Source organism: Planosporangium spinosum (assembly GCF_049999945.1).
GTDB lineage: Bacteria > Actinomycetota > Actinomycetes > Mycobacteriales > Micromonosporaceae > Planosporangium > Planosporangium spinosum.
The window spans coordinates 56,025-112,946 of the sequence record NZ_JBLYUB010000011.1; the positions used below are offsets into that span (position 1 = coordinate 56,025).

A 56,922-nucleotide genomic window follows, 5' to 3' on the forward strand; every position below is an offset into this window, starting at 1 on the left:
CCTCGCCGTCGGCGTCCAGCCCCACGACCGTGAAACCCTGGTCCTGACAGGACTTGAGCGCCCGGGTCAGGTTGGTCACCTGCGACACCGGGATCCGGGCCGCGGCGCCGGCGCTGGTGCGCCACGCGGTCGCCGTCATCCCGGCGGCCCGCCGCTCGGGGAAGAACACGCCGTGCGCCCCGAACGCGGCGGCGGACCGGACGATCGCGCCCAGGTTGCGCGGGTCGGTGACCCCGTCCAGCGCCACCAGCAGCGGCGCCACCTTCTCGGCGGCGGCCGCGATCAGGTCCTCGAACGGCTCGTACGCGAACGGCGGCACCTGCAGCCCGATGCCCTGGTGCAGCACGCCACCGGTCATCCGGTCCAGCTCGGCGCGGCCGACCTCCAGCAGCGGGATGCCCCGGTCGGAGGCGGTGCGGACCGCCTCGTTGACCCGGTCGTCACTGTCGATGCCGTGCGCGATGTAGAGCGCCATCGCCGGTACGTGCGCGCGCAGCGCCTCCAGCACCGGGTTGCGGCCGACGAGCAGCTCCGGCGCGTCCTTGGGCGGGATGGACTTACGTCCCGGCGCGACCCGGGGTCCGCTCTTCCCGGCTGGCTTGCCGCCCTTGGCGCCGGCGCCCTTCTTGCCGGGCGTACCGATCTTCGGGGCGCGCCCCTCGGCGGCCGCCTTGCGCCGCTCCTTCTCCTGCTTCCAGGCGGTGCGCTCGGGCAGCGGCTCGTCGCCGGAGTACGCCTTGTGCCACGGCCGTTCGGCGGCGGGCAGGGTGCGCCCGCGTCCGGTCAGGCCCTGCCGGTTCTTACCCCCCGAACCGATCGTCGGCCCCTTGCGGGGGGTGGAGCGTCGACTGCGACGCTGGGAGTTACCGGCCATCAGGCACCATCCGAAAGAGTCCAACGCGGGCCGGCGGGAGTGTCCTCCACGACGACACCGGCCTGCTTGAGCTGGTCGCGTACGGCGTCCGCCGCGGCCCAGTCCTTACGTGCGCGGGCGGCTGCCCGCTGGTCGAGCGCCAGCGCGACGAGCGAGTCGACCACCCCGGTCAACTCGGCACCCGCCTCGCTGGTCCACTGCGGGTCGAGCGGGTCGAGGCCGAGGACGCCGAGCATCCCGCGTACCCGGGTCAGGGCCGACGCCACCGCGGCGTCGTCGCCGGCCGACAGCGCGGCGTTGCCCTCGCGTACGGTGTCGTGCGCCACGGCGAGTGCCCGGGAGGTGTTCAGGTCGTCGTCCATCGCCTCGACGAACTCGGCCGGCAGGTCCCTGCCCGGCTCCCCCGCGCCGACCCGCTCGGACGCGCGCTGCACGAAGCCCTCCAGCCGGCGGTAGCCGGCGGCGGCCTCCTGGAGCGCCTCGTCGGAGTAGTCGATCGCGGAGCGGTAGTGCGGCGCGGTGATGTAGTAGCGCAGCTCGACCGGCCGGACACCCTTGGCGACCAGCGCCTCCACGTTGAGCACGTTGCCCAGCGACTTCGCCATCTTCGTGCCGCCGAGGTTGAGCAGGGCGACGTGCATCCAGTGGCCGGCGAAGCCGAACCCGGCGGCGCGCGACTGGGCGATCTCGTTCTCGTGGTGCGGGAAGATCAGGTCGAGACCGCCGCCGTGGATGTCGAACTCCTCGCCGAGGTAGCGCCAGCACATGGCGGAGCACTCGATGTGCCAGCCGGGGCGGCCGGGGCCCCACGGCGAGGGCCAGGACGCCTCCGCCGGCTCGTCGGGCTTGGCGCCCTTCCACAGCGCGAAGTCGCGGGGGTCGCGCTTGCCGCGCGCCGGGGCGTCGTCGGCCGGCTCCATCGCGTCGACCCGCTGGCCCGACAGTGCGCCGTAGGCCGGGTACGACCGGACGTCGAAGTAGACGTCACCGCTGCCGTCCTCCGCCGGGTACGCGTGGCCCTTGTCGATCAGGAGCTTGATCAGCTCGTGCATCTCCGGGATGTGGCCGGTGGCGCGCGGCTCGTACGTCGGCGGCAGCACCCCGAGGGTCACGTAGTCCCGGGCGAGCCGGCGCTCGTTGGCGTAGGCGATCGCCCAGAACGGCTCACCGGCTTCGACGGACTTCACCAGGATCTTGTCGTCGATATCAGTGACATTGCGGATGAACCGGACGTCATACCCGGAACGGATCAGCCACCGCCGCAGCACGTCGTAGTTGACGCCGCCGCGAAGGTGTCCGATGTGCGGTCCACCCTGCAGGGTGAGGCCACACAGATAGACCCCCACCCGGCCGGGGGTCCGCGGGACGAAGTCCCGCACCGTGCGGGTCGCGGTGTCGTACAGCCTCAACGTCACATCTGTCAGGGTAGCCGCCGGGCCACCGCCGCCGGTGACCCCCACGACCGACGCGGGACGGAACCGGTACACACGCGCGAGGTCGTCCACGTAGATTCTGCCCGTGGCAACGGAGACTGCGCAGACACTCGACCGCGGACTACGGCTGCTGCACCTGGTGGCCGAGGCGCCCGGCGGGCTGACCGTGACCGAGGTCGCAGCGCGGCTGGGAGTCGGCCGGGCGGTGGTGTACCGGCTCGCCACCACGCTCGCCGAACACGGCATGATCCGCCGGGACCCGGCCGGCCGGCTGCGGTTGGGCGCCGGCGTACTGCACCTCGCCCGGCGGGCGCAGCCGCTGGTGGCCGACGCGGCGCTGCCGTCGCTGCGGCGGCTCGCCGAGCAGGTCGGCGCGACCGCCCACCTGACGGTCGCCGAGGGCGGCGAAGGGTTCGCGCTGGCCGTCGTCGAACCGAGCTGGACACAGTTCCACGTCGCCTACCGGACCGGATCGCGGCACCCGCTGGAACGGGGTGCGGCGGGGCGGGCGATCCTCGCCGGGCGTACCGGCGCCTACGGGTACGTGACGAGCGCCGGCGAACTGCAGTCCGGCGCGTACGGGGTCGCCGCTGCCGTGCCGGGCGTCGACGGGCTGGAGGCGAGCGTCGGCGTGGTGGCGCTGTCCGCGCTCGAGGTGGACGTGGTCGGACCGCGGGTGGTGGCGGCCGCGGCGGCCGTGGCCGAGGCGCTGTCCTAGGACTGGTCGGCCGCCGGGCGGGTCATGGCGAGGACGTCCAGGACCCGGTCGAGGTCCGCCTCGCTGATCTTCCCGCTCTCGACGTGACCTCGCTCGATCACCACCTGGCGGATCGTCTTGCCTTCGGCCAGCGCCTGCTTGGCGATGGCAGCGGCCTCGTCGTAACCCAGGTACCGGTTGAGCGGCGTGACGATCGAGGGTGAGCTCTCGGCGTACGTCCGGCAGACCCCGGCGTTGGCGGTCAGCCCGGTCACCGTCCGGTCGGCGAGCAACCGGCTGACGTTCGTCAGCAGCCGGATCGACTCCAGCAGGTTGCGGGCGATCACGGGCAGCATGACGTTGAGTTCGAAGTCGCCCTGCGACCCGGCGAACGCCACCGCCGCGTCGTTTCCGTACACCTGCGCGCAGACCTGGCGGATCGCCTCGGGGACGACCGGGTTCACCTTCCCCGGCATGATCGACGAGCCGGGCTGCAGGTCGGGGATGGCGAGCTCACGCAGCCCGGCGCGGGGACCCGAACCCATCCACCGGATGTCGTTGGCGATCTTGTACAGGCCGGCGGCGATCGTCCGGAGCTGCCCGGACGCCTCGACGAGGCCGTCCCGGGCGCCCTGTGCCTCGAAGTGGTTGCGCGCCTCGGTCAGCGGCAGCCCGGTCTCGTGGGCGAGCCGCTCGATCACCAGCCGGGCGAACCCGGGCGGGGTGTTGATCCCGGTACCGACGGCGGTGCCGCCGAGCGGAAGCTCCGCGATCCGCCCGAGGCTGGCCTGCAACCGCTCGACGCCGTAGCGCATCTGTGCCGCGTACCCGGAGAACTCCTGCCCCAGGGTGACCGGTGTGGCGTCCATGAGATGGGTACGCCCCGCCTTGACCACGGAGGCGAACTCCGCCGCCTTGGCCTCCAGCGCGTCCGCCAGGTGGTCGAGCGCCGGGATCAGGTCCCGCGCGACCGCCTCGGTCGCCGCGAGGTGCACCGAGGACGGGAAGACGTCGTTGGACGACTGGGACGCGTTCACGTCGTCGTTGGGGTGCACGCTGACGGCCAGGCGGGTGGCCGCCAGCGACGCGAGCACCTCGTTCATGTTCATGTTCGACGACGTGCCGGAGCCGGTCTGGAACACGTCCACCGGGAAGTGGTCGTCGTGCTGGCCGGCGGCCACCTCCCCGGCAGCGGCGATGATCGCGTCGGCGACCGTGCGATCGACCACCCCGAGTTGGGCGTTGACGGCCGCCGCGGCGGCCTTGATCTGCGCGAGGGCCCGGATGTGGCGGCGCTCCAGCCGGCTGCCGGAGATCGGGAAGTTCTCCACCGCCCGTTGGGTCTGCGCCCGGTACAACGCGTCGGCGGGGACGCGCACCTCACCCATCGTGTCGCGCTCGACGCGGAAGTCCACCATGCTCCCTATCGTGCCCACCCGGAGGTCCGGCGAACCGCGAGACGTTCCCGGCGGGCCGTCAGGCGCCCAGCCGGTGCGCGGCCTCGTCGGCGGCGGCGCGCGGCGACGGTACCCGCATTCGGCGCAGGCCGGAATCGAGATCGGCCAGCCGGCGCTCGACGTCGGCCCGCTCCGGCACACCGAGCTCGGCGAACAGCACCTGCGCGATCTCCCAGTGCTCGCGGGCCCGACCCGGGTCGGCGCCCTCCCAGGCGTCGCCCAGGCCGGCGTGCGCCCGGGCCCACTGGTACCGGTCGCCGGCCCGTTCGGCCTGGGCGATGGCGCGTTCGTGCAGCTGCCGGGCCTCTTCGGTCTGTCCGGCGGCACTGAGCGTGGTGCCCAGATCGTTGCGGATCTGGCACTCTCCGGCGAGGTCGCCGACCGTCCGCATCAGCTCCAGCGCCTGCCGGTGCGCGGCGATGGCCTCGGTGTGCCGGCCCCTGCCGCGGTAGGCGTTGCCCAGGTCGGAGAGGGTCTCCGCGGCCCCGTACCGGTTGCCGACCTCCAACTTGAGCTGCCACGCTCGGGTAAGCAGTGCGACCGCGACCGTGAGGTGCCCGAGCCGGACGTGCACCGCGCCGAGGTCACCGAGGGCGACGGCCTGCTGGTACCGGCTTCCGATCGCGCGGGCCGCCGCGAGGTGCCGGCGGTGCTGGTCCAGCGAGTCGGTGTAGTGACCGAGGATCATGTACACGTTGCCGAGGTTGGCCAGCAGCCGGATCATCTCTTCCGCGCCGAGTTCCCCCAGGAGCGCCATCGCCTGCCGGATGTGCTCGACCGCCTCGGCGAACCGTCCCAGCTTGCGGTAGGCCAGGCCGAGGTTGCTCAGCGTGGTCGACTGTCCGACGACATCCCCGAGCCGACGGCGGATCTCCAGCGCCCGGTGGAGCTGAACCACCGCCTCGTCCCACCGACCCTGCCGGCTGTTTCCAGAGGCGAGGTAGTTGTGCGCACTGGCGATCGCCGCCTCGTCGCCGAGCTTGCGCGCCGCGGCCAGCGCCAGCGTCTGGCTTTCGACCAGTTCGCCGGTGTAGCCGTGCAGCCAGAGGTAGACCCACAGGGCACGGGCCAGCTGGAAGACCGCGCGCGACCAGCCCAGCTGCGCGGCGAGCCGGAGGCAGGCGACCACGTTGAGCCGTTCCTGCTCCAGCCAGGCCATCGCCCCCTCTTCGCTACCGAACCGTGGCACCCATCGCGGTGGCGCCGGCAGGTCGAGCCCCTGCCGTGCGTACGCCGGCTCGAGAAGGGCGGTTGCCCGCGCCGTCACGTACAGGTAATGGTCGATCATCCGCCCGGTCGCCTCGGTACGCTCGGCCGCGCGGTCGTGGGCCGTCGCCAGTTGCCAGGCGTACTCGTGGAGCAGGTCGTGCAGCCGGTAACGGTGCGCCGTCGGCGCCTCCAGAAGGTGGGCGTCGACGAGGGCTTCGAGGACGTCCTGCGCGGCATCGGCGTCGAGGTCGGCCAGCGCGGCGACGGCGTGGACGCAGAAGGAGTTCGGCGGGTGCAGACCGAGCAGCCGGAACACCCGCTGGGCGGTCTCGTCGAGGTGCTGGTGCGACAGCGCGAACGCCGCCGCGACGGTGCGCCCCTCGGCGGCGAGTTCGGTCAGCGGGTCGTCGGCCCGGCGCAGCCGGTCGGCCAGGTCGGCGACCGTCCAGGACCGGCGGTGGGTCAGCCGGGCCGCGGCCAGCCGCAGCGCCAGCGGCAGGTACCCGCACAGCCGGGCCACCTCCGCCGCCGCTTCCGGTTCGGCGTCGACCCGGTCGCCGACCACCCGGGCCAGCAGCCGTACCGCCGCGGCCGGTTCGAGCACGTCGAGTGACAGGTGGTGCACCCCGTCCAGCCCCCACAGCCGGCGCCGGCTCGTGATCAGGGTGAGTACCCGCGAACCGCCCGGCAGCAGCGGCGCCACCTGTGCGGAGTCAGCGGCGTTGTCGAGGACGACCAGTGCCCGGCGGGTGGCCAGCTCACTGCGCCACAGCGTGACCCGCTCGTCGAGCCCCTCGGGGATTCCGCGGGCTGGTATGCCCAACTGCCGCAGCAGCGCGTCCAGGGCGTCGGCCGGGTCGACCGGCGCCTGCTCGCTGTGGCCGTGCAGGTCGATGAAGAGCTGCGCGTCCGGGTACCGCTCGGCGACCCGGTGCGCCACGTGCACCGCGAGGCTGGTCTTGCCGGTACCCGCCATGCCGTCGATGACCTCGATGACCGGAGTCGCCGGGCCGGCCTGCGGGTCGTCCGGCACGACGCCGAGCAGTCGGGCGACCGACTCCTCCCGGCCGGTGAAGTCGACGACGTCGCGGGGCAGGGCGTGCCGGGGCGCCGGCCGCGGCGGGGGCGGGTCCGGCGCGGGCCGCTGCACCAGTAGGTCCGGATCGCGGTTGAGGATGCGCCGGTGCAGCTCCTGAAGCTGCGGGCCGGGCTCCAGACCCAGCTCCTCGGCGAGCGCCTCGCGGCCCTGCCGGTACACGGCGAGCGCGTCGGCCTGCCGGCCCACCCGGTACAGCGCGAGCATGAGCTGGCCGCGCAGCCGCTCCCGGACCGGGAAGCGTTCGACCAGGTCGGTCAGCTCGCCGAGCAGCTCGTGGGCCAGCCCGAGCCGCAGCTCGACGTCGATGCAGTCCTCCAGCGCGGCCGAGCGCTGCTCCTCCAGGCCGGCGGCGCCGATCTCGACCGGCCGGCTGCCGATGCCGGCCAGGGCCGGGCCGCGCCAGAGGGCGAGCGCGGCGCGGAGCTGGGTGCGGGCCTCCTCCAGCCGGCCGGCCGCTACGGCCTCCCGGCCGCGGGTCACCCGCTGGGCGAAGACCAGGGAGTCGAGGTCGGCGGCGGCGACGCGGGCGACGTAGCCGGCCGGGTCGGTGACGATGACCTCGTCGTCGATGCCTTTCTGACGGAGAGCGCGGCGCAGTCGTGAGACGCAGCTGTGTACCTGAGCCCGCATCGTCGGCGGCGGCGCGATCCCCCACACCGCCTCGGCCAGCCGTTCGACCGGCACGACCTCGCCTGCGTAGAGCAACAGCATGGCCAGCGCGGTGCGCTCCCGGCCGGCCCCCAGTGTGGTCTCCGTCTGCCCTACCTGGATCCGCAGCGGACCCAGGATGCCAAAACGCATGCCTTCTCCTGCCCGGGCAATCGCTGTTCGTAAGTATGCCGAACGGCTGACAGTACCCATGACCGGACACCTGCGATCAATCACATTTCGTACTGACAGACGGCGGTTATCCGTCCCGACCCGGTCACCCGTCGCGCTTCCGGGGCACCATCCCGGAGCCGTCAGCGGCCCGCACGACAGGGCGGTGAGCCTGCCCGGAAGGCCGGTGAGCGGCCTGGTAGGCCAATGAGAGGGAAACGGCAGCGGTCTGCGGCAGACTGTCCACAACGAGCTGAGCTGCTGGCTTCGCGCGTAAGCGAACCGGGGAGGTTGCCAGCGCGCTCGCCGTGTCAGTGATCCGACGCAGTGGCGGACGTCGGATCACCCGAATGGCGGTGGTGCCGGCAGTTCCCTCCCATGGCGCCGGCACCACTCCCATTACCCGGGATCCCGTTCTCCGGAATTTCCCGCCCGGGATCCCACTATTCGGAACATGCGGCCGGTCAGCGCCTGCCGATGGTCAGCACGGGCTGGCTGGTCTCGGCGAAGAAGTCGTTGCCCTTGTCGTCGACCACGATGAACGCCGGGAAGTCGACGACCTCGATCTTCCAGATCGCCTCCATGCCCAGCTCGGGGTACTCCAGGACTTCGACGTGCTTGATGCAGTCCTGTGCCAGGCGGGCGGCCGGGCCACCGATGGAGCCGAGGTAGAACCCGCCGTACCGCTGGCAGGCCTCGGTGACCTGCTTGGACCGGTTGCCCTTGGCCAGCATCACCATCGAGCCGCCCGCTGCCTGGAACTTCTCCACGTAGGCGTCCATCCGGCCGGCCGTCGTCGGCCCGAACGAGCCGGAGGCGTACCCGTCGGGGGTCTTCGCCGGGCCGGCGTAGTAGACGGCGTGGTCGCGCAGGTAGTCGGGCATCGGCTCGCCGGCGTCCAGCCGCTCGGCGATCTTGGCGTGAGCGATGTCCCGGGCGACGACCAGTGGCCCGGTCAGCGACAGCCGGGTCTTGACCGGGTACTTCGCGAGTTCCGCGCGGATGTCGGCCATCGGGCGGTTGAGGTCGATGTGGACGACGTCGCCCTCGGTGTCGGCCTCGGTGACGTCGGGCAGGAACCGCGCCGGGTCGGTCTCCAACCGCTCCAGGAAGACACCCTCGGCGGTGATCTTGCCCAGGGCCTGCCGGTCGGCCGAGCAGGAGACCGCGATCGCCACCGGGCAGGAGGCGCCGTGCCGGGGCAGCCGGACCACGCGCACGTCGTGGCAGAAGTACCGGCCACCGAACTGGGCGCCGATGCCGAAGTTGCGGGTCAGCTCCAGCACCTCGGCCTCCAGCTCGAGGTCGCGGAAGCCGTGCGCGGTCATGTCACCGCTGGTCGGCAGGTTGTCGAGGTACTTCGCCGAGGCGTACTTGGCGGTCTTGAGCGCGTACTCCGCGCTGGTGCCGCCGATCACGATCGCCAGGTGGTACGGCGGGCACGCGGCGGTGCCGATCAGTCGCAGCTTCTCCTCCAGGAACTGCATCATCCGCTTCGGATTCAGCAGCGCCTTGGTCTCCTGGTACAGGTAGCTCTTGTTCGCCGAGCCGCCGCCCTTGGCCATGAAGAGGAACTTGTACGCGTCGTCGCCCTCGGCGTAGATCTCGATCTGCGCCGGCAGGTTGGACCCGGTGTTCTTCTCGTCCCACATGGTCAGCGGGGCGAGCTGGGAGTACCGGAGGTTGAGCCGGGTGTACGCGTCGTACACGCCGCGCGCGATGGCCTCCTCGTCGCGGCCGTCGGTGAGCACGAACCGACCGCGCTTGCCCATCACGATGGCGGTACCGGTGTCCTGGCACATCGGCAGCACCCCGCCGGCCGCGATGTTCGCATTGCGCAGCAGGTCGAGCGCGACGAACCGGTCGTTCGGCGACGCCGCCGGGTCGTCGATGATCGACCGCAACTGGGCCAGGTGCGCCGGCCGCAGGAAGTGCGCGATGTCGTGCATCGCCTCGTCGGTGAGGCGGGTCAGCGCCGCCGGCTCGACGTTGAGGAACCGGCGGCCGCCGGGGCCGTCGACGATGTCGACACCATCGGTGGTGACCAGGCGGTACTCGGTCTGGTCCGGGCCGAGAGGAAGCAGGGGCGCATATGCGAACTCGGGCATGAGCGCGAGCGTAACGCCGCTGTCACCGTGCTCCGTCACAACTGCCGGCACGTTGTGGTCTCACGGTGTGTCGAAGACCACAGCTTCTCGGACGTTGTGGCGATCATGGGCCGACAGTCGGGAGTCGGCGGCAATCCACGGCGGCAGCGTTCACGGGTCGGTGGTGAACCGCAGTACCCCGACCGTACGTCCCCGGGCCACGACCAGCCCGGCCGGCCCGGCACCGAGCACCGAGGCCTGCGTCTCGACGTCGACCACGCCGGCCCCGCCGGCCCGGTCGTACGCCCGTAGTCGGCCGGCGGCGCGATCGGCGACGACGACCGCGTACCGGGTGAGCGTGACGTCACCGGCGACCCGCCGGGCCCACCTCGTACCGCCACCGTCCAGGCTGACCAGCGCGACCGCCGCGCCCGCACGGACCACGGCGTCCCGGCCGTCGATGGCCGGCACCGTCTCCCCCGGCGCGCCCACCCACACGTCCCGCCCGTCCACCGTGGACACCACCGCCGCCCGGCCGTCGTCGCGGGTGGCGAGGAGCACCCGCCCCGCCCCGGTCGGGTCGCGGCGCTGTTCACAGCCGGCGCCGGAGGCGGTGCCGGGGTCGTACCCGTCCGTGCGCCACACGACGCGGCCGCCGGCGGGGTCGCGGGCCTCGACGGTGTACCGGCAGCGCCCGCCGGCGCGCTCCGCCGACGAGCGGATGACCCGCCCGCCCAGCACGGTCACCCGGGTCGCGGCGGTGGGCTTCTGGGCCCGCAGCCGGCTACCGGTGGCGGTGTCCACGACCTCGATCCGCCCGTCGACCGGCAGACCCAGCAGCGGCGGCAGGTCTCCGCCCGCCGCCCGGACCCCGGCCAGCAGCCGCGCGCCGGGCGGGAGGGCGGTGGTCCAGCGCGCCGCGCCGTCGGTGGTCGACCGCGCCGACAGCGCGCAGTCCCGGCCGGCCGGGCAGGCCAGCGAGAGCAGCGCGTCGCGGTAGGCCCAGACCCCGATCCCGGGGTCGTGCCAGCGCACGCCGCCCGATACCGGGTCGACCACGTCGTAGCCGCCGTCGCGGCCCCGGCCGAGGACGACAGCCGCCGCGGCGCCGTCCCCGGCGACGGCGACCCAGTGCGCCTCCCGGCTCCACAGCGGCCGCCCGTCGGACGCGTCGTGCACCTCCGCCCCGCTCCGGGTACCGAACACGACCGCGCTCCCCGCGACCGCCGCCGTCGTCGGCTGGTCGCCGAGGCGGCGCTGCCAGGCGGCCTCCGGTGTGGAGAGGGAGCCGAAGCGGGCCAGCGAGTCCGTCAGGGTCCGGCCGGCCGTCGGCAGCGGGTTCCGGTCGGTGACGATGAGATAGGTGAGGACCAGCGCCACGACGCCGACGAGCGCGAAGAACGCCTGGATCCGGCCGAGCGCCCGCCCCGTGGTCACGTGATCCCTCAGGCCCGCCGGCACTCAGCTACGTCTATCCCTGCCACGCCGCAACGGTAGCCACCCTCCATGATCGGCACAATGGCACACTGGTACCCGTGACGAGGGCACACTGGTAGCCGTGACGAGCCGGCCGTACACGCTGCTCAGCTGTGCCGTCTCCATCGACGGCTACCTCGACGACACCAGCCCCGAGCGGCTCCTGCTGTCCAACGAGGCCGACTTCGACCGGGTCGACGAGGTACGTGCCGGCTGCGACGCGATCCTGGTCGGCGCGAACACGATCCGCCGCGACAACCCCCGCCTGGTCGTCCGGGCCCCGGACCGGCGGGCCGCCCGGGTGGCCCGCGGGTGGGCACCCGACCCGGTCAAGGTGACCGTCACCGCCGGTGGCGACCTCGACCCCGCCAGCCGGTTCTTCACCGCCGGAGAGTCCGAGAAGCTGGTCTACTCGCCGGCCCCACCGGCCCGGCTCGCCGGCGTGGCGACCCTCGTCCCCGCGCCGGACCTGCGCGCGGTCCTCGCCGACCTGGCCGCGCGCGGCGTACGTCGGCTGATGGTGGAGGGCGGGGCGACCGTCCTGGCCGACCTGATCGCCGCGGACCTGGCCGACGAGCTGCACCTGGCCGTCGCCCCCCGCTTCGTCGCCGACCCCGGTGCGCCCCGCTTCACCGGCGCCCCGGGCCGGACCGCCCTGCTGGTGGACGTCACCGACCTCGACGGCGTCGCCGTCCTGCGGTACCTGCTGTCCCGGGCGGCCGTCGACCGGCACTGGCTGGGCGTCGCGATCGCACAGGCGCGGCGCTGCCCGCCGTCGCGGACGGCGTACTCGGTGGGTGCGGTCATCGTCGACGCGGCGGGCCGGGAGATCGCCCGGGGGTACTCGCGGGAGACCGACCCGGCCGTGCACGCCGAGGAGGCGGCACTGGCCAAGGCCGACCCGGGCGATCCGCGGCTGGCCGGCGCCACGATCTACAGCTCGCTGGAACCGTGCAGCGTCCGCCGGTCCCGCCCGGCCTCGTGCGCCGCGCTGATCCGGGCGGCCGGGATCCCGCGCGTGGTGTACGCCTGGCGCGAGCCGGTGCTGTTCGTCGACGGACACGGGGCGGAGGAGCTGGCCGGTGCCGGCGTCGAGGTGGTCCAGGTGGCCGACCTGGCGGCCGAGGCCCGGGCCGTCAACGCCCACCTGCTGCCCGGCCCGCCGCCCTGACCCCGCCGCCCCTCCCGACCCTCCCGACCCTCATCCGTGATCGCGGAAACTGTTCCGTCCGGAAGCACGGACAGGTCTCCGTGATCATGAAGAAGACGGGGAAGCGGGGGCGGCGGCTTCGTGGACGAGCGGGAGGGTCCGGTACGGGATCTGCTCGGCGAGCGCGATGATCGTCGAGGCCCGCACGATCCCCTCGTACCCGACGACCCGGTCGATCACCCGCTGGAGGTCGGTGTTGGAGCGCGCCACGATCCGGCACAGCACGTCGGCGGAGCCGGTGATCGTGTACGCCTCCAGGACCTCGGGGATCTCGCCGAGGTGGGCGGCGACCGGGTCGTGCCCGTAGCGCTGGCTGATCTCCAGCGTGACGAACGCGGTCACCCCGTACCCGAGCCCGGCGGGGTCGATCTCCGGACCGAACCCGCGCACCACCCCGCGCTCCACGAGCTTGTCGAGCCGGGCCTGGACGGTGCCCCGCGCCACCCGCAACCGGCGCGAGCACTCCAGGACGCCGATGCGCGGCTCGGCGGCGAGCAGCGCGAGCAGGCGCGCATCGAGCGCGTCTATGGACAAGTTGACCACCTCGAGACCGGCTTGACCCGACGATCTGTACAAGCTGACCACCGAGAATAGTTCCTGTTGCCCAGTGGCGGCGGCTGACTGACCCTGTGTGCAACCGCACACGGGAGGAGTCAACGATGACCCAGGCGATCGACCGCCCCGAGATCACCGACGACAGCACCGAGACCGACCGGCTCGTCGGCGCCGTCGCCCACGACATCGCCACCGACCCCTTCCCCGTCAAGGGGCTCGACCACGTCCGCTTCTACGTCGGCAACGCCAAGCAGGCGGCGCACTACTACTCGACCGCGTTCGGCATGACCTGCGTGGCGTACCGGGGCCCGGAGCAGGGCTACCGCGACCACGCCGAGTACGTGCTGACCTCCGGATCGGCCCGCTTCGTGCTCGTCGGCGGGGTGCACGCCCAGGCCGAGGCGACCCAGCACTACGCCCGGCACGGCGACGGCATCGTCGACATCGCCCTGGCGGTACCCGACGTCGACGCCGCGTACGCGTACGCGCTCGCGCAGGGCGCCACCGGTCTGGAGCCCCCGCACGACCTGACCGACGGGCACGGCACCGTCCGGGTCGCGGCGATCGCCACGTACGGCGAGACGCGGCACACGCTCATCGAGCGGTCGGGGTACAGCGGACCGTTCCTGCCCGGCTTCGTCTCCCGTGAGCCGATCGTGCGGCGCGACCCGGCCGGGCCGAAGCGGTACTTCCAGGCCGTCGACCACATCGTCGGCAACGTGGAGCTGGGCCGCATGGACGAGTGGGTCGAGTTCTACAAGCGGGTCATGGGCTTCACCAACATGGCCGAGTTCATCGGCGACGACATCGCCACCGACTACTCGGCGCTGATGAGCAAGGTCGTCGCCAACGGCACCCGCAAGGTGAAGTTCCCGCTCAACGAGCCGGCGATGTCGCAGCGAAAGTCGCAGATCGACGAGTACCTGGAGTTCTACGGCGGCCCGGGCGCGCAGCACATCGCGGTCGCCACCAACGACATCATCGCCAGCGTCGACGCGATGCGCGCGGCCGGCGTGGAGTTCCTGGACACGCCCGACTCGTACTACGACGACCCGGAGCTGCGGGCCCGCATCGGCGAGGTCCGGGCACCGATCGAGGAGCTGAAGGCGCGCAAGGTCCTGGTCGACCGGGACGAGGACGGGTACCTGCTGCAGATCTTCACCGCGCCGGTGCAGGACCGCCCGACCGTCTTCTTCGAGCTGATCGAGCGGCACGGTTCGCTGGGCTTCGGCAAGGGCAACTTCAAGGCCCTGTTCGAGGCCATCGAGCGGGAGCAGGAGCGCCGCGGCAACCTGTAAGACTGTCTGGGTGACGCACCCCGAACAAAGCCAGCCTGCGGCGCCGCTGCCCGGGCCAGGTCACACCTGGCCCGGGCAGCCGGCGGTGGGCGCCGGCCCGGCGGCCCCCGGCTACGGGCCGCCGCCCGGATACCCGCCACCCGGCTACGGGCCGCCGCCTGGATACCCGCCGCCCGGCTACGCCGTACCGCCGCCCGCGGATCCCCGCTACGCCTACCCGCCGGGCGGTTTCCGGTACCCGGTTCCGGTCGCTCCCGGCGGCGCACCGCTGGCCGAGCCCTGGCAGCGGCTGGTGGCGTACCTTCTCGACTCGCTCATCCTGGGCGCGGTGCTGTTGATCCCGATGCTGCTGGTGTTCGCCGGCCTGTTCGTGCCGTTCTTCAGCGCGATCGACGCGAACTCCGCTCCGCTGAACCCGGCCCGACTGTTCCTGCTCGAGGTGCTGGCGCTGGCGATCATCGTGCCGCTGCAGATCGTCGCGTCGTACGTCTACTACGTACGCATGCACCACAGGTCGGGCCAGACGGTCGGCAAGCGCGTCATGAAGATCCGGGTGGTCCGCACGGTCGACGGCGACCGGATCGACCTTCGCGCCGCTCGGCGCCGCTGGCTCGTACAGCACGTGTCGGGGATCGTCGCGTCCTACTTCAACCTCGCCGACTCCCTGTGGCTGCTCTGGGACCAGCCGTACCGGCAGTGCCTGCATGACAAGGCCGCCGAGACCGTCGTGGTAAAGGTGACGATGTGAGCGCGATCGAACCGGGCTGGTACAAGGACCCCGCCGAGCCCACGACCCAGCGGTACTGGGACGGCGACGGGTGGATCGGCGAGCCGTTGCCGGCCGACGCCACCCCGCCCCCGGGGCCGCCGCCGGCGGCGCCCGAACGCCCCGCCGCCGGCGAGCACCCGGCGGAGCCGGAGCACCCGGCGGAGCCGGAGCACCCGGCGGAGCCGGAGCGCCCGGCAGCCGCCGACCGGCCGGTTCCGGGCGGTACGCCGCCCCCGGCCGGACCGCCGATCCCGCCGGCCTGGCCGCCGGGAGCGACACCACCGGGAGCGACACCGCCCGGCCCTGGTGGGGGGCCGCAGGGAACTGGCGGGGCGCCGGGAGCGGCGTGGTCGCCGGTACCGCCCGGTGCGTCCTGGCCGCCGCCGGGAGTGCCGCTGCCTCCGGGGACCCAGCCGCCACCCGGCTACCCGGTGCACCCCGCGTACGCCCGGCTCTTCGCGCCACCGCCGCGCCCGCACGGGTACCCGCTCGCCGACCCCGGGCGGCGGCTGGCCGCCCGGCTGATCGACATCGCCGTCCTCCTGGTGATCAACGCCCTGGTCAACGGCTGGTTCATCTACCAGTTCTGGCAGGAGTTCTGGCCCTGGTACCGGACGGTCTGGCAGCGCGTGCAGGCGCACCTGCCCTACGAGGACGTGCCCCAGCCGCAGAACATCCAGAGCCTCACCTTCACCATCACGGCCATCGCCGCCGCGCTGTGGTTCGCGTACGAGGTGCCGGCGCTGGCCAACAGCGGGCAGACGCTCGGCAAACGGCTGCTCGGGATCAAGGTGCTGCGCATGGAGGCCGACGGCCCGCTCGGGTTCGGGCGCGCCTGGCGCCGCTGGAACCCGATGGGAGTGGCGACCCTGCTGTGGACCTGCTGCGGCATCGGGTTCGTCATGCAGTTCATCGACTGCCTGTTCGTCGCCATCAACCAGCCACTGCACCAGGCCCTGCACGACAAGTCCGCGGCCACCGTGGTGGTTGACGTCACTCCTGAGAAGAACGGCACCCCCGACAAGAGCGGAGAAATGACATGAGCGGCCTCACCCGGCCCGACCTCGACGCGCTGCCCAGCTACGTCCCCGGACGCAGCGTCCCGGGCGCGATCAAGCTGGCCAGCAACGAGGTGCCGTACGGCCCGCTGCCCGGCGTGGTGGAGGCGATCGCCGAGGCCGCCGCCGGGGCGCACCGGTACCCCGACATGGGCGTGGTCGCGCTGCGCGAGGCGCTCGCCGAGCGGTACGGCGTCGACCCCGACCGGATCGCCACCGGATGCGGTTCGGTCGCGCTGGCCGAACACCTCGCCCGCGTCACCTGCCTGCCCGGTGACGAGATGCTGTACTCGTGGCGCTCCTTCGAGGCCTACCCGATCATCGCCGCGACCACCGCCGCCGCCAGCGTCCGGGTGCCCAACACGGCCGGGCACGCGCACGACCTGCCCGCCATGGCGGCCGCGATCACCGACCGGACGCGCCTGGTGCTGGTCTGCAACCCGAACAACCCGACCGGTACCGCGATCCGCCGCCCCGAGCTGGAGGCGTTCCTCGACGCCGTACCGGAGAACGTGCTGGTCGTGCTCGACGAGGCGTACCGGGAGTTCGTCACCGACCCGCAGGTACCGGACGGGCTGGAGATCGCCGGCGACCGGCCCAACGTGGTCGTGCTGCGCACGCTGTCCAAGGCGTGGGGGCTCGCCGGCCTGCGCATCGGGTTCCTGGTGGCACCGCCCGAGGTGGCGGCCGCGGTCCGCAAGATCGTGACGCCGTTCTCCACCTCCAGCGCCGCCCAGGCCGCCGCGTTGGCCGCGCTGCGCCAGGCCGACGAGATGCGGCGCCGGGCCGACCAGGTGGTCGCCGAGCGCGAGCGGCTGGTCCCGGCGCTGCGGAAGCTGGGCGCGGACGTACCCGACAGCCAGGCCAACTTCGTGTGGCTGCCGCTGGGCGACAGGGCGGTGGACTTCTCCGCCGCGTGCGAGCGGGCCGGTGTGATCGTGCGCCCGTTCGCCGGTGACGGGGTCCGCGTCACCGTCGGCACCCCGGAGGAGAACGACACGTTCCTGGCCGCCGCTGAGGCCGCCCTCGCCTGAGCGCGGTCCCCGTCACGCCGCCTTGATCGTCACAACGTGCCGGAAGTTGTGGTCATAGCACCTCGCCATGGCCACAACTTCCCGGAAGTTGTGACGATCAAGGGCTGACCGGTGGCAGGATCCGGCCCACGACCTCGCCGAAGCCGATCACCGCGCCGTCCGGGCCGGGCGCGGTCGCGGTCAGGGTCACCGTGTCACCGTCCTCCAGGAACGTGCGCGTACGGCCGTCCGCCAGCGTCACCGGTTCGGCGCCGCCCCAGGTCAGCTCGATGAACGAGCCGACCTCGTCGCGCCGTGGCCCGGAGACCGTGCCCGAGGCGTACAGGTCGCCGGCGCGCACCGAGGCCCCGTTGACGGTCATGTGGGCGAGTTGCTGGGCCGGCGTCCAGTACAGACCGGCGAACGGCGGCCGGGACACGGTCGTGCCGTTCCAGACCACCTCGATGCGGATGTCGTACCCGGCCCGGTCGCCGGCCAGGTAGGGCAGGACCGGCGGCGACTGTTCCGGAGCCGGCACCCGGGCCGCGGCGAGCGCGTCGAGCGGTACCACCCAGGCCGACACCGAGGTCGCGAACGACTTACCCAGGAACGGGCCGAGCGGCTGGTACTCCCACGCCTGGAGGTCGCGCGCGGACCAGTCGTTGACCAGGACCGCGCCGAACACGTACTCGGGGAAGTCCTTGGTGCTCAGCGGCGTACCCAGCGCCGACGGCGCGCCGACCACGAAGCCCACCTCGGCCTCGATGTCCAGGCGTTGGGACGGGCCAAAGGTGGGTGCCGGGGCGTCCGGCGCCTTGCGTTGTCCGCACGGGCGCACGATGTCGGTGCCGGACACCACGACGGTGCCGGCCCGCCCGTGGTACCCGATCGGCAGGTGCTTCCAGTTCGGCAGGAGTGGCTCCGAGCCCGGTCGGAACAGCCGCCCGAGGTTGGTGGCGTGCTCTTCGGAGGAGTAGAAGTCGACGTAGTCGCCGACCTCGAACGGTAGCCGGGGCGCCACGTCGGCCAGCGGCAGCACCAGCGCCGTGACGCGGTCGCGGTACGCGTCGTCGGTGAGCAGCTCGCAGAGCCGCTCCCGGACGGCCGTCCAGTGTGGGCGTCCCAGGGACAGGAACGGGTTGAGCGTGCCGGCCTGGAGGGTGCCACGCGCCTCCACCAGGCCGGCGCGCTCCAACGCGGCCAGGTCGAGTACGCGGTCGCCGATCCGCACCCCCAGCCGGGACGAGCCGTCACCGGGGTCGAAGGCGCCGTACGGCAGGTTGGCCACCCCGAACGGGTCGTCGGCGGGCAGGTCGAGCCAGCTCCGCGGCCGGAGTCGAGCGCTCACGTCAGTGCCTCTCTCGGTCGGAAGTCGTCGGGGTCCGGTGGTCGGTGTCCCGCGGGCCGCCGGCGTCCATCGGAAGGAGTCCGAGCGCGCGCAGGTCGGCGAGGGGCTCAGCGATGCTGCAGCTGCCGAAGCCGACCCACAGCGGCCGGGGCCGGTCCAGCCGGGCCCGCACCGCGGTGACGAGCGGGATGGCGTCGCCGGACGCGAGCACCCTGGCCACCTCCGCCGGTACGGCACCGTCCACCGCGGCGATCGCGGCGGCCAGGACGTTCAGGAAGCCGTGGTGGACGAAGCCGGTCTCCGGGTCGGTGTGCCGGAGCGCGTGGTGCAGGCCGGCGGTCAGCTTGAACGGCAGCTCGCGGTCCCGGCAGGCGCAGATGACCGCGGCGAGCTCCACCGGGGTCGGGAACAGCTCGGCCGCGAGTCCTCCGGTACGGAACTTCGGCGCCACCGGCGTTCCGGCGGCCCGCGCCTCGGCGAGGGTGTCCAGCGCGGCCGTGAGGCCCCAGGTCAGCGGGATCTCCGCGTACGTGGTGAGCCCGGCCCGGTCGACCAGCGCGAGCAGGTCGCGCAGGCCGGGCTGCGGGTCCTCACCGCGTTTGGCGACGGGTACCTCGATCTGGCGGACGGCACGTCCGGAGTCGAGCACCCGGGTCACGGGCTCGAGCTCGCCGACGACCCCGATCGCCACGTCGGCGGGCACGCCGCCGACGTCCTCGGGCGGGACGAGCAGCGGGCCGACCATGGGCGCGTGCCAGGCGGCGCGGTGTTCGCGGTGCGCGGCGACGGCGCCGGCGAGCGGCGCGTTGCCCGGTGGGAATACCGCGGCGTCGTCGAGGAGGCCGGCGAACACCGGGGGTACGGGACGCATTGACACGAGAATTGAACCTAGTAGAGGCTACGAATGGCGGACAATAGTGTTCGATTATCGGACGTCATGCTTCGCAAAGCGGCCAAAGCAGGAGGACGGATATGCCGTACTACCGCAGCGTCGGCGACCTGCCCCGCAAGCGCCATACCCAGTTCCGGCAGCCCGACGGGAGCCTGTACGCCGAGGAACTCATGGGCCAGGAGGGCTTCTCCAGCGACTCCTCGCTGCTCTACCACCGCCACCTCCCCACCGCGATCGTCGCGGCCGAGGAGTTCGTTCCACCGGCCTGGTCACGCATCCCGAACCTGCCCCTCAAGCCCCGCCACCTGCGTACCCACAAGCTCGACCCGGGCGGCGCCGACCCGATCCTGGGCCGGCAGCACCTGCTCGCCAACGACGACTGCCGGATCTCGTACGCCGTCGCCGACCAACCCTCCCCGCTGTACCGCAACGCGATCGGCGACGAGTGCGTGTACGTGGAGTCCGGCCGGGCCCGCGTCGAGTCGGTCTTCGGCGCCCTGGAGGTGGGCGCCGGGGACTACGTGATCATCCCGACTTCGGTCATCCACCGCATCGTGCCGCTCGACGGGCCGCTGCGCACGTTGGTGGTCGAGGCGACCGGACACATCGGACCGCCCAAGCGGTACCTGTCGGTACGCGGCCAGTTCCTGGAGCACGCGCCGTACTGCGAGCGCGACCTGCGCGGACCGGCGGAGCCGCTGCTGGTGGACCAGGCGGACGTGGACGTCTACGTCCAGCACCGGCGCGGCTGGACGACGTTCACCTACGCCAACCACCCGTTCGACGTGGTCGGTTGGGACGGCTGCCTGTACCCGTGGGCCTTCTCGATCCACGACTTCGAGCCGATCACCGGGCGGGTGCACCAGCCGCCGCCGGTCCACCAGACGTTCGAGGGCCCGAACTTCGTGATCTGCTCGTTCGTGCCACGCAAGGTCGACTACCACCCACTGGCGATCCCGGTGCCGTACAACCACCACAACGTCGACTCCGACGAGGTGCTGTTCTACACCGGCGGCAACTACGAGGCGCGCCGTGGCTCGGGCATCGAGCAGGGCTCGATCTCACTGCACCCGAGCGGCTTCACGCACGGGCCGCAGCCGGGGGCCGCGGAACGCGCCATCGGGGTCGACTACTTCGACGAGCTGGCCGTCATGGTCGACACGTTCCGGCCGCTCGACCTGTGCGAGCCGGCGCTGGCGTGCGAGGACACCGGGTACGCCTGGACCTGGGCTCGCCGCCCCTGACCCTCCGCGATCGTGGACACGGGGGCCACCTGTGGCCGGTCCACGTGCCCACGATCTACGCGGTGACCGGGTAGACCAGCGCGGTCGCGATCGCGGCGAGCCCCTCGCCGCGCCCGGTGAAGCCGAGCCCGTCGGTGGTCGTACCGGACAGCCGGACGGTCGCCGCGATCGCCTCGCCGAGCACCGCCTCGGCCTCGGCACGCCGCTTGCCGACCTTCGGCGCGACGCCGACCACCTGGACGGACACGTTGCCGATCTCGAACCCGGCCGCCCGCACCCGGCGCGCCGTCTCGGCGAGCAGGGAGACCCCGGACGCCCCGGCCCACTCCGGCCGGTCGGTGCCGTAGTTGGAGCCGAGGTCGCCCAGGCCCCCGGCCGACAGCAGCGCGTCGCAGGCGGCGTGCGCGACGACGTCGCCGTCGGAGTGCCCAGCCAACCCGTCGACGCCGTCCCACCGCAGACCGGCCACCCAGCAGGCCCGGCCCGGGGAGTACGCGTGCACGTCGGTGCCGACACCGACCAGGGGAACGATCACGACCCGAGGGTACGCAACGAGCCGGGCACCGGCCGCGGGGCGGGTGAAGCGCACCCGCGAACCCGTCGGAGTTCACCTTCTCCGCTTACCCTTGACCTGATGCCTTCCCCTTTCTCGGCCGGCAAGCGGCCGCGCAGCTCCGTGGCCGCCGCCGTGCGGTTCGGCGCGCTGGTCGTACTGGTCGCGGGGCTGGGCCTCGCCACCCTGCTGGCGCATCCGAGCCGGCACGGCCTGCTGCACGCCGCGCACTCCAGCCACCTGGTAGCGCCCCTGATCGCGGTCGTGGGCAGCGCCCTGCTGGTCGCCGCGCTCACCCCTCGTACGTTGCTGTCGTTCGTCGGGGGCGCCCTGTTCGGGACCCTCGCCGGTTCGGCGTACGTACTGATCGGGGTGACCGCGGGAGCGACGCTGTCGTTCTGCATCGGCCGCCTGCTGGGCCGCGACTTCGTGGCCGGTCACCTGCGCGGCCGGTTCGCCCTGATCGAGAGGGCCGTGGCCCGGCGGGCGATGACCTCGGTGATGGTGTCCCGGCTCATTCCGCTCGTCCCGTTCGGCGTCTCCAACTACGCGTTCGGCACCACGTCGGTCCGGTTCGTCCCCTACCTGGCCGGAACGGTGATCGGCGCGATGCCGGCCACGATGGCGTACGCCGCGCTCGGGTCGGCGACGATGCGGAGCGACCCGGCCGGTGCGACGTACGCCGGGATCGCGGTGGGCGCACTGGCGGTCGCCGGCTCGATCGGCACCTTCCTGGTGTGGCGCCGCCGGCCCCGCAGCCGGAGCACTGCCGAGCCGCAGCAGCTGCCGGCCGCCCCACAGGTGCCCGCCGCCGTCGACTGACGCGTCCGGCAGGCCGGAACGAGCCGCTAGTCCGCTTCGACGGTCAGGGACAGCAGGTGCTCGGCGATCACCAGATCGAGCGGCCTTGTGATCTTGAGAGCGGTCTCCTCGCCCGGCACGGTCCAGACCGGTACGCCCAGCTTCTCCGCCATGCCCGCATCGTCGGTGTGGTCGTCGACCGCGGCGGCGTGGGCCTCCACCAGGACCGCCCGGCGGAACCCCTGCGGGGTCTGCACGGCGCGCAGCGCCGACCGGTCCAGCGTCGCCGTCACCTCACCGGTGGGCTGGACATGTTTGATGGTGTCGACGACCGGCAGTGCGGGTATCACCGCGTCATGTCCGTTCCGGACCGCCGCGGCGACCCGTTCGACCAGCTCGGGCGGGGTGAGCGCGCGTGCCGCGTCGTGCACGAGCACGATGTCGTACCGGTCGGGCACCGCCGCGAGCGCGGCGCCGACCGATCGCTGGCGGGACTCACCGCCCGCCACCACGATCAGGTGCACCGCTGGCGTGACCGGTGCGAGCAGGTCACGGACGGCCGTCACCGCGTCGGGCGGCGCCGCCACGACCACACAGCCCACCGACGGGGCCGTGGCCACCCGGCGCACCGCGTGGACCAGCAACGGCTCGCCGCCCAGTGTCCGCAGCGCCTTCGGGGCGCCGGGGCCGAGGCGGACCCCCATGCCCGCAGCTGGAACGAGGACCGCGACGTCACCACGCATACGTTGCTGCGCGGTCACGTCGCGGTCCTCGGTCTACGAAACAGCAGGGTTGGCGGAGGATCAGGCTCCGGTGAGCACCTTGTCGAGGAGCACCTCGGCCTCGTCCTTGGTGCTCTTCTCGGCGAGGGCGACCTCACCGACCAGGATGTCCCGAGCCTTCGCGAGCATCCGCTTCTCACCCGCGGAGAGGCCCCGCTCGCGCTCGCGACGCCACAGGTCACGCACGACCTCGGCGACCTTGAGCGGGTTGCCGGAGGCCAGCTTCTCCAGGTTTGCCTTGTAACGCCGAGACCAGTTGGTCGGCTCCTCGGTGTGCGGAGCACGGAGGACATCGAAGACCTTCGTAAGGCCCTCTTCGCCGACCACCTCACGCACGCCGACGCTCTCGGCGTTCTCGGCGGGCACCCGCACCGTCAGGTCACCCTGAGCGACCCTCAGGACGAGGTACTGCTTCTCCTCGCCCTTGACGATCCGAGTCTCGATTGCCTCGATGAGTGCGGCCCCGTGGTGGGGGTAGACAACGGTCTCGCCGACACTGAAAACCATAGGTTCGAAACCCCTTTCGCTGTGGCTAGCGTAACACGGCGACAGCGCGTAAACCCACCTTGATCTTCGTCGTTAGTGCTGCTCAGAGCACTTGTGAAGCGCCTTTCTACCGCTTGACAGAATGCTGGAAACCTGCATGTGACTGCGCTCCGTGACCATCTGGTAACCCGCCAGGAGTGCAACAGCCATGCGGATTATTCGTCCGACGACCATTGACAGCCGTGACAGGTACCCACTTCAACCATTGTGACCAGGGATTTCTACGGTCAGCCGGTAGGCGTTGGATCCGCGATCACAAGATCTACAAGTTGGCCCCTGGTTTTCCCGGCCCGGAAGGGGGACAGTGGGAGACCAGGCGCAAGGAGTCGGCCATGGGGACGCTCAGCGGTGGGAACAGCGGCGGTTGGCCGCCGGACGAACTGCCCGAACTGCCCCCGGAGTGGGGCCCGGTCGTCATCCCGGATGACGCTTCGGAACTGGCTCGGGAAGCGGCGCAGGTGCGACGTGAACTGCGATGGCGGGCCCGCGAGCGGCGCTGGAGACGACGGCTGCGCCTGCCACCGGCAGATCCCCGACCGGGCGACGAGGACGTGCCGGCGCTGGGCGTACCGCTGCTGGTCATCCTGATCGCAACCATCGCGACCCTGACCAGCCTGTTCGTCATCTCCTGGCCCTCGCGGCCACAGCGGCCCGACCTCCAGCCCACGGCGGTCTCCACGCCGTCGTCCCCGGCGCCCGCCCCGGTCTCCACCGACCAGCGGGCCCCCGGCACGGACGACACCACCACCCCGCACGCGTTCGGCCGACTCCTCCCGGCGTACCGCGACTCCAGCACGACGTGGGCGGCCCTGCGCTGACGGCCCGGCCACCGAGGGTGGCCCCGCCCCGGCCGGGCTGCCGTCGCGGCGGTCCCTGCCCCGGCAGCACGACCCGGACGGGCTCCCCTAGCCGGCCGACAGCAGCGCGACGTACAGCGTCAGGCCGGGCCCGAACGCCAGCGCGACCACCCGGCGCGGCGGGGTCGGCGACCGCCACAGTGTGTCCAGGATCATCAATACCGTCGGCGACGAGCAGTTACCGTGCGTAGCCAAAGTCTCACGTGACGGCGCGATCCGCTCCTCGGACAGTCCCAACCGGTCACGCACGACGTCGAGGATCTTCGGTCCCCCCGGGTGCACCGCCCACCCGTCCACGTCGGACACCGCGAGGCCGTGCCGGGCGAGCAGGTCACGTACCAGCGGGCCGACGTGCTCGGCGAGGACGTCGGGTACCCGCGCCGACAGTCCCATCCGGAATCCCAGGTCGGTCACGTCCCACGTCATGTGGTCCGCGGTGGACGTGTCGGTGACCGCGGTGACCTCGCGGACGGTGTACCCGGCGGCACCGTCCGGGCCGGTCACGTACCCGGCGGCACCGTCCGGGCCGGTCACGTACCCGGCGGCACCGTCCGGGCGGCCGGGCCGTACCACCACGGCCGCCGCGGCGTCGGAGAACAGCGCGTGCGCCACGATCTGCTGCGGGTCCCGGCTCGGCGGCTGCAGGTGCAGCGTGGTCAGTTCCACGCACAGCAGCAGCGCCGGCCGGCCACGACCGGCAACGAAGTCGGTCACCACGCCCAGCCCCGGCAGCGCCGCGTAACAGCCCATGTGGCCGATGAACAGCCGCTGGGTGTGCACAGACATGCCCAGGTCGCGGGCGAGCAGGATGTCCAGGCCGGGCGTGGCGTAGCCGGTGCACGAGCAGACCGCGAACAGCCCGACCTCGGTCGGGTCGAGGCCGGCCGCGGCGAGCGCGCCGGCCGCCGCCTCCTTGCCCAGCGGCAGCGCCTCGACGAGATAACGCTCCATCCTGGCCTTGGTCGACCAGCCGGACACGTCCTCCAGGGCCGGGTTGACCACGCCGTGCCGGGTGACCACGCCGGCGTTGGCGAAGATCCGTTGGGCGAGCCCGCGCTGCACGCCCGCGTAGTGGCCGGCGAAGAAGTCGCGCCACATCTCGTCCTGGCGCAGTGGGGGCGGGTGGGTGACCCGGACAGCGGCGACGGCGGGCCGCGGCTCAGTCATCCTTGCCTTCTACCCATCGGTAACGGTGGCCATGCGGCGGCGCGGCGGTTACGGGCCGGCCTGCCCGCACCGGGGTCACGGGCAGGCGCGCCGGTACGGTGCTCACCGGGCCGCATGCCGGCGCGATGATCACCATCGCGGGCCGGTACCGTCGGAGTCGGGGTCGCCGCCCAGTGCCGCCACCCCCAGCCAGTCGGCGCAGACGTCGGACGTCGCCGGCTGCAACGACCCGCAGCGGGCGTCGCGGTAGAGCCGCTCCAGCGGGTGCCCCCGGCGGCTGGCGCCGGTGCCGGCCGCCTCCAGCATGCTGGCCGCCACCTCGGCCGCGGTCGTACCGGCCAGCAACTTGGCCCGCCACACCCAGCGGTTGGTCTCCGGCTCGCCGGGCGCGGCGTCCACCCGCCGGGCCGCCTCCTCCACCGCGAGCCGGGCGGCCGCGACCGCGGCGTCGGCCCGCCCGATCCGGGCCCGTACGGCGGGCAGGTGCGCCAGCCCGCGCCCGTTGAGGTGCTCGACCGCCGCGTCGACCGCCGCCTGCGCGACCCCGACGTACACCGCCGCATAGCTGGCCACCATCCAGTGCGGCATCAGCTGCGCCACCAGCAGGGCCAGCCCCTCCACCCCGCCGAGCAGGGCGTCGGCCGGGACCGTCGCGTCCAGGTACAGGTCATGCGAGGCGGTGGCGCGCATGCCGAGCGCGTCCCAGGTCGGCTCCACGGTGAGGCCGGCGGTGCCGGCGGGTACCAGGAACTGCGACACCGTCGACGGGTCGGCGGCGCTACGGGCGGCGACCAGGTACGCGTCGGCGTGCCCGGCGCCGGAGACGAACGTCTTGGCACCCTTGATGCGGAAGCCGCCCGCCTCGGCGCTGTACACGGTGGACAGCGCCGACAGCCGGGAACCGGCGCCGCGCTCGCTCATCGCGACCGCGTACCAGGCACCGCCGGCCGCCGCCGCGAGTACCCGGTCGCGGGCAACGAGGAAGCTCTCCGGTACGCCCAGTGCCTCGACGAGGGTGTCCGGGATCCCGGCGAGCGCCCCGGTCACCGAGGCGTGCATGTTGAACACGAGCGCGGTCGCGCCGTTGCCCCGGGCCAGTTCGTGGGCGACGGCCGCGTACCCGGCGAAGCCCGCACCCAGCCCGCCCAGGCGCTCGGGCACCATCAGCCCGAGCAGCCCCGCCTGCCGCAGGTCGGCGAAGTCGTCGGCGGGGAACGCCCCGTCGCGGTCGTGGCCCGCGGCGCGGGCGGCGAAGCGGGGCACCAGCCGGCGGGCGGCCGCCAGCGCGTCGGTCGTCACGAAGCCTCCTTGTTGCCGATCGCCTGGTAGAGCACGCTGGTCGACCAGGTCGGGACCATCGGCGCGGCGCCCCGGCGGGTGACCAGCCAGCGCAGCAGGCCGCGTACCTGCGGGCGCAGGCCACGGGTACGCAGCGCGACCCCGTGCCGGGCGAACTCGGCGACCAGCGCCTTCGGGTCGATGAAGAGGTCGGGGTCGTGGATGCCGGGCGGCGCGCCGCCGGGCATCCGTTCGGCCACCGAGATGGCCAGGAACCGGCACAGCGCCGTGTCGGCGAGGGTGTCGAGCACCACCAGGCCGCCCGGGCGCAGGATCCGGCACACCTCGGACACCGTCGCCGGCAGGTCCGGGACGTGCTCCAGCAGTTCACCCGCGCTGACCACGTCGGCGCAGCCGTCGGCCAGCGGCAACCGGGTCACGTCCGCCCGTACCCCGGTCACGCCGTGCTCGCGGGCCAGGTCGAGGGCGGAGCTGACCAGATCCACGCCGACGTGCCGGTACCCCTTGCCGGTGACGTGCGGGGCGAGCAGGCCGCCGCCGCAGCCGAGGTCGACCAGGACCGCGCCGGGCCGGCGCGCCGGCGGCACCAGCCGGCCCCGGGCCGCGGCGATCCAGGCCAGCATCGCGAACCGACCCTCCGGGCGCCACCACTCGGCCACGAGGTCGTCGTACTGCCGGACGTCGTTGCGGGGGCGGGTGGGCGGCCGCATGACCGCCAGCCTGACACGAAACGATCTGCCCGGCCACACTTACCGCATGCGTTCCGCGCTCGGCCTGCTCAAGGCGTGCCACCCCGAGCCGACCGCCGCGGTCACCGCGGTCGCGGCGCTGCTGGCGCTGGCGACCGGGCGCGGTGCCGTGGGCGCGGCCACGGTCGCCGCCGCCGTGCTCGCCAGCCAGCTCGCCGTGGGTTGGAGCAACGACGCCCTCGACGCGGCGCGCGACGCCGCCGTCGGCCGCACCGACAAGCCCATCGTCGCGGGGACCGTCTCCCGGCGTACCGTCGCCACCGCCGCCGTGATCGCCGCTGCGGCGACGGTTCCGCTGGCGCTGCTGTCCGGTGTACGGGCCGGTTCGGTCGCCGGCGTCGGCCTGGCCGCGGCGCTGCTGTACAACTGGCCGCTGAAGGCCACGGTCGTCTCGGTGCTGCCGTACACGGTGTCGTTCGCCGCGCTGCCGGCGTTCGTGGTGCTCGGGGTGGCCAGCCCGCCCTGGTGGCTGGTCGTCGCCGGGGCGCTGCTGGGCGCGGGCGCCCACTTCGCCAACGTCCTACCCGACCTCGACGACGACGCCCGTACCGGCGTGCATGGGCTGCCGCACCGGCTCGGCGGACAGGTGAGCGCGCTGCTCACCGGCGGTCTGCTGGTCGCCGCGACCGGGGTGCTGGCGTTCGGCCCGCCCGGGCCGCCCGGCTGGGCCGGGGCGGGCGCTTTCGGCGCCGCCACGGTGGTCCTGATCGGCGGCGGATACCTGGCCGCCCGCCGCCCGGCCTCGCGCGTGGCTTTCCGGTCGATGCTGGTCGTGGCCGTCCTCGATGTGATCCTGCTGCTGGCGACCGGCCTGCGGCTGTGAGCCGGCACACGCCCGCGAACCGGTCGGGCCGAAGGTGAGCGGGTCGGCGCCGGGCCGCTGAGAAGGACAACTAGGCTGTACTCCGGCTTGGATTCGGGTTGTCGCCGAGGAGGACCGAAGTGCCGCGCTCCATCACCGGTACGCCGTTGCGTCGTCGCACGTCGCGCATTGCGGCGCTGCTCGCCGCACCCGCGGCTGCCATCTGTTTGCTGTCGGGCTGCAGCGCCGGTCAGGTCGACCAGACCAGCACGATGGTGGCGGCGGTCCCCGGCGTCCAGATCAACTCGAAGCCGAACGGCCAGGCGGCGCTGCGCGACGTCCGGATCGTCTACAACAGCCCCGAGGGGTACCCGGTGGACGGCACCGCGCCGCTGTCGGTGTACATCGCGAACAACAACCCCGGCAAGCCGCTGGTCCTGCGCGGCGTGACCGCCACCGCCAAGGACGGCGGCGCGATCGGCACCGTGGTCCTCACCGGCGGCCGCCCGGAGGTCGGCGCGCAGCCATCGCCGACCCCGTCCGCGGCCAGCACGTCGCACGCCGCGTCGGCGGCCCCGAGCGCATCGGCGTCCGGCCGGGCGTCCGCGGCCCCGTCGGGCGGCGCCTCGGGCAGCGCGAACCCGTCGGCGAGCGAGACCCAGTCGGCGAGCGAGAACGAGTCGGCCAAACCGTCGCCGTCCGCGTCGGCCGCCGGCCTCACGATCCCGGCGAACGGGTACGCGAAGCTGGACCCGCACTCCGGCGCCTACCTGGCGATCACCGGGCTTGCCCAGCCGCTCGCGCCCGGTTCCGTCGTACGGGTGACGTTCGACTTCGAGGGCGAGAGCCCGCTCCAGATCGAGGTGCCGTTCAGCGTCCCGCTGTCGCCGGCCCCCCGGATCACGACGTCGGTCAACGAGCACGAGGAGTCCGGCGCGCACGGGGAGTGACGTTCTCGTCGTACCCCTTCGCTAGGGTCCAGGCGTGACCGAACGCGCCGCCTCCTCGTCCCGAATGTCCGGCAAGTCCTCCGCCTCGCGCGCCAGCTACGAGTGCGACGCGTGCGGGCACCGGCCGCCCAAGTGGGTCGGGCGTTGCCCGGAGTGCGGCGAGTGGGGCTCGATCGTCGAGGCGGCGACCAGCACGCCGGCGGCGCTGCGCGCGGTGACCGCCCGCCGGCCGGCGGAGCCGGCCCGCCCGATCGCCACGATCAGTGCCGCGCCGGCCCGTGCCCGGCCGACCAACGTCCCGGAATTCGACCGGGTCCTCGGCGGCGGCCTCGTCCCCGGCGGCGTGGTGCTGCTCGCCGGCGAGCCCGGTGTGGGCAAGTCCACGCTGCTGCTCGACGTCGCCCAGCAGTGGGCGGCCAGCGGCGAAACCCCGGCGCTGGTGATCAGCGGCGAGGAGTCGGTCAGCCAGGTGCGGCTGCGGGCCGAGCGGATCGGCGCCCTGCACCAGCGGCTCTACCTGGCCGCCGAGACCGACCTGGCCGCCGTGCTCGGCCACCTCGACGCGGTAAAGCCCGGCCTGCTGATCCTCGACTCGGTGCAGACCATCTCCGCGCCCGGCGCCGACGGGGTGCCGGGCGGGGTCACCCAGGTCCGCGGCGTCACGGCGGCGATCGTCGCGGTGGCGAAGGAGCGGGGCATCGCGACCGTCCTGGTGGGCCACGTCACCAAGGACGGCCAGGTCGCCGGCCCCCGCGTGCTGGAGCACCTGGTCGACGTGGTGCTCAACTTCGAGGGCGACAAGCACTCCTCGTTGCGCATGGTCCGGGGCCTGAAGAACCGGTTCGGCGCCGCCGACGAGGTGGGCTGCTTCGAGATGCACGAGGGCGGCATCGCGAGCCTGCCCGACCCCTCGGGGCTGTTCCTCACCCGGTACGCCGACGCCGTCCCCGGCACCTGCGTGACCGTCGCCATGGAGGGGCGCCGGGCCCTGGTGACCGAGGTGCAGGCGCTCATCGGCGCGCCCGTCCCCGGCTCGCCCCGGCGTACCGTCAGCGGCCTGGACGGCGCCCGCCTGGCGATGGTGCTCGCCGTGCTGCAGCGCCGCTCCAAGCTCCAGCTCCACGACCGGGAGGTGTTCGCGGCGACCGTGGGCGGGGTCCGGGTGATCGAACCCGCCGCCGACCTCGCGGTCGCGCTCGCCGTGGCGTCAGCCGCCACTGATCTTCCGATGGCTCCCGACCTCGTCGCGCTCGGTGAGGTCGGGCTGACCGGCGAGGTGCGGCGGGTCGGCGCGGTGCCCCGGCGGCTGGCCGAGGCGGCCCGGCTGGGCTTCCGGTTCGCGCTGGTACCGCCGGGCTGCGGGCCGGCGGCCACCGGTTCGGTCCCGGAGGGGATGAAGGTACTGGAGGTCGGCGACGTCCGCGCCGCGCTGCACTTCGCGGTGCAGGCCGGCGAGCGCAGCGAGTCACGCTGACCGGTCACGGGCCCGCGGCACCGCGCTGACCGGTCAGTTGTCGACCTCACAGGTGATGAGGACGTGGGCCGGCGCCACCGAGGCGAGCGCGGCCAGTTGCGCCCGCGGCTCGCCGATGAAGTCACGCAGGCAGACGGCGAGGTCGAACTCGGGTACCCGGGTCGCCGGCGAGGTCCGGTGGACGGCCCGCAGTACCCCCTGGTCCCACCAGGCCGGGCGGTCGCCCAGCGCGCCCAGCGCCCGCCGGCACTGCACCAGCAGGTACGCCTCGCGGCCGGTACGGCGCGCCGCCACGCAGGTGATCCGCGCCCAGGGCAGGACGAGCGTGCGCACCACTCCGGGCCGGACCGTCAGGGCGTAGTGGTCCGCGGCGACCAGTGGCCGGCGGACCACGGCCAGCAGCAGGGGCACCCCGCCGGCGGACACCACGACCAGCACGACCGTCGGCACGCTGGCGAGCGGGTTGGTCGTACCGTCGTCCAGCACCGCCGGTTCATCGCCGAAAAACAGCCAAACCGCCCCAAGAACGACACCGGCAAACGCCGCGTACCAGGCAAGAGCCGCGACGGCCCGGAACGGGAAGGCACGACGCCACTCGATCCGCTCGGGGCCGGCCATCACCCTCGCCTCTCCCGGTTCACCGGTCAGCGGCGAACCGCAGGTGGTCGTTGCGGCACGGCCGGACGCGGCGCGCTGGCCCCCGTACGCGTAACCCTCGGCCGAATGCGCGATCACTTTACGGGTTTTCGTGCGCACCGCAACAGCACCTCCCGCGCGGAGGTCCGTAAACTGTTCGAGTGCCGATAGACCGCGATGACCCGCTACGCGCCACCCTGGCCCTCATGGCGCCGGGTACCGCGCTGCGCGACGGGCTGGAGCGCATCCTGCGCGGGCGCACCGGCGCGCTGATCGTGCTGGGTTACGACCGCACGGTCGAGGCCCTGTGCACCGGCGGGTTCCCCCTCGACGTCGAGTTCTCCGCCACCCGGCTGCGCGAGCTGTGCAAGATGGACGGGGCCGTGGTGCTCTCCAGCGACGGCACGCGGATCGTCCGGGCGGCGGTGCACCTCATGCCCGACCCGGCCATCCCGTCGGAGGAGTCCGGCACCCGGCACCGCACCGCGGAGCGGGTCGCCAAGCAGACCGGGTTCCCGGTCATCTCCGTCAGCCAGTCGATGCGCATCATCGGGCTGTACGTCAACGGACAGCGGCACGTCCTCGACGACTCGGCCGCCATCCTGTCGCGGGCCAACCAGGCGCTCGCCACGCTGGAGCGGTACAAGCTGCGCCTCGACGAGGTCAGCGGCACCCTGTCGGCCCTGGAGATCGAGGACCTGGTGACCGTGCGGGACGCGGTCGCCGTCGTACAGCGGCTGGAGATGGTGCGCCGCATCGCCGACGAGATCGCCGGGTACGTGGTGGAGCTGGGCACCGACGGCCGGCTGCTCGCCCTCCAACTGGAGGAGCTGATGGCCGGCGTGGAGGCCGACCGTACCCTCGTGGTCCGCGACTACCTGCCGGACGGCCACCGCTTCCACCGCCCCGACGACGCGCTCGACGAGCTGGACCGCCTGTCGGCCACCGATCTCATCGACCTCGTCGCCGTGGCCAAGGCGCTCGGTTACCCGGGGGCCAGCGATGCCCTGGAGGCGGCGGTGTCACCGCGCGGCTTCCGGCTGCTGGCGAAGGTACCTCGGTTACCGGGGGCCGTCGTCGACCGGCTCGTCAACCACTTCGGCAGCCTCCAGCGGCTGCTCGGCGCAACGGTGGAGGACCTGCAGGCCGTCGACGGGGTGGGCGACGCGCGGGCCCGCAGCGTCCGCGAGGGCCTGTCCCGGCTGGCCGAGGCGTCGATCCTCGAACGGTACGTGTGACCCCGTGACCCCTACTTCAGCTCGATCGCGACGGGGTCGCTGAGCTTCGAGGCGAGCCGCCCGACCAGCTCGTACCGGCCGGCCGGCGGTGCCTTCCGGTCCACGCACCCGGCATTGCTGGCCTTGCCGTCCCACAGCTGCCAGAACTCGGTCTCGATGCCGGGGCCGAACGTCCGCACGTCGGTGCCGGTCCGCGCGTCGCACGTGTCGGACGACCAGACCTTGTTCTTCGCCGCGTCCTGCAGGTAGAGCTCCTGCGCGTCGGCGCCAACGTCCCGGGTGCACGACCGGTTCGACGTGTTCTTGATCCGCAGGGTGAACCTCACGAACGAGTTGCGCGGGACGGTGGCGGTCTCGGTGACGGCGGTGACCGCGATCTCCGCGTCGGTGCACGGCGCGCTCGGGGCCGCGGGCGGCTCGGAGCCCGCCGCACCCTCCGGCTGCTGGTCGCCGCCGTCACCGCCCTGCGCCGGGAAGCCACCGGCCGGCACAACCGCCGGCGGTGAGGCGGAGGCGGGGGCAGCGGCGCTCGCCGACGAGGCCGCCGTCGGCGACGACGTGACACCGCCCGGCTGCTTCGCGTTCCGGCCCGGCCGGTCGCCCGACCGGCCGGAACACGCGTAGAACAGCCCGGTGACGAGCAGAAGCAGGGCACCCGCAACCGCCACCCGACGTCGCCAGTAGACGGCCGGGGGCAACGGGCCAACCGTCAGCTTCATAGTGGACATACGCTATCGGTGCGGCAGCACCGTCGACACGGCGGCACGCCGCCTCACAGGTACACCTTTCTGGTGTGCACCGCGTGGGCCCCGGCTACCCGATCAAGGAACAGCAGGCCGACGCAGTGATCGATCTCGTGTTGCAGCGCACGGGCCTCGAACGCGTTGGTAGTGATCTGCGTCTCACCACCGCCGGGTAGTTCCCCGACCACCACGACCCGGCCGGCGCGCTTCACGTCGCCGGTCAGGTCCGGTACCGACATGCAGCCCTCGCGCCCCTTCTGCCACTGGCTCGCCTCGACCAGTCGGGCGTTGCACAGCACGAAGGCATTGTGGACGGTGCGCGCCTTGGGGTGGCCGGTCACGTCGACGGCGAAGACCTGGGCCGACACCCCGATCTGCGGCGCCGCCAGGCCGACGCAGCCCGGTGAGACCCGCATCGTGGCGACCAGGTCCGCGGCGAGCTGGATGATGTCGGGATCGCACGGGTCGACGGGCGCGCCGGGTGTGGCGAGCACCGGATCAGGGGCCCGCACCACCGGACGGACCACCCCCGGCACCCCCAGGCCGTCGACCGACCAGTCCGCGATGCTGGTCACAGTACGTCCATCTCGGCCGGGCGCAGCGTCACCTCGACGCCGAGAGCGCGGGTGACCGCGTCGAGGCGCTCCCGGACCAGGTCCACGTCGGTACCCGCCGGCAGGTCCACCTCCGCCACGAGGACGTACAGGTCGCCCGACAGCCGGGTGGTCAGGTCGGTGACGTTGCCACCGAACTCGGCCAGCCCACGGGTCACCGACGACACGATCCCGAGCCGGTCGGCACCGTGTACCGACAGCACGTAGTGCCCGCCCGTGGGCTCCGGTACGGCCTCGGGGTTGACCGGGCTCACCGTCGTGACCAACGACCCGTCGAGGGTCAGCGGCTGCAGCGCCGCCTTCACGTCCTCGATCGCCGGTGTACCGGGGCCCGTGCCGTCCGCCCCCTTGCCGCCGGGCCCCGTGCAGATCAACGTCATCGCGAAGTGCCCACGCAGCAGGGTCATCGTCGAGTCGGTCAGGTTCATGCCGAGCCCCGCCAGGATCTCGGCCACGTCGGCGATGATGCCCGGCCGGTCACGTCCGATGACCGTAATCGCAAGTTCGTCCACCCTCGCATCATGCTGCATCGGCACCCGCGTGGCAGGATTGCCCCGATGGCCGTCCAAGATCTGGCAAACACCGCTGTCACCTGGTACGACGCGAACGCTCGCGACCTGCCGTGGCGGACGTCCGACGCGACCCCCTGGGGCGTGCTGGTCAGCGAGGTGATGCTCCAGCAGACCCCGGTGTCGCGGGTACTGCCGGTCTGGCTGGAGTGGATGTCCCGCTGGCCCACGCCGGCGGCCCTCGCCGCGGACGCACCGGGCGAGGCGATCCGCGCCTGGGGGCGGCTGGGGTACCCGCGCCGGGCACTGCGACTGCATGAGTGCGCGACGGCCATCGTCACCACCCACCGCGGTGAGGTGCCGTCCGACCTGGATCACCTGCTCGCGCTGCCGGGCATCGGCACGTACACGGCCCGGGCGGTCGCGGTCTTCGCGTACCGGCAGCGCCACCCGGTGGTCGACACGAACGTACGGCGGTTCGTGGCCCGGGCGGTCGCCGGAGCGCCGGACGCCGGCCCGACCACCACGGCACGCGACCTGACGGCCGTGGCCGACCTGCTCCCGGCCGAGCCCGAACTGGCCGCCCGCGCCTCGGTGGCGTTCATGGAGCTGGGCGCGGTGGTCTGCACGGCCCGCAACCCCCGGTGTGCGGCCTGCCCGGTGGCCGCCACGTGCCGGTTGCGCACCAGCGGGACGGCTCTCCCGGAGGGGCCGACCCGCCGTCCGCAGCGGTACGCGGGCACCGACCGCCAGGTCCGGGGGCTGCTCCTGGCCGTGCTGCGCGACTCGGACGGCCCGGTACCGCGGGCCCGGCTGGACGCGGTGTGGCCGGATGCCGCGCAACGTGGCCGGGCATTGACCGGTCTACTGGCCGACGGGCTGGTCCGTGACGTCGGTCACGGCCGTTTCAGTCTGCCCGATTAGCCGGACACGCGGATCGCCATCGGTTGACTTCCTGGTTAGGCTCGGTCGATGCGTGTCCCCGGGACTGTCCGACTCACGTCGTCACGCCACCTGCGTGGGCGCCTGGTGGCCGGTCTTGTCGCCGCGGCGCTCCTCGCCGTGCCCGCCTGCACCGGCGATTCCGTCGAGGGCACCCGCGTCCGCTGGGCCAACGCCCACAGCTCCGACAGCGGGCCGCAGACACCGGGCCCGCGCCCCGCCGCCGACGGACCGGCCGCATCCGCCCGGCCGGGCGGAGCGACCGGTGGACCGTCGGTGGCGCCGTCATCTCGGTCGTCTCCGACGTCGGCGGCGGGGCCGACCGCCGCGCCTCAGCCCTCGGCGCCTCCTGCCGACGGGCCCGCGTTCCTCGCCCGCATCCCGGCGTTCCCACCCGCTCCCCCCGCGGAGAAGGTGGCACTGCCGCCGGGACCGGAGGCGGCGTGGCTCTCCCGGATCCCGACCTCGCAGAAGGTCGCTTTCATCACCATCGACGACGGGTGGACCAAGCTGCCCGAGGCGGTCCAGCTCGTCCGGGCCGCCCACGTACCGGTCACGCTCTTCCTGACGACCGACGCGATCCGCAGCGATCCGGGGTACTTCAGACAGCTCCAGGCGGCCGGCGCGGTGATCGAGGCGCACACGAACACGCATCCCGATCTCAAGGGCAGGCCGGCCGCGTTCCAGCAGCGCGAGATCTGCGGCTCCGCGGACCAGTTGGGTTCCCTGTACGGCCGGCGTCCGGTGCTGTTCCGCCCGCCGTTCGGCGACAAGGACCAGACAACCCTACGGGTGACCCACGACTGCGGCATGAAGGCCGCGTTCTTCTGGAAGGAGACGGTCGACAAGGGCGTCGTCCGCTTCCAGGAGGGGCATCAGGTGCAGCCCGGTGACATCATCCTGATGCACTTCCGGCCGGCCTTCGTCGACGACTTCCTCGCCGCCCTCCAGGCCATCCACGACGCGGGCCTGACCCCGGCGCTACTGGAGGACTACATCCCCTGACCCATGAGGTTCCGGACATGAACTGGAGCGGGCGGCCGCCGTAGCGACCGCCCGCTCCAGTTCATGTGTTGCTCGGTACGTGACCCTGAGGGTTACTCGTCACCGCTCGTGGCGCCTGCGCCACCGAGGTCGGCCGGGACCGCGTCGGGCACCAGCGCCGGCTTGTCCGCACCGTGGAACACCAGCTTGGCGTGCTCGATGTCGGTCGGGTCGCCCTCGCAGTCAATGAGGACGATCTGGCCGGGCCGCAGCTCGTTGAACAGGATCCGCTCGGACAGGTTGTCCTCGATCTCGCGCTGGATCGTCCGGCGCAGCGGCCGGGCGCCCAGCACCGGGTCGTAACCCTTCTTCGCGAGGAGCCGCTTGGCGTTGTCGGTCAACTCCAGGCCCATGTCCTTGTTGCGCAGCTGGGTCTCGATCCGGGAGATCATCAGATCCACGATGCTGAGGATCTCCGGCTCGGTGAGCTGGTGGAACACGATCGTGTCGTCGATGCGGTTGAGGAACTCCGGGCGGAAGTGCTGCTTCAGCTCGTCGTTGACCTTGACCTTCATCCGCTCGTAGTTGCTCTCGACGTCTTCGGAGGACTGGAAGCCCAGCGAGACCGCCTTGGCGACGTCCCGGGTACCGAGGTTGGTGGTCAGGATGATCACCGTGTTCTTGAAGTCCACGATGCGGCCCTGACCGTCGGTGAGTCGACCGTCCTCCAGGATCTGCAGCAGCGTGTTGAACACGTCCGGGTGGGCCTTTTCGATCTCGTCGAACAGGACCACCGAGAACGGCCGGCGGCGCACCTTCTCGGTGAGCTGGCCGCCCTCGTCGTAGCCGACGTAGCCGGGAGGGGCACCGACCAGCCGCGACACCGTGTACCGGTCGTGGAACTCGCTCATGTCCAGCTGGATGAGCGCGTCCTCGCTGCCGAACAGGAACTCCGCGAGCGCCTTGGACAGCTCGGTCTTACCCACCCCGGACGGGCCGGCGAAGATGAACGAGCCGGACGGGCGCTTGGGGTCCTTCAGGCCGGCCCGGGTGCGCCGGATCGCCTTGGACACCGCCTTGACCGCGTCCTCCTGGCCGACGATCCGCTTGTGCAGCTCGTCCTCCATGCGCAGCAGCCGGGCGGTCTCCTCCTCGGTGAGCTTGTAGACCGGGATGCCGGTCCAGTTCGCCAGCACCTCGGCGATCTGCTCGTCGTCGACCTCGGACACCACGTCCAGGTCGCCGGCCTTCCACTCCTTCTCCCGCTGCGCCTTCTGGCCCAGCAGCTGCTTCTCCGTGTCCCGCAGCTGCGCGGCGCGCTCGAAGTCCTGCGCGTCGATCGCGGACTCCTTGTCCCGACGCACCTGAGCGATGCGCTCGTCGAAGTCACGCAGGTCCGGCGGCGCGGTCATGCGGCGGATGCGCATCCGGGCGCCGGCCTCGTCGATCAGGTCGATCGCCTTGTCCGGCAGGTACCGGTCGGAGATGTACCGGTCGGCCAGGGTCGCCGCGGCGACCAGCGCCGCGTCGGTGATGGACACCCGGTGGTGCGCCTCGTACCGGTCCCGCAGCCCCTTGAGGATCTCGATCGTGTGCGCCAGCGACGGCTCGCCGACCTGGATCGGCTGGAAACGGCGCTCCAGCGCGGCGTCCTTCTCCAGGTGCTTGCGGTACTCGTCGAGGGTGGTGGCGCCGATGGTCTGCAGCTCACCGCGGGCCAGCATCGGCTTGAGGATGCTCGCGGCGTCGATCGCGCCCTCGGCGGCGCCCGCACCCACCAGGGTGTGGATCTCGTCGATGAACAGGATGATGTCGCCGCGGGTACGGATCTCCTTGAGCACCTTCTTCAGGCGCTCCTCGAAGTCACCGCGGTAGCGCGACCCGGCCACCAGCGCACCCAGGTCGAGCGTGTACAGCTGCTTGTCCTTGAGCGTCTCGGGCACCTCGCCCTTGACGATCGCCTGCGACAGGCCCTCCACCACGGCGGTCTTGCCGACGCCGGGCTCGCCGATGAGGACCGGGTTGTTCTTGGTACGGCGGGAGAGCACCTGCATCACCCGCTCGATCTCCTTCTCACGCCCGATGACCGGGTCGAGCTTGCCCTCGCGGGCAGCCTGCGTGAGGTTGCGCCCGAACTGGTCGAGCACCAGGGACGTAGAGGGGGCGGCCTCGCCGGTCGAACCGGTACCCGCGGCGGCTGGCTCCTTGCCCTGGTAACCCGAGAGCAGCTGGATGACCTGCTGACGGACCCGGTTGAGGTCGGCGCCGAGCTTGACCAGCACCTGGGCGGCGACGCCCTCACCCTCGCGGATCAGACCGAGCAGGATGTGCTCGGTGCCGATGTAGTTGTGACCGAGCTGGAGCGCCTCGCGGAGGGAGAGCTCCAGGACCTTCTTGGCACGCGGCGTGAACGGGATGTGCCCGCTGGGCGCCTGCTGCCCTTGGCCGATGATCTCCTCGACCTGCTGGCGCACACCCTCCAGCGAGATGCCCAGGCTTTCGAGAGCCTTGGCCGCCACGCCCTCACCCTCGTGGATGAGGCCGAGCAGGATGTGCTCCGTGCCGATGTAGTTGTGGTTGAGCATCCTGGCCTCTTCCTGCGCCAGGACAACCACCCGCCGTGCTCGGTCGGTGAACCGCTCGAACATTCCTGCTCCCTCATGTGCCGTGCCGCCGTCGCACCTGGCTGTCGACCAGACGAGATCCGACGTGACCGTGCACTTACTCTATCGCCGTGGGACGACGGTTCCAGCCGGTGCGCCCACCAACGGACCCGTCGGACGCGTCGGCAACCGGACTCGTACCCCGGAAAATGGCTGGTTACGCGACGTAAAAGCCCAACAGACGGACCGGAGCGGATGTTCCCGCAGGCGAGAGCAGTACGCGCAGAGCGAAATCGGGCCCGCCCGGCGCGGCGGCCGGGGGGCCCGATTCAGGTCGTGGCGGCGGGTGACCAGCCCGTTCACCGCGCGCTACCGCGGCGCGGCGGACCGGGCGGCGCGGGGCGCCGCAGCTCGGTTCACCGGCTCAGTGGCCGGCCTCGGCGTTGTACCGGTCGACGATCTCCTGCTTGATCCGGCCCCGGTCGGAGACCTTGATCCCCTTGCTCTGCGCCCACTCCCGGATCGCCCGGTTCTGGTCGCGGTCACCACCGCCGCCGCGGACACGGCTGGCGGACCGGCCGCCGGCCAGCACACCGCCCCGGCCGACCTTCGTACCGGCCGAGACATACGGCGCAAGCACTTCACGCATCTTGGTGGCGTTTTTCTTCGACAGGTCGATCTCGTACTGAATGCCGTCGAGCGAAAACTTGACGGTCTCCTCGGCGTCACCGCCGTCCAGATCGTCGACCAGCACGTGGATGGTCCGCTTGGCCACGAGTATTCTCCTCCGAAAGTGCGCACCCGCTTGTAGCCAAAAACAATAACGCAACAAGCGGGCACAGCGTCAACGGGTGTGGAAAATTACTCAGGCCGCACCAGGGGAAAGAGGATTGTCTCCCGAATGCCGAGGCCGGTCAGGGCCATCAGCAACCGGTCGATTCCCATGCCCATGCCGCCGGCCGGCGGCATTCCGTACTCCATGGCGCGCAGAAAGTCCTCGTCGAGCTGCATCGCCTCGGGGTCACCCTTTGCCGCCAGTAGCGACTGCGCCGTCAGCCGTTCGCGCTGGACCACCGGGTCGACCAGCTCCGAGTACGCCGTGGCGAGCTCGAAGCCCAGTACGTACAGGTCCCACTTCTCGGTCAGCCCTGGCACCTCACGGTGCGCCCGGGTCAGCGGGCTGGTCTCCTCGGGGTAGTCACGCACGAAGGTCGGAGCGACCAGGTTCGGCACGACCAGGTGCTCGAACAGCTCCTCGGCCAGCTTTCCGGGGCCCCACGCGGGGTCGACCGGGAGGTCGAACTTGGTAGCCAATTCGACCAGGCGGCCCATCGGCGTTTCCACGGTGACCTCTTCACCCGCGGCCTCGGAAAGCGAGCCGTAGAGCGTTACTTCGCGCCACTCGCCGCCGAGATCGAACTCGGTGCCGTCGTGGTGGCGCACCACGTGGGAACCGCCCAGTCGGTAAGCGGCCTCCTGCACCAGCTCCCGGGTGAGGGTCGCCATCGTGTTGTAGTCGGCGTACGCCTGGTATGCCTCCAGCATGGCGAACTCCGGCGAATGCGAGGAGTCGACCCCCTCGTTGCGGAAGTTTCGGTTGATCTCGAAGACCCGCTCGATGCCGCCGACCACGCAGCGCTTGAGGAAAAGTTCCGGCGCGATACGCAGATACAAATCCGTGTCCAAGGCGTTGCTATGCGTGACAAAAGGCCGGGCCGCCGCGCCGCCGTGCAACAGCTGCAGCATGGGCGTTTCGACCTCGAGGTAATCACGCCCGTGCAATGAGTCGCGCAGACTGCGCATGACCGTGGCGCGGGTCCGGACGGTCTCGCGCGCCTGGGGCCGCACGATCAGGTCGACATAGCGCTGCCGTACCCGGGACTCCTCACTCATCGGCTTGTGCGCGACCGGCAGCGGACGCAGCGCCTTCGCGGTCATCTCCCAGCGGTCGGCGAGCACCGACAGCTCACCCCGGCGACTGGTGATCACTTCGCCCTCGATCCCGACGTGGTCGCCGAGGTCGGCCAGGCGCTTCCACTCGTCGAGGGCCTCCTGCCCGACCCGGTCGAGCGAGAGCATCGCCTGCAGCTCGGTGCCGTCCCCGGCGCGCAGCGTCGCGAAGGCCAGCTTGCCGGTATTGCGGATGAAGATCACCCGGCCGGTGACCGCGACCTTCTCCCCCGTCGCCGTGTCGGTGGGCAGGTCGGCGAAGCGCGCGCGGATCTCCGCGAGGCTCACCGTCCGGGGGAAGCCCACCGGGTACGGCTGGCGACCGCTTTCCAGGAGCCGGGCGCGCTTTTCCCGGCGTACCCGCATCTGCTCCGGCAGGTCGTCGTCGGCATCGATGTGTACGGGCTGCTCAGTCACCGGTTTTCCCTCAAAGACTCGGGGTGTTCGTCGCCACCGAGCCTACTCAACAGCGGGAATCGGTATTTTCGTGCCGTGGACCCCTCGATCCGAAAAGCGAACGCCCTGTCCTTCGGACCGGCCGCCGACCTCTACGACCGGATCCGCCCCCGGTACCCGGTCGAGGCGATCCGGTGGATCCTCGGCGACCGGCCGCTCACCGTGGTCGACCTGGGCGCGGGTACCGGCATCCTGTCCCGGCAGCTCGCGGGGCTCGGTCACCGGGTGGTCCCGGTCGAGCCGGATCCCGGCATGCGCGCCCGGCTCGGCGCCGCCGGTGGCGCCCCGGCCGCGGTCGAGGGCTCGGCGGAGGCCGTCCCGCTGCCGGACGCCTCGGTGGACGCCGTGGTCGCCGGCCAGGCGTACCACTGGTTCGACCCCGACACGGCGCACCCGGAGATCGCCCGCGTGCTCCGGCCGGGCGGCGTATTCGGCCCGCTGTGGAACGAGCGGGACGTGACGGTGCCGTGGGTCGCCGCGCTGTCGCAGATCCTCGACGAGCACCGGGACACGAGCGCGACGGAGCAGACCGTGCACCCGCTCGGCCCGCGGTTCACCCCGGTCGAACGGGCGAGCTTCCGGCACGCGGTGACCCACACCCCGGACACGCTGGTGGAGCTGGTGCGGTCGCGGTCGTTCTACCTGACGGCTACGCCGGACGGGCGGGCGGCGGTGGACGCCGCCGTCCGTGACCTGTGCGCGACCCATCCCGGCCTGGCCGGTCGCGGCGAGTTCGCGCTGCCCTACGTCACGAACGCCTACCGGGCGTACCGCACGCCCTGACCGTCACCGCCCCCATGATCGTCACCGTCACCATGACCGTCACCGTCCCCATGATCGTCACCGTCCCCATGATCGTCGCAACTTCCGGGAAGTTGTGGTCATAGCAGACACCTGAGGCGACGACTTCCCGGACGTTGTGTGGATCACGCACGCGGATCACGCACGCGGATCACGCACGCGGATCAGGCGGAGACGTTGCGCTCGTAGATCATGCGCAGGCCGAACAGCGTGAGCATCGGCTCGTGGTGGGTGATCGTGGCGCACTCGCCGATCACGATCGGGGCCAGCCCACCGGTCGCCACCACGGCCTCCACCGAGCCCAGTTCGGAGATGATCCCGCGCACGATGCCGTCGACCTGGCCGGCGAAGCCGTACACCACGCCCGACTGCAGGCACTCCACCGTGTTCTTGCCGATGATCCGCGGCGGCTTGACCAGCTCCACCTTGCGCAGCTGGGCCGCGCGGGCGGCCAGCGCATCGACGGAGATCTCGATGCCGGGGGCCAGGACCCCGCCCATGAACTCGCCCTTCGCGCTGACCACGTCGAAGTTGGTGGAGGTACCGAAGTCGACGACGATCGTCGGCCCGCCGTACAGGGTGTACGCGGCGAGGGTGTTGACCACCCGGTCGGTGCCGACCTCCTTCGGGTTGTCGATCGCGAGCTGGACCCCGGTGCGGATGCCCGGCTCGACAATGACGGTCGGCACGTCGGCGTAGTAGCGACCGAGCATGGTGCGCAGCGACCGCAGCGCCGCCGGTACGGTCGAGCAGGCGGCGATGCCGGTCAGCTGGACGGCGTCCCCCGCGAGCAGGCCACGGAAGAGCAGGCCCAGCTCGTCGGCGGTGTCCCGGGCGTCGGTCTTCGTCCGCCAGGAGTGCACCAGCTTCTCACCCTCGAACGTGGCGAGAACGGTGTTGGTGTTACCGATGTCGATGCACAGCAGCACGGCCGTCAGCTCCGGGGGCGCAGGTCCAGGGCGATGTCGAGGATGGGCGAGGAGTGCGTCAACGCCCCTACGGAAAGGTAGTCCACACCCGTTTCGGCGTACTCACGAGCCCGGTCGAGGGTGAGCCCGCCGGTCGCCTCCAGCTCGGCCCGCCCGCCGACCGCCGCGACGACCTCGCGCAGCACGTCGGGCTCCATGTTGTCGCAGAGCAGGAACGTCGCACCGGCCTCGACCGACTCATGCGCCTCGGCGACGGTCTCCACCTCGACCTGGATCGGGACGCCGGGGAAGGCCGTCCGCACCAACCGGTACGCGTTCGTCAGGCTCCCGGCCGCCAGCTTGTGGTTGTCCTTGATCATGGCGACGTCGTAGAGGCCCATCCGCTTGTTCGTGCCGCCGCCGGCGCGTACCGCGTACTTCTCAAGGATCCGCAGGCCGGGAGTGGTCTTGCGGGTGTCGAGCACCAGCGCCTTGGTGCCGGCCAGCGCGTCGGCCCAGGCCCGGGTGTGCGTCGCCACGCCCGACATCCGGCACAGCAGGTTGAGCGCGGTGCGCTCGGCGGTGAGGATCGCCCGCGTCGGCCCGGCCACCGTGGCCAGCACGTCACCGCGGGCCACCCGCGCACCGTCGGACACCTTCGTCTCGAACTCGGCGGTACCGTTCGAAGCCTCGTCGAAGACGGCGGCGGCCACGTCGATCCCGGCCACCACGCCGTCGGCACGGGCGACCAGGTCGCCGGTGTCGGTCTGGTCGGCCGGGATCGTCGCCACGCTGGTCACGTCCAGGCCGTCCGGCCCGAGGTCCTCGGCCAGGGCGCGCCGCACGATCTCGCGGACGGCATCCGGATCAAGGCTCACGACATCGACTCCCAGTCCTCGGTCAGCACGCCGGCCTCGGTCACCGTCGCGAGCAGATGGCCGCGCCACTCCTCGTGCGCGGTGGGGAAATCGTCGCGCCAGTGGCAGCCACGGGTCTCCCGGCGACAGGCCGCGGCGGCGACCAGGGCGGCCGCGACGGTGACCAGGTTGGTCGCCTCCCAGCTCGCCATGTTGGCGGGCGCCCGCTCTCCGCCCAGGTCGGTGAGGACTGCCGCCGCCGCGGTCAGCGAGTCGTGGCTGCGCAGGACGCCGGCGTCGCGGCTCATCGCGGCCTGCAGCGGCCCGCGCACCGACGGCGCGACCGTCCACTGTCGGACATCCTCGGACACCGGGTCGGTCTGCGGTGGCAGGTCCGTGGCCAGGTCGGTGGCGATCCGGCGGGCGAAGACCAGCCCCTCCAGCAGGGAGTTGGAGGCGAGCCGGTTGGCGCCGTGCACGCCGGTGCAGGCGACCTCGCCGCACGCGTACAGGCCCGGAATGGACGTGCGGCCGCGCAGGTCGGTCCGCACGCCGCCGCTGGCGTAGTGCGCGGCCGGCGCGACCGGGATCAGGTCGGTGGCCGGCTCGATCCCGGCGGCCCGGCAGCGGGCCATGATCGTCGGGAACCGGTCGTCGAGGAAGTCGGCCCCCAGGTGCCGCGCGTCCAGCCAGACGTTGGGACCGCCTTCGGTCCGCATGACCCGGTGGATGGCCTTGGCGACCACGTCGCGCGGGGCCAGCTCGGCCAGTTCGTGCCGGCCGGCCATGAAGCGCCTGCCATCGCCGTCGCGCAGGTACGCCCCCTCGCCCCGGAGCGCCTCGCTGACCAGCGGCTGCTGAGCGGGGTCGCCGACGGCGCCCCCGCCGTCCGGCTGCGGCGGCACGACGAGCGCGGTCGGGTGGAACTGGACGAACTCCAGGTCGGTGACGGCCGCCCCGGCACGCAGGGCGAGGGCCACGCCGTCGCCGGTGGAGACGGCGGGGTTGGTGGTCACCGCGTACACCTGGCCCATGCCACCGGTGGCCAGGACGACGGCGCGGGCGAGGATCGCGCCGACGCCGTCCTCGCTGCCCTCCCCCAGGACGTGCAGCGTGACGCCACAGGCCCGACCGGCGGCGTCCCGCAGCAGGTCGAGGACCAGGGCGTGCTCGACCAGGCGGATCCACGGGTCGCGACGCACGGCCGCGTGCAGGGCGCGCTGCACCTCGGCGCCGGTGGCGTCGCCGCCCGCGTGCACGATCCGGTTGGCGTGGTGGCCGCCCTCGCGGGTGAGCATGAGCGAGCCGTCCGGGTGGCGGTCGAACTCCGCCCCCCAGCGCATCAGCTCCCGTACCCGGACCGGCCCCTCGGTGACGAGCACGTCGACGGCGGCCGGGTCGCAGAGCCCCACCCCGGCGACGAGGGTGTCCTGCGCGTGGGCGGCCGGCGTGTCGTACGGGTCGAGCACGGCCGCGATGCCGCCCTGCGCCCACCGGGTCGACCCGTCGTCGATGTTGACCTTGGTGACGACGGTGACGTGCAGCCCCGCCTCGCGCAGGTGCAGGGCGGCGGTGAGCCCGGCGATGCCGGAGCCGACCACGACCACGTCGGTCGTCTCCGCCCAGCCCGGTTGCGGTGCGCGCAGCCGGGTCGGAAGTACGGGCAGGGTGGGCAGATCCATGCCGACAGTCAACCTCATGCCGTGGATCTCGGACACGCGGTGGGTCCGGTTACCGGGCAGTACCCGGTAGCCGACACCGGGCAGCGACCCGGAACCCGGCACCCGGGCAGCGGCCCGGTGCGCGTCACCGGGCAGCGGCTTCACCGGGGTAGCGGCCCGGTACCGATGCCTTTGACCGATCCGCGCAGCTTGTCGTCGCCGATCACGAGCGCGTAGCAGGCGAACGTCTGATCGCTGCCCAGCCAGTCACCGGCGCTGGTGGGGCCGACGTAGCCGGCGCGCAGCTCGGTACGCGCTCCGCCGACGTACGTGTTGACCAGCCCGCCGCAGCCGGACAGCGCCGCGGCCGCCACCTTCTCCTTGTCGAACGGGGCGCCCGGGGGCGTGATCGTGTAGGTACCGACGAACTCGCCGTCGTGCGGCTGCTCGCACGGCGCGTACGCCATCTCGCCGCCACCGTCGCGCGCCACGCACCGGATGGCGAGTTCGTCCGTGCCGAGTGCGCCACGCAGGCTGGCGGTACGCCCGATGAACCGCTTGCTCGCCGGCGCGGCCGACTGCACGACCGCGCAGCCGAAGAAGCCGGACTTCGCCGGCTTGATCCAGTTGGCGATGATCTGGGTCCGGGCGGAGCGCCAGTCGCCCCCGAGGTACTGCCGCGCGAACACGGTGCAGCCGTGCCGGGCCTCGGCGTACATCAGGTTCTGCTGGAGCTTGGCATCGTCGCCCTTGGCGCGGGCGGCCTTGGCGGCCAGCTCCCGGTCGACCTGCCCGACCAGGAAGACCTCGGCGGTGTGCGGGGCCGTGCAGTCCACCGGCGAGCCCGGCCACGGGAACGCGGTGACGGCGGCCTGCTCGCTGACGTTCCAGCAGGTACCGGTCGCCGGGGCGCCCGCGGGCCGCTGCGCGCTGACCTTCTCCGGCCGGGTCAGCCAGTAGAACCCGCCCGCGACGAGGGCCGCCACGATGGCGAAGACGGTGAGAGCGATCAAGGGCTTGCGCACCCCGGGAGGGTACGCGACGCTACCTACCGTCGGGTAGTCATCTTGCGGTCACCCGTTGCGGGTGGTCAGACAGCGTCGACCGGCGACGACCGCGGTCAGGCGGCGTTGACCGGCAGGGCGGCCGCACCGGCGCCCTTCAGCGACGTCGTGAACGTCTTGTTGTCCACCCAGAGGTAGCAGCGGGCACCCCGGTTGCCCAGCTCCCAGTCGGCCCGGCCGAAGGCGTAGGCGATCTGGCCGACGCGGTAGCGCAGCCGGTCATCCACGGGCAGGCCGGTGAACGACGCGATCACCGTCCGGCAGCCGTCGAGCTGCGCCTTCTCCCGCTGGCCGGCGTCGGTCGGGTACGCACCCGGCGGCGCCTCCCAGATACCGGCGAACTCGCCGTTGTGCGCGCTCTGGCAGTCCACCGGCGACATCGAGGCGACCTGCTTCCCCTTGGCGGTCACGGCGAAGCAGGCCAGGGCCACCGGGCGCGTGCCGCCCAGGGCGCCCTTGAGGGTGCCCACGCGGCCGACCACGGTGTAGGTGGTCAGGTCGGCGAACTCGACCAGGTCGCAGCGGTACCAGCGGCTGCCGGCGGCCCACTGCGCCGCCGGGGCGACCGCCACGTCGAGGCCCAGCCTGCCGGTACGCCAGTCGCCGCCGGTCCAGTTCGTCACGGCGGCGACGCAGTCGGCGTACGCCCGCTGTCGCGCCGCGGCACCGACCGGCGGCGGGGCGCCAGCGGCGGCGTCCGCGCCGGTGAACGCGCCGACGTGGACGGTCTCCAGGGTGTGCCGGGCACCGCAGTCGACCGCCGGCGGCAACGTCGCCGCCCCGGGCGACGGGCGTTCGACGTCGTAGCAGGCGTGGTCGGCCGGTACGGACGGCGTCGGCTCCGGCATCCGGGACCAGCCGTCGGCCAGGGCGCCGCCGCCCCTCGGCGAGGGGCCGCCGCAGCCGGCGAGCACCAGCACCGCGACCGTTCCCAGTACCGCGGCAGCACATTTACCTCGCACGATTTAGCTCCCCCCGAGGCATATGCCCGTGGGCGGAGCATATGTGAGTCAGCCGGTCGCCGCGAGATCACCACGACGCAGGCCGTCCACCATTCCCGGAGGCGCCGCGGCCGGGTCCACACCCAGCTCGATCACGTGGTTGTCGGCGTCGACGTGCACCACCCGGGGCTGGTAGCTGCGTGCGGTGGCGTCGTCCATCTGGGCGTACGAGATGAGGATGACCAGGTCACCCGGGTGCACCAGGTGGGCGGCGGCACCGTTGATGCCGATCACCCCGCTGCCGCGCACCCCGGGGATCACATAGGTCTCCAGCCGGGCTCCGTTGGTCACGTCCACGATCGCCACCTGCTCACCCGCGAGCAGGTCGGCCGCGTCCATCAGGTCCTCGTCCACCGTCACCGAGCCGACGTAGTGCAGGTCCGCCTGGGTCACCGTGGCACGGTGGATCTTCGACTTGAGCATGGTCCGACTGAACATCAATGAATCTCCACCGGTGCGTTGTCAATGAGTCGGGTGGTCCCGACCTTCGCGGCGACGAGCAGCCGCGCCGGGCCGCGCTCGGGCGCCGGACCGAGGTCGGGGTCGGTCAGGACGAGATAGTCGACGTCCGGGCCATCAAGCTCGCCGGAGCCGTCACGCTGCGGGGCTCCGCCGAGCTCGCGGGAGCCGCCGAGCTCGCGTCGGGCGGCGGCGAGGACCGCCTCGGCGTCCCCGCCCTCCGCCGCCGTCGCCGCGCCGGCCCGCAGCGCGCGCGACAGCGCCAGGGCGGTACGCCGCTGGTCCGGCGAGAGGTACCGGTTGCGGCTGGACAGCGCCAGGCCGTCGGCCTCCCGTACCGTCGGCACGCCGCGGATCTCCACGTCGAGGTCCAGGTCGCGGACCATCGCCCGGATGAGCGCGAGCTGCTGGTAGTCCTTCTCGCCGAAGTACGCGACGTCGGCGCGGGTCAGGTGCAGCAGCTTGCAGACCACGGTCAGCATGCCGGCGAAGTGGCCCGGCCGGCTCGCGCCCTCCAGGATCCCGCCCAGCGGGCCGGGGCTGAACCGTACCGTCGGCTCGCCGTGCGGGTACATCTCCGGCACGGTCGGCGCGAAGACGACATCGACCCCGGCGGCAGCGGCGACCTCCAGATCGTGATCGAAGGTGCGCGGGTACCGGTCGAAGTCCTCGTTCGGCCCGAACTGCAGCGGATTGACGAACAGCGTCATGACGACGTGGTCGCAGGCGGCGCGGGCGGTGCGCAGCAGCTCGGCGTGGCCGGCGTGCAGGGCGCCCATCGTCATCACCACGCCGACCGTGCCGGGCATCCCGGCGCGTGCCGCCGCCAGTTCGGCGCGGCTGTGCGCGACGACCGGGCCGGAGAGGCCGGTGGGGCCGCCCGCCCGGCGGTGTGCGTCGGTCGGGCTATCCGCTCGGCCCCGCACGTCCGTCTCGGTCATGCCGTCGCCTCCTCACGATGTCCGGCGAGCACGTCCAGCAGCGGCTCGGCGTCGGTGGCGCGCAGCCGCCCGGCGGCGATCGCGCGATCGGCGGTGCGCCGGGCGAGCACCAGGTACGCCGGCACCGACTCCGGTGCGGTCGCGTCGAGCGTGGCCAGGTGGCGGGTGACCGTACCGGCGTCGCCGCGCGACACCGGGCCGGTCAGCGCCGCGTCACCCAGGCGCAGCGCGTTGTCCAGGGCCGCGCGCAGCAGCGGGTCGAGTACCCGGGCCGGGTCGCCCACCCCGGCGTCACGCAGCCGGTCCATCGCCTCGTTGACCAGGGTCACGAGGTGGTTGGCGCCGTGGGCGAGCGCGGCGTGGTAGAGCACCCGGCCCTCCTCGGTGATCCACTCCACCGCGCCGCCCAGGTCGGCGACGATCCGGGTGGCGAAGGCGCGCAGGTCGGCCGGGGCGGTCACCCCGAAGCTCACGCCCGCGCGCAGCCGTGGCAGGTCCACCCGGGTACCGGTGAAGGTCATCGCGGGGTGGAGCGCGAGGGCGTTCGCCCCCGCGACCACGGCCGGGGCGAGGACGCCGAGGCCGTGGGCGCCGGAGGTGTGTGCGACGACCTGCCCCGCGCCCAGTGCACCCGTCTCGGCCAGCCCGGTGACCAGCGCGCTGAGCGCGTCGTCGGGTACCGAGACGATGACGAACCGGGCGCGGGCGGCGACCTCGTCCGCGGGTAGTACGGGGGTGCCGGGCAGCAGGTGGGAGATGCGGTCGCGCGATGCGGCGGAGACGCCGGAGGCGGCGATGACCCGGTGGCCGGCGGCGGTGAGCGCGGCCCCGAGGACCGCGCCGACCCGGCCGGCGCCGACGATGCCGACGGTCAGCGGCGTGCCGGCGGATGACGGCGTGCCGACGGTGGGCGGCGATGCACTCATGACGATCCAGTCCTCACCAACGGGGTACCGGTCGCCGCAAGTATGCGCTGATGCCGAGATCACCGACAGCACATGTGGCGTGCGCCACTTACCTCACATGTCGGTGCAGATACTCCCGGATCAGCTCCTTCGCCTCGGAGATCACCAGCGGGTCCCCGACCGGATCCCGCCGGAACGCCATCTTGATCAGAGCGTCGGCCGTCTCCACCGCGATGTTCAGCGCGAACTCCAGCTCCCGGCCCGGCGTGATGCCGAACCGCTCGACCAGCAGGGCCGCGAGCTGCTCGACGATCACCGCGTTGTTGTCGCGCTCGTCGTCGAGCAGGTGGACGTCGACCACGTCACCGAAGTGCAGCGTCCGGAAGCCCGGGGTGGTCCGGTGCATCATGATGTACTCGTCGATCGCCGCGTCCACGGCGTCCCACCAGTACGTGAACCGCTCCTCCGCGATCCGGGCGCCCAGCAGCCGCAGGTACGCCTCCAGGTTGCGCATGGTGAGCGCCTGCACCACCGCGCGCTTGTCGGGGAAGAACTGGTACACCGAACCGATCGCCACCCCGGCGCGTTCGGCCAGCAGTGTCGTTGTCAGCCCGTCGTACCCGACCTCGTCCACCAGCTCGGCACAGGCATCGAGCATGCGCGCGACCCGCGCGACGCTCCGTCCCTGCACCGGTACGCGACGCAGCGGTCCGTCGGCGCGGGTCCGGTCGTTGGCCGGCTTGGCGGTTGTCGGTGTCACCACTGACGTACACCCCCCTCGTTCCTCGAATCGGTCAACCTACCCAGCCCCGATGGCGCGGTCGGTCGAACGCTCCCATCGGCGCGTTGCGCCACCCCCGCACGGCCGGCTCCCCCTCCGGCCGCACCGTCGCCACCCGGCTCCGCGACCACCCTCGGCTAACCCGAGCGCGGCGCGAACCTGTTGACTCGGCTATACATGAAGAGTATTCACACGGATGTGACGCACATCTCATGGTCTAACTGGTCGGGCACCGCGTCGAGTACCGCAGTCCGTGTCATATCCCCGACAGTGCGTGACGACGTGGTGTCAGCGGTCGCCGACGCGGCCTCCGACGGCCTCCGGATCAAGGCCGTGGGCAGCGGTCACTCCTTCACCACCGCCGCCGCCACCACAGGGGTACGGGTGGAGCTCGGCGCCCTGGCCGACCTCGTCGCGATCGACCCCGCCGCCCGGCTGGTGACCGTCCAGGCCGGCATGCCACTGCACCGGTTGAACACCGTTCTCGCCGGGCATGGAATGGCGCTACCCAATTTGGGCGACATCGACACCCAGACGATTTCGGGTGCGCTCGCGACCGGTACCCACGGCACCGGCGCCCGCCTCGGGTGCCTGTCCACCTTCGTCGAGGCGCTGGAGATCGTCACCGGCACCGCCGAGGTAATCCGCTGCTCCCGGTCGTCATCGCCCGACCTGCTGCGCGCGGCCGCCGTCAACGTCGGCGCCCTCGGCATCGTCACCGAGGTGACGCTGCGCTGTGTCGACGCGTTCACGCTGCGGGCCGAGGAGCGGCCGGCAGCGCTGCCGGCCGTCCTCGCCGACCTCGAGTCGCTGGTCGAGGCCGACGACCACGTCGAGTTCTACTGGTTCCCCTACACCGACCGGGTACAGCTCAAGCGCAACAACCGGGTACCCGACGACGACGCGCCGCTGCCGCGCTGGCGCGGCTGGCTCGATGACGAGTTCCTGTCCAACCGGGTCTTCGCCGGCGCGTGCCGGCTGGGCCGGTCCGTGCCGACGCTGGTCCCGACGATCAGCCGGGTCGCCGCCCGGGCACTGACCGCCCGGAGCTACACCGGCCCGTCGTACCGGGTGTTCTGCACGCCCCGGCGGGTGCGCTTCGTGGAGATGGAGTACGCCCTGCCCCGCGAGGCCCTGCGCCCGGCGCTGGCAAAGCTTCGGCGGATCGTCGACACGCTGCCGTTCCGGGTCGCCTTCCCGGTCGAGGTGCGCTTCACCTGCGCCGACGACCTCTGGCTGTCACACGGCTACGGTCGGGACTCCGCCTACATCGCCATCCACCAGTTCGTCGGGATGCCGTACGAGGAGTACTTCCGGCGGTTCGAAGCGGTAGCCACGGATCTGGGCGGCCGGCCGCACTGGGGCAAGCAGCACTTCCAGGACGCGTCCTTCTTGGAGTCCGCCTATCCCCGGTTCGCGGACTTCCGCGCCGTCCGCGACCGGCTCGACCCGGGCCGGGTCTTCGCGAACGAGTACCTGGACCGGGTGCTCGGCTAGTTGTCCACAGCCGGTTCTCCACAGCTCTCCACAGCCGGCTCTCCACAGGTCCACCCCGTTTTCCACAGCGTTGCCCACAGCCATGACCCGCCGTTATTCACAATCGGTCGGCGGTTACCCACAGGCTTTCCCCAGTTATCCACAGGCGATGGGGAGTACGGGCAGGAGACCGGCGGGATCTTGCGGCACGCCACGGCGCCAGCGGTGGGCTCCGGCACGCCCTGTGGACAACGGCGCGCCGGTCCGCGTGACGTCGACGTACGGGCGCGGACGTCGCCGTACGGGGTGCAGCGGATGGAGCGGATACACCGGTGAGCCGGCGCGGCCGTAGCCCCTGGAGGGCTCGGCCGCGCCGGCTCACCGATCAGGACTCGGCGGCGGCCTTCTTGGCCGGAGCCTTCTTGGCCGGAGTCTTGGTGGCCTTGGTGGCCTTGGTGGCGGTCACCTTCTCCCCCGCCGCCTTGGTGGCCTTCGTGGCCTTGGCCGCCGTCGTCTTGGTCGCCTTCGCGGCGGCCTTCTTCGCCGGAGCCTTCTTCGCCGCCTTGCGCGGCGTCGCCGGCCCCTTCGCCCGCTTCTCGGCCAGCATCTCGCTGGCCTGCTCGACCGTCATCGTCTCGACGGCCTGCCCGCGCCGCAGCGACGCGTTGGTCTCCCCGTCGGTCACGTACGGGCCGAACCGGCCATCCTTGATCACCAGGGGCTTCTCGGTCAGCGGGTCGGCGCCCAGCTCCCGCAGCGGCGCGGCGGCCGTCCGGCGGCCCCGCGTCTTCGGCGCGGCCAGCAGCGCCCGTGCCTCGTCGAGGGTGACCGTGAACAGCTGCGCTTCCGACTCCAGGGACCGGGTCTCGTCGCCCTTCTTGACGTACGGGCCGTAGCGACCGGCGTGAGCGGTGATCTCGACCCCATCGGTGTCGACCCCGACCACCCGGGGCAGCGTCAGCAGTTGCAGCGCCTGCTCGAGGGTCAACGAGTCCGGCGCCTGGTTGCTCAGCAGCGACGCGTTGCGGTCACCGGAGGAGATGTACGGGCCGTACCGCCCGGACTTGATCACGATCGGCTCGCCGGTTTCCGGGTGCTCGCCGAGCGTCCGCTCGCCACCACCGCCGAGGAACAGCTCCTCGATCTTCTCCGGGGTCAGCTCGTCGGGTGCGATGCCGTCGGGCAGCGACACCCGGTCGCCGTCCTCGCCGCCGCGCTGGAGGTACGGGCCGAACCGGCCGACCCGGGCGACCACACCGTCGATCAGCGGGATCGAGTTGACCCCGCGCGCGTCGATCTCGCCGAGCTGCTCGGTGACCATCCGCTTGAGGCCGCCCGCGCCGCTCACCGAACCCTCGTCGCCGACGCCGCCGAAGTAGAAGGTACGCAGGAAGTCGATCGCGGCCGCGTCGCCGCCGGCGATCTCGTCGAGCTCGTCCTCCATCGTGGCGGTGAAGCTGTAGTCGACCAGCCGCGGGAAGTACCGCTCCAGCAGCCCGACCACCGCGAACGCCAGGAACGACGGGATCAGCGCCTGGCCGCGCTTGAACACGTACCCGCGGTCCTGGATCGTCTGCATGATCGACGCGTAGGTGGACGGCCGGCCGATGCCCAGTTCCTCCAGGGCCTTGACCAGCGACGCCTCGGTGTAGCGGGCCGGCGGCTGGGTGGTGTGCCCGATCGCGGCCAGCTCCTCCGCGGTCAGGCCCTGGCCCTTGACCAGGTTCGGCAGGCGCCGCTCGGCATCCTCGGCCTCGGCGTTCTCGTCGTCGGACGACTCCACGTACGCGCGCAGGAAGCCCGGGTCGGTGATCGTCTTACCGGTAGCGGCGAAATCCACCGACTCGTCCGAAAGCGTCGTCGCGTTGATCCGCACCGAGATCGAGTTGCCGACCGCGTCGGTCATCTGGGAGGCGATCGTGCGCCGCCAGATCAGCTCGTACAGCCGGAACTCCTCGGCCGACAGCTCCTTGGCGACCTCGCCCGGGGTACGGAAGCTGTCACCGGCCGGCCGGATCGCCTCGTGCGCCTCCTGGGCGTTCTTGACCTTGCCCGTGTACCGCCGGGGCTGCGGCGGCACCGCCACGTCGCCGTACAGCTCGCGGATCTGCGTCCGGGCCGCCGCGATCGCCGACTCGGAGAGGTTCACCGAGTCGGTACGCATATAGGTGATGTAGCCGTTCTCGTACAGCCGCTGGGCCGTGCGCATCGTCTGCTGCGACGAGAAACGCAGCTTGCGGGACGCCTCCTGCTGCAGCGTCGAGGTGATGAACGGCGCGTACGGCTTGCGCCGGTACGGCTTCTCCTCGACCCGGGTGACGGTGAACGGCCGGCCGTCCAGCCGGGCCGCCAGCCCACGGGCGCCCTGCTCGTCGAGGTGTACGACGCCGGCGCCGGGCCGGACCCGGCCGGTCGCCGGGTCGAAGTCCTTGCCGGTGGCGATCCGGTCGCCGTCGAGCGCGATCAGCGTCGCCGGGAACGTCCGCGGGCCGTCGGCCGTGCCGTCGGTGGCCAGCATCGCCCGGATGTCCCAGTACTCGGCGGCGCGGAACCGCATCCGCTCGCGCTCCCGCTCCACCACGATGCGGGTGGCGACCGACTGCACCCGGCCCGCCGACAGCTTCGGCATGACCTTCTTCCACAGGACCGGCGACACCTCGTACCCGTAGAGCCGGTCGAGGATCCGCCGCGCCTCCTGGGCGTCGACCAGGGCCCGGTCGATCTCGCGCGGGTTGGCCACCGCGGCCTGGATCGCCGGCCGGGTGATCTCGTGGAAGACCATCCGCTTGACCGGGACCTTGGGCTTGATCGTCTCCAGCAGGTGCCAGGCGATGGCCTCGCCCTCGCGGTCCTCGTCCGTGGCGAGGAAGACCTCGTCGACCTCCTTCGCCAGCTTGATCAGCTTGGCGATCTGCTGCTTGCGGTCGGAGCTGACCACGTACAGGGCCTGGAAATCGTTGTCGACGTCAACGCCGAGCCGCGCCCACGGCTCCCCCTTGTACTTGGCCGGCACGTCGGCGGCGTTGCGCGGAAGGTCGCGGACGTGGCCCAGGCTCGCCTCGACGACATACCCCGGACCGAGGTAGCCGGAGATCGTCTTGGCCTTCGCCGGGGACTCGACGATGACCAGCCGCGTTGTCTTGGCGGAGTTGGGCACGGTTCTCCCCGTGGATGCTCTGCGGATATCAGCCCGGTCGGCTGACGATTGTCAAACGTAACGCGCCGACCGGGAACCGGATTAGGGGGCGCGTCACAGGACAGATGGCGCCACCGTACACCGATAAGCCGGCCGGACCCCCAGTGATACCCGATTTCCCGCTCGCATGTCTGCATTTCAGACCCAAATCCCCGGTGGTGCACCGGGGGGTGGGTCACCCACCAGCTCGGCCAGCCGGGCCAACCGGCGTCGGCCGACGATCCGGTACGCCGGGCCGCCGGCCCGCGGCCCCAGCAGCACGGCCGGCAGGCCGACCGTGGCAAGAGCCCGACCGACCAGCTCCCAGTGCGGCTCGCCGGTCGCGCCCAGGCGCAGGGTGAACGCCGACGCCCCGTCCCGACCGCCGGCCGCGATCGCCCACAGCCGCAGCCGCCGGCCCTCCAGGGCGAAGCCCGGCGGCGGGTGCTTGACCGCACCGCGCAGCCAGGCCGCGCCGAGCGCGGCGAGCGCCGACGAGTACGCGGTGCGGAAGCCGATGTGCCCCTCCACTTCTCCCGGCTCGCAGGTGGCCGTGAGCCCCCGGGCCCGCGCCTCGACCAGCAGCGCCCGGGCCCGCCACGGCTCGTCGACCACGATCGACACCCGCGCGGTGCCGCCCATCCGGACGACCTGACCGGCCCCGGCGAGCAGCCCTTCGAAGTCGAGCGGCGACGCCGGCCGCGCCTCGACCCCGAACAGGGACAACTGCTTGCCTGGTGGCTTGGCTAGTGACACTCGGGTACCTCGTTGAACGCCTTCCGTAGCGGCTCCGAGGAGAGCTTGTCGGTGTCCAGCGCGCTGGCCGCGTAGTCGCGCTGGAGCTGGTCGAACGCGGTCGCCACCGATGAGTAGAACACCTGCGCGTCGACCGGGTCGAGGCCCGCGACGGCGCCACGGGCACGGGCGTACGCGTCCCGCGCGGTCCGCAGCGACGCCACGAACCGGTCCGCGATGTCCCTGCCGCCGTCGACGTCGGGGACGCCCGCGTCGGCCACCCGTCGGCGCGCCGTCTCGCTCGCCGTCTCCGCCCCGGACAGCAGCCCGACCAGGTTCTCCTTGGCCTGCGCCGGCGTGGTCGAGCTGGTCAGCTGCGCCTGGGTGGAGTCGGTGAGCGTGGCGAGCGTGCTGCGCCAGGGCGACAGGGCGGTGCATACCGATTTTGCCCAGGTCGTGGGCGCCACGCCGGAGCCGGAACCGCAGCCGGCGACCAGGCCCATGGCGGGGAGCAGCAGGACGGCCAGCATCGACGGCACGAGCCGGGGTACGCGTGGCGCGGTCGTCGACGTCATGGTCATGGCGGTCAGCGTAGATCGCCGGACCGACAGGCCAGTAGATACGCGCGGCGACCGGGGTGCTCGACTCCCGTCACGGTGCCTGGAAAGCGTGATGCCCGGGCACGGCGGTGGCGCCGCGCCCGGGCATCCTGCGTCCAGCCGGGTCGGCCCAGGTCAGGGCCTCCTCCCGGTCTTCGCGATCAGGCGCTCACCCGCGCCGACTTCTCGGTGGTGATGCCGGCCCCGCGGTCGCCACCTTCGGCCACGGCGATCGGCTTGCGCTTGCTGAACACCACCGCAGCCACGATGATCAGCACGGCCACGACCGCAATGGCCACCCGTAGCGGGGTGTTCTTGTCGGCGCCCGTGCTGTAGGCCACCACGGCCGGCGCGATGAGCAGCGCG

Annotated in this window: 52 protein-coding genes and 1 pseudogene (2 of these 53 running past the window's edge); 18 read left to right on the top strand and 35 right to left on the bottom strand. The window is 72.4% G+C overall.

All coding sequences use genetic code 11. The features are described 5' to 3' along the window. Both rlmB and cysS read right to left on the bottom strand, forming a co-directional pair. Window positions 1–874, bottom strand: the 5' portion of a protein-coding gene (rlmB, locus tag ACNTMW_RS16520) for a 23S rRNA (guanosine(2251)-2'-O)-methyltransferase RlmB (RefSeq protein WP_426634512.1). Its footprint begins 227 nt before the window's first position; the window shows 874 of its 1,101 coding nt (coding positions 1–874); it begins with the start codon at window positions 872–874; its stop codon lies beyond the left edge, outside the window. Next, a complete protein-coding gene (cysS, locus tag ACNTMW_RS16525; RefSeq protein WP_426634513.1) occupies window positions 874–2,289 on the bottom strand; it encodes a cysteine--tRNA ligase in 1,416 nt (471 codons plus the stop codon). The genes rlmB and cysS overlap by 1 nt, the downstream gene beginning before the upstream one ends. 94 nt (window positions 2,290–2,383) lie before the next feature. On the opposite strand from cysS, the gene ACNTMW_RS16530 reads away from it, so the two are divergent. Continuing rightward, window positions 2,384–3,025 (top strand): IclR family transcriptional regulator, encoded by a 642-nt coding sequence (locus ACNTMW_RS16530; protein ID WP_426634639.1) that lies wholly within the window; start codon window positions 2,384–2,386, stop codon window positions 3,023–3,025. On the opposite strand, the gene ACNTMW_RS16535 is transcribed toward ACNTMW_RS16530, so the two are convergent. The 4 genes from ACNTMW_RS16535 to ACNTMW_RS16550 form a co-directional block, all read right to left on the bottom strand. Beyond that, on the bottom strand, window positions 3,022–4,422 hold the full coding sequence (locus tag ACNTMW_RS16535; protein ID WP_426634514.1) for a class II fumarate hydratase: 1,401 nt from the start codon (window positions 4,420–4,422) through the stop codon (window positions 3,022–3,024). The two genes, ACNTMW_RS16530 and ACNTMW_RS16535, sit on opposite strands and share 4 nt — an antisense overlap. Window positions 4,423–4,480: 58 nt before the next feature. Continuing rightward, window positions 4,481–7,570: an AfsR/SARP family transcriptional regulator gene (locus tag ACNTMW_RS16540; RefSeq protein WP_426634515.1), complete on the bottom strand. Its 3,090-nt coding sequence runs from the start codon at window positions 7,568–7,570 to the stop codon at window positions 4,481–4,483. A 482-nt stretch (window positions 7,571–8,052) separates the two neighbouring features. Beyond that, window positions 8,053–9,696 (bottom strand): fumarate hydratase, encoded by a 1,644-nt coding sequence (locus ACNTMW_RS16545; protein WP_426634516.1) that lies wholly within the window; start codon window positions 9,694–9,696, stop codon window positions 8,053–8,055. A gap of 150 nt (window positions 9,697–9,846) precedes the next feature. After that, window positions 9,847–11,112, bottom strand: coding sequence for a hypothetical protein (locus tag ACNTMW_RS16550; RefSeq protein WP_426634517.1), 1,266 nt, complete (start codon window positions 11,110–11,112; stop codon window positions 9,847–9,849). A 121-nt stretch (window positions 11,113–11,233) separates the two neighbouring features. Between ACNTMW_RS16550 and ACNTMW_RS16555 the strand changes: the two are divergent. Both ACNTMW_RS16555 and ACNTMW_RS16560 read left to right on the top strand, forming a co-directional pair. Further along, window positions 11,234–11,863: pseudogene (locus ACNTMW_RS16555) on the top strand (RibD family protein); the annotation flags it as partial. Further along, window positions 11,855–12,322, top strand: coding sequence for a deaminase (locus ACNTMW_RS16560; RefSeq protein ID WP_426634641.1), 468 nt, complete (start codon window positions 11,855–11,857; stop codon window positions 12,320–12,322). The pseudogene ACNTMW_RS16555 and the gene ACNTMW_RS16560, both read left to right, overlap by 9 nt. Window positions 12,323–12,406: 84 nt before the next feature. Here the strand turns inward: ACNTMW_RS16560 and ACNTMW_RS16565 are convergent, their stop codons facing one another. Then, window positions 12,407–12,904, bottom strand: a complete 498-nt coding sequence (locus ACNTMW_RS16565) for an Lrp/AsnC family transcriptional regulator (protein WP_426634518.1) — start codon at window positions 12,902–12,904, stop codon at window positions 12,407–12,409. A gap of 116 nt (window positions 12,905–13,020) precedes the next feature. Here ACNTMW_RS16565 and hppD point away from each other — a divergent pair, with 116 nt between their 5' ends. From hppD to hisC, 4 genes are read left to right on the top strand one after another with little or no spacing between them, the layout of a single operon-like run. After that, window positions 13,021–14,214, top strand: coding sequence for a 4-hydroxyphenylpyruvate dioxygenase (hppD, locus tag ACNTMW_RS16570; RefSeq protein WP_426634519.1), 1,194 nt, complete (start codon window positions 13,021–13,023; stop codon window positions 14,212–14,214). 10 nt (window positions 14,215–14,224) lie between these two features. Then, window positions 14,225–14,962, top strand: coding sequence for an RDD family protein (locus ACNTMW_RS16575; RefSeq protein ID WP_426634520.1), 738 nt, complete (start codon window positions 14,225–14,227; stop codon window positions 14,960–14,962). Further along, window positions 14,959–16,026 (top strand): RDD family protein, encoded by a 1,068-nt coding sequence (locus tag ACNTMW_RS16580; RefSeq protein WP_426634521.1) that lies wholly within the window; start codon window positions 14,959–14,961, stop codon window positions 16,024–16,026. The genes ACNTMW_RS16575 and ACNTMW_RS16580 overlap by 4 nt, the downstream gene beginning before the upstream one ends. Next, window positions 16,023–17,075, top strand: a complete 1,053-nt coding sequence (gene hisC / locus ACNTMW_RS16585) for a histidinol-phosphate transaminase (RefSeq protein WP_426634522.1) — start codon at window positions 16,023–16,025, stop codon at window positions 17,073–17,075. Before ACNTMW_RS16580 ends, hisC begins: the two co-directional genes overlap by 4 nt. Before the next feature lie 97 nt (window positions 17,076–17,172). Here the strand turns inward: hisC and fahA are convergent, their stop codons facing one another. Together fahA and ACNTMW_RS16595 are read right to left on the bottom strand one after the other, a co-directional pair. Continuing rightward, window positions 17,173–18,402, bottom strand: a complete 1,230-nt coding sequence (fahA, locus tag ACNTMW_RS16590) for a fumarylacetoacetase (RefSeq protein ID WP_426634523.1) — start codon at window positions 18,400–18,402, stop codon at window positions 17,173–17,175. Window position 18,403: 1 nt separating this feature from the next. Continuing rightward, on the bottom strand, window positions 18,404–19,273 hold the full coding sequence (locus ACNTMW_RS16595; RefSeq protein WP_426634524.1) for a hypothetical protein: 870 nt from the start codon (window positions 19,271–19,273) through the stop codon (window positions 18,404–18,406). Between the two features lie 101 nt (window positions 19,274–19,374). On the opposite strand from ACNTMW_RS16595, the gene ACNTMW_RS16600 reads away from it, so the two are divergent. After that, window positions 19,375–20,538 carry a homogentisate 1,2-dioxygenase gene (locus tag ACNTMW_RS16600; protein ID WP_426634525.1) on the top strand — a complete coding sequence of 388 codons (1,164 nt, stop codon included), beginning with the start codon at window positions 19,375–19,377 and terminating at the stop codon, window positions 20,536–20,538. A 55-nt stretch (window positions 20,539–20,593) separates the two neighbouring features. On the opposite strand, the gene ispF is transcribed toward ACNTMW_RS16600, so the two are convergent. Next, window positions 20,594–21,073: a 2-C-methyl-D-erythritol 2,4-cyclodiphosphate synthase gene (ispF, locus tag ACNTMW_RS16605; protein WP_426634526.1), complete on the bottom strand. Its 480-nt coding sequence runs from the start codon at window positions 21,071–21,073 to the stop codon at window positions 20,594–20,596. Window positions 21,074–21,172: 99 nt separating this feature from the next. Between ispF and ACNTMW_RS16610 the strand changes: the two genes are divergently transcribed. Next, complete coding sequence (locus ACNTMW_RS16610) at window positions 21,173–21,913, top strand: TVP38/TMEM64 family protein (protein WP_426634527.1); 741 nt, start codon at window positions 21,173–21,175, stop codon at window positions 21,911–21,913. Window positions 21,914–21,939: 26 nt separating this feature from the next. Here the strand turns inward: ACNTMW_RS16610 and ispD are convergent, their stop codons facing one another. Both ispD and ACNTMW_RS16620 read right to left on the bottom strand, forming a co-directional pair. Next, complete coding sequence (gene ispD / locus ACNTMW_RS16615) at window positions 21,940–22,653, bottom strand: 2-C-methyl-D-erythritol 4-phosphate cytidylyltransferase (RefSeq protein WP_426634528.1); 714 nt, start codon at window positions 22,651–22,653, stop codon at window positions 21,940–21,942. Window positions 22,654–22,695: 42 nt separating this feature from the next. Next, window positions 22,696–23,181: a CarD family transcriptional regulator gene (locus ACNTMW_RS16620; protein WP_167928768.1), complete on the bottom strand. Its 486-nt coding sequence runs from the start codon at window positions 23,179–23,181 to the stop codon at window positions 22,696–22,698. 371 nt (window positions 23,182–23,552) lie between these two features. Here ACNTMW_RS16620 and ACNTMW_RS16625 point away from each other — a divergent pair, with 371 nt between their 5' ends. Continuing rightward, a complete protein-coding gene (locus tag ACNTMW_RS16625) occupies window positions 23,553–24,038 on the top strand; it encodes a hypothetical protein (RefSeq protein ID WP_426634529.1) in 486 nt (161 codons plus the stop codon). An 87-nt stretch (window positions 24,039–24,125) separates the two neighbouring features. Here the strand turns inward: ACNTMW_RS16625 and ACNTMW_RS16630 are convergent, their stop codons facing one another. The 3 genes from ACNTMW_RS16630 to ACNTMW_RS16640 form a co-directional block, all read right to left on the bottom strand. Then, window positions 24,126–25,244 (bottom strand): type III polyketide synthase, encoded by a 1,119-nt coding sequence (locus ACNTMW_RS16630; RefSeq protein WP_426634530.1) that lies wholly within the window; start codon window positions 25,242–25,244, stop codon window positions 24,126–24,128. 129 nt (window positions 25,245–25,373) lie between these two features. Further along, a complete protein-coding gene (locus ACNTMW_RS16635; protein WP_426634531.1) occupies window positions 25,374–26,543 on the bottom strand; it encodes an acyl-CoA dehydrogenase family protein in 1,170 nt (389 codons plus the stop codon). Further along, on the bottom strand, window positions 26,540–27,253 hold the full coding sequence (locus ACNTMW_RS16640; protein ID WP_426634532.1) for a methyltransferase domain-containing protein: 714 nt from the start codon (window positions 27,251–27,253) through the stop codon (window positions 26,540–26,542). Before ACNTMW_RS16640 ends, ACNTMW_RS16635 begins: the two co-directional genes overlap by 4 nt. Between ACNTMW_RS16640 and ACNTMW_RS16645 the strand changes: the two genes are divergently transcribed. From ACNTMW_RS16645 to radA, 3 genes are all read left to right on the top strand, one after another. After that, the gene (locus tag ACNTMW_RS16645; protein ID WP_426634533.1) at window positions 27,252–28,115 is read left to right on the top strand and encodes a UbiA family prenyltransferase; all 864 of its coding nucleotides are present in this window, start codon (window positions 27,252–27,254) and stop codon (window positions 28,113–28,115) included. The genes ACNTMW_RS16640 and ACNTMW_RS16645 overlap by 2 nt on opposite strands. Before the next feature lie 119 nt (window positions 28,116–28,234). Beyond that, complete coding sequence (locus tag ACNTMW_RS16650; RefSeq protein WP_426634534.1) at window positions 28,235–29,044, top strand: copper chaperone PCu(A)C domain-containing protein; 810 nt, start codon at window positions 28,235–28,237, stop codon at window positions 29,042–29,044. Between the two features lie 64 nt (window positions 29,045–29,108). Further along, window positions 29,109–30,518 (top strand): DNA repair protein RadA, encoded by a 1,410-nt coding sequence (gene radA, locus ACNTMW_RS16655; protein ID WP_426634642.1) that lies wholly within the window; start codon window positions 29,109–29,111, stop codon window positions 30,516–30,518. Between the two features lie 33 nt (window positions 30,519–30,551). Here the strand turns inward: radA and ACNTMW_RS16660 are convergent, their stop codons facing one another. Next, entirely contained in the window at window positions 30,552–31,253 is a 702-nt protein-coding gene (locus ACNTMW_RS16660; protein ID WP_426634535.1) for a hypothetical protein, read from the bottom strand. 62 nt (window positions 31,254–31,315) lie between these two features. On the opposite strand from ACNTMW_RS16660, the gene disA reads away from it, so the two are divergent. Next, on the top strand, window positions 31,316–32,392 hold the full coding sequence (gene disA / locus ACNTMW_RS16665) for a DNA integrity scanning diadenylate cyclase DisA (RefSeq protein WP_426634536.1): 1,077 nt from the start codon (window positions 31,316–31,318) through the stop codon (window positions 32,390–32,392). A gap of 11 nt (window positions 32,393–32,403) precedes the next feature. Here the strand turns inward: disA and ACNTMW_RS16670 are convergent, their stop codons facing one another. Genes ACNTMW_RS16670 through ACNTMW_RS16680 form a run of 3 tightly spaced genes read right to left on the bottom strand, consistent with a single transcriptional unit; the run spans window position 32,404 to window position 34,261 of the window. Beyond that, window positions 32,404–33,111, bottom strand: coding sequence for a hypothetical protein (locus ACNTMW_RS16670; RefSeq protein ID WP_426634537.1), 708 nt, complete (start codon window positions 33,109–33,111; stop codon window positions 32,404–32,406). A gap of 53 nt (window positions 33,112–33,164) precedes the next feature. Next, a complete protein-coding gene (locus ACNTMW_RS16675; protein WP_426634538.1) occupies window positions 33,165–33,710 on the bottom strand; it encodes a peptide deformylase in 546 nt (181 codons plus the stop codon). Next, window positions 33,707–34,261: a glycine cleavage system transcriptional repressor gene (locus tag ACNTMW_RS16680; RefSeq protein WP_426634539.1), complete on the bottom strand. Its 555-nt coding sequence runs from the start codon at window positions 34,259–34,261 to the stop codon at window positions 33,707–33,709. The genes ACNTMW_RS16675 and ACNTMW_RS16680 overlap by 4 nt, the downstream gene beginning before the upstream one ends. A 45-nt stretch (window positions 34,262–34,306) precedes the next feature. Here ACNTMW_RS16680 and ACNTMW_RS16685 point away from each other — a divergent pair, with 45 nt between their 5' ends. Both ACNTMW_RS16685 and ACNTMW_RS16690 read left to right on the top strand, forming a co-directional pair. Then, window positions 34,307–35,182 (top strand): HhH-GPD family protein, encoded by an 876-nt coding sequence (locus ACNTMW_RS16685; protein WP_426634540.1) that lies wholly within the window; start codon window positions 34,307–34,309, stop codon window positions 35,180–35,182. 432 nt (window positions 35,183–35,614) lie between these two features. Beyond that, a complete protein-coding gene (locus ACNTMW_RS16690; RefSeq protein WP_426634541.1) occupies window positions 35,615–36,205 on the top strand; it encodes a polysaccharide deacetylase family protein in 591 nt (196 codons plus the stop codon). Between the two features lie 92 nt (window positions 36,206–36,297). On the opposite strand, the gene ACNTMW_RS16695 is transcribed toward ACNTMW_RS16690, so the two are convergent. From ACNTMW_RS16695 to lysS, 3 genes are all read right to left on the bottom strand, one after another. Continuing rightward, a complete protein-coding gene (locus ACNTMW_RS16695) occupies window positions 36,298–38,832 on the bottom strand; it encodes an ATP-dependent Clp protease ATP-binding subunit (RefSeq protein ID WP_426634542.1) in 2,535 nt (844 codons plus the stop codon). A 379-nt stretch (window positions 38,833–39,211) separates the two neighbouring features. Beyond that, window positions 39,212–39,562: a histone-like nucleoid-structuring protein Lsr2 gene (locus ACNTMW_RS16700; RefSeq protein ID WP_426634543.1), complete on the bottom strand. Its 351-nt coding sequence runs from the start codon at window positions 39,560–39,562 to the stop codon at window positions 39,212–39,214. An 86-nt stretch (window positions 39,563–39,648) separates the two neighbouring features. Next, complete coding sequence (gene lysS, locus ACNTMW_RS16705) at window positions 39,649–41,154, bottom strand: lysine--tRNA ligase (RefSeq protein ID WP_426634544.1); 1,506 nt, start codon at window positions 41,152–41,154, stop codon at window positions 39,649–39,651. A gap of 75 nt (window positions 41,155–41,229) precedes the next feature. Here lysS and ACNTMW_RS16710 point away from each other — a divergent pair, with 75 nt between their 5' ends. Beyond that, a complete protein-coding gene (locus ACNTMW_RS16710; protein WP_426634545.1) occupies window positions 41,230–41,976 on the top strand; it encodes a class I SAM-dependent methyltransferase in 747 nt (248 codons plus the stop codon). Window positions 41,977–42,158: 182 nt separating this feature from the next. On the opposite strand, the gene ACNTMW_RS16715 is transcribed toward ACNTMW_RS16710, so the two are convergent. The 9 genes from ACNTMW_RS16715 to ACNTMW_RS16755 form a co-directional block, all read right to left on the bottom strand. Then, on the bottom strand, window positions 42,159–42,923 hold the full coding sequence (locus tag ACNTMW_RS16715) for a type III pantothenate kinase (RefSeq protein ID WP_426634546.1): 765 nt from the start codon (window positions 42,921–42,923) through the stop codon (window positions 42,159–42,161). Window positions 42,924–42,928: 5 nt separating this feature from the next. Then, window positions 42,929–43,780, bottom strand: a complete 852-nt coding sequence (gene nadC / locus ACNTMW_RS16720; RefSeq protein WP_426634547.1) for a carboxylating nicotinate-nucleotide diphosphorylase — start codon at window positions 43,778–43,780, stop codon at window positions 42,929–42,931. Beyond that, window positions 43,777–45,441, bottom strand: a complete 1,665-nt coding sequence (locus ACNTMW_RS16725) for an L-aspartate oxidase (RefSeq protein ID WP_426634643.1) — start codon at window positions 45,439–45,441, stop codon at window positions 43,777–43,779. The genes nadC and ACNTMW_RS16725 overlap by 4 nt, the downstream gene beginning before the upstream one ends. Before the next feature lie 140 nt (window positions 45,442–45,581). Continuing rightward, complete coding sequence (locus tag ACNTMW_RS16730; RefSeq protein ID WP_426634548.1) at window positions 45,582–46,445, bottom strand: septum formation family protein; 864 nt, start codon at window positions 46,443–46,445, stop codon at window positions 45,582–45,584. Window positions 46,446–46,540: 95 nt separating this feature from the next. Further along, on the bottom strand, window positions 46,541–47,446 hold the full coding sequence (locus tag ACNTMW_RS16735; protein WP_426634549.1) for a septum formation family protein: 906 nt from the start codon (window positions 47,444–47,446) through the stop codon (window positions 46,541–46,543). 48 nt (window positions 47,447–47,494) lie between these two features. Then, window positions 47,495–47,923 carry an aspartate 1-decarboxylase gene (panD, locus tag ACNTMW_RS16740; protein WP_426634550.1) on the bottom strand — a complete coding sequence of 143 codons (429 nt, stop codon included), beginning with the start codon at window positions 47,921–47,923 and terminating at the stop codon, window positions 47,495–47,497. After that, complete coding sequence (gene panC, locus ACNTMW_RS16745; protein ID WP_426634644.1) at window positions 47,923–48,753, bottom strand: pantoate--beta-alanine ligase; 831 nt, start codon at window positions 48,751–48,753, stop codon at window positions 47,923–47,925. The genes panD and panC overlap by 1 nt, the downstream gene beginning before the upstream one ends. Window positions 48,754–48,881: 128 nt before the next feature. After that, entirely contained in the window at window positions 48,882–49,811 is a 930-nt protein-coding gene (locus ACNTMW_RS16750; RefSeq protein ID WP_426634551.1) for a Rossmann-like and DUF2520 domain-containing protein, read from the bottom strand. 88 nt (window positions 49,812–49,899) lie between these two features. After that, window positions 49,900–50,448, bottom strand: coding sequence for a TetR/AcrR family transcriptional regulator (locus ACNTMW_RS16755; protein ID WP_426634645.1), 549 nt, complete (start codon window positions 50,446–50,448; stop codon window positions 49,900–49,902). A 300-nt stretch (window positions 50,449–50,748) separates the two neighbouring features. Here ACNTMW_RS16755 and ACNTMW_RS16760 point away from each other — a divergent pair, with 300 nt between their 5' ends. Beyond that, entirely contained in the window at window positions 50,749–52,068 is a 1,320-nt protein-coding gene (locus ACNTMW_RS16760) for a D-arabinono-1,4-lactone oxidase (RefSeq protein ID WP_426634552.1), read from the top strand. 364 nt (window positions 52,069–52,432) lie between these two features. Here ACNTMW_RS16760 and topA read toward each other — a convergent pair whose 3' ends face one another. The 4 genes from topA to ACNTMW_RS16780 all read right to left on the bottom strand — a co-directional run. Then, the gene (gene topA / locus ACNTMW_RS16765) at window positions 52,433–55,204 is read right to left on the bottom strand and encodes a type I DNA topoisomerase (RefSeq protein ID WP_426634553.1); all 2,772 of its coding nucleotides are present in this window, start codon (window positions 55,202–55,204) and stop codon (window positions 52,433–52,435) included. Between the two features lie 177 nt (window positions 55,205–55,381). Further along, window positions 55,382–55,978, bottom strand: coding sequence for a hypothetical protein (locus ACNTMW_RS16770; protein ID WP_426634554.1), 597 nt, complete (start codon window positions 55,976–55,978; stop codon window positions 55,382–55,384). Then, window positions 55,969–56,532 (bottom strand): hypothetical protein, encoded by a 564-nt coding sequence (locus ACNTMW_RS16775; RefSeq protein WP_426634646.1) that lies wholly within the window; start codon window positions 56,530–56,532, stop codon window positions 55,969–55,971. The genes ACNTMW_RS16770 and ACNTMW_RS16775 overlap by 10 nt, the downstream gene beginning before the upstream one ends. Window positions 56,533–56,717: 185 nt before the next feature. Further along, window positions 56,718–56,922: the final stretch of a sodium-translocating pyrophosphatase gene (locus ACNTMW_RS16780; RefSeq protein ID WP_426634555.1), read on the bottom strand. 2,141 nt of this gene lie beyond the right edge of the window; the window shows 205 of its 2,346 coding nt (coding positions 2,142–2,346); its start codon lies off the right edge, out of view — the gene reads right to left on this strand; the stop codon is at window positions 56,718–56,720.

What these genes read in the sequence shown, in the direction of transcription:
- hppD (WP_426634519.1), top strand. Translation starts at nt 13,021, where the DNA reads ATGACCCAGGCGATCGACCGCCCCGAGATCACCGACGACAGCACCGAG.
- ACNTMW_RS16640 (WP_426634532.1), bottom strand. Translation starts at nt 27,253, where the DNA reads ATGCGGCCGCCCACCCGCCCCCGCAACGACGTCCGGCAGTACGACGAC.
- ACNTMW_RS16600 (WP_426634525.1), top strand. Translation starts at nt 19,375, where the DNA reads ATGCCGTACTACCGCAGCGTCGGCGACCTGCCCCGCAAGCGCCATACC.
- hisC (WP_426634522.1), top strand. Translation starts at nt 16,023, where the DNA reads ATGAGCGGCCTCACCCGGCCCGACCTCGACGCGCTGCCCAGCTACGTC.
- ACNTMW_RS16535 (WP_426634514.1), bottom strand. Translation starts at nt 4,422, where the DNA reads ATGGTGGACTTCCGCGTCGAGCGCGACACGATGGGTGAGGTGCGCGTC.
- radA (WP_426634642.1), top strand. Translation starts at nt 29,109, where the DNA reads ATGTCCGGCAAGTCCTCCGCCTCGCGCGCCAGCTACGAGTGCGACGCG.
- panC (WP_426634644.1), bottom strand. Translation starts at nt 48,753, where the DNA reads ATGCCCGGCACGGTCGGCGTGGTGATGACGATGGGCGCCCTGCACGCC.
- ACNTMW_RS16625 (WP_426634529.1), top strand. Translation starts at nt 23,553, where the DNA reads ATGGGGACGCTCAGCGGTGGGAACAGCGGCGGTTGGCCGCCGGACGAA.
- ACNTMW_RS16595 (WP_426634524.1), bottom strand. Translation starts at nt 19,273, where the DNA reads ATGCGTCCCGTACCCCCGGTGTTCGCCGGCCTCCTCGACGACGCCGCG.
- ACNTMW_RS16620 (WP_167928768.1), bottom strand. Translation starts at nt 23,181, where the DNA reads ATGGTTTTCAGTGTCGGCGAGACCGTTGTCTACCCCCACCACGGGGCC.
- ACNTMW_RS16540 (WP_426634515.1), bottom strand. Translation starts at nt 7,570, where the DNA reads ATGCGTTTTGGCATCCTGGGTCCGCTGCGGATCCAGGTAGGGCAGACG.
- ACNTMW_RS16750 (WP_426634551.1), bottom strand. Translation starts at nt 49,811, where the DNA reads ATGAGTGCATCGCCGCCCACCGTCGGCACGCCGTCATCCGCCGGCACG.
- ACNTMW_RS16685 (WP_426634540.1), top strand. Translation starts at nt 34,307, where the DNA reads ATGGCCGTCCAAGATCTGGCAAACACCGCTGTCACCTGGTACGACGCG.
- ACNTMW_RS16630 (WP_426634530.1), bottom strand. Translation starts at nt 25,244, where the DNA reads ATGACTGAGCCGCGGCCCGCCGTCGCCGCTGTCCGGGTCACCCACCCG.
- ACNTMW_RS16610 (WP_426634527.1), top strand. Translation starts at nt 21,173, where the DNA reads ATGCCTTCCCCTTTCTCGGCCGGCAAGCGGCCGCGCAGCTCCGTGGCC.
- ACNTMW_RS16545 (WP_426634516.1), bottom strand. Translation starts at nt 9,696, where the DNA reads ATGCCCGAGTTCGCATATGCGCCCCTGCTTCCTCTCGGCCCGGACCAG.
- ACNTMW_RS16725 (WP_426634643.1), bottom strand. Translation starts at nt 45,441, where the DNA reads ATGGATCTGCCCACCCTGCCCGTACTTCCGACCCGGCTGCGCGCACCG.
- panD (WP_426634550.1), bottom strand. Translation starts at nt 47,923, where the DNA reads ATGTTCAGTCGGACCATGCTCAAGTCGAAGATCCACCGTGCCACGGTG.
- ACNTMW_RS16760 (WP_426634552.1), top strand. Translation starts at nt 50,749, where the DNA reads ATGAAGAGTATTCACACGGATGTGACGCACATCTCATGGTCTAACTGG.
- ACNTMW_RS16670 (WP_426634537.1), bottom strand. Translation starts at nt 33,111, where the DNA reads ATGAAGCTGACGGTTGGCCCGTTGCCCCCGGCCGTCTACTGGCGACGT.
- ACNTMW_RS16755 (WP_426634645.1), bottom strand. Translation starts at nt 50,448, where the DNA reads ATGCTCGATGCCTGTGCCGAGCTGGTGGACGAGGTCGGGTACGACGGG.
- ACNTMW_RS16775 (WP_426634646.1), bottom strand. Translation starts at nt 56,532, where the DNA reads ATGACGTCGACGACCGCGCCACGCGTACCCCGGCTCGTGCCGTCGATG.
- ACNTMW_RS16695 (WP_426634542.1), bottom strand. Translation starts at nt 38,832, where the DNA reads ATGTTCGAGCGGTTCACCGACCGAGCACGGCGGGTGGTTGTCCTGGCG.
- ACNTMW_RS16645 (WP_426634533.1), top strand. Translation starts at nt 27,252, where the DNA reads ATGACCGCCAGCCTGACACGAAACGATCTGCCCGGCCACACTTACCGC.